The sequence below is a fragment of the Demequina maris genome (assembly GCF_000971155.1).
GTDB lineage: Bacteria > Actinomycetota > Actinomycetes > Actinomycetales > Demequinaceae > Demequina > Demequina maris.
Genome location: NZ_BBLX01000001.1, coordinates 1 through 41,317 on the forward strand (window position 1 = coordinate 1; position 41,317 = coordinate 41,317).

At 71.9% G+C, this 41,317-nt stretch carries 39 protein-coding genes; 17 read left to right on the plus strand and 22 right to left on the minus strand.

Translation table 11 applies throughout. The annotated features are described in order from the left end of the window. Both AOM02_RS00005 and lpdA read right to left on the minus strand, forming a co-directional pair. The coding region (locus tag AOM02_RS00005; protein WP_304524064.1) for a biotin/lipoyl-containing protein at positions 1 to 312 on the minus strand (312 nt) is incomplete at its 3' end. A 27-nt stretch (positions 313 to 339) separates the two neighbouring features. Then, entirely contained in the window at positions 340 to 1,725 is a 1,386-nt protein-coding gene (lpdA, locus tag AOM02_RS00010; RefSeq protein ID WP_062295337.1) for a dihydrolipoyl dehydrogenase, read from the minus strand. A gap of 113 nt (positions 1,726 to 1,838) precedes the next feature. On the opposite strand from lpdA, the gene AOM02_RS00015 reads away from it, so the two are divergent. After that, positions 1,839 to 2,174 (plus strand): hypothetical protein, encoded by a 336-nt coding sequence (locus AOM02_RS00015; protein ID WP_062295340.1) that lies wholly within the window; start codon positions 1,839 to 1,841, stop codon positions 2,172 to 2,174. A 199-nt stretch (positions 2,175 to 2,373) separates the two neighbouring features. Here the strand turns inward: AOM02_RS00015 and AOM02_RS00020 are convergent, their stop codons facing one another. Continuing rightward, positions 2,374 to 3,813 (minus strand): leucyl aminopeptidase, encoded by a 1,440-nt coding sequence (locus tag AOM02_RS00020; RefSeq protein ID WP_156156010.1) that lies wholly within the window; start codon positions 3,811 to 3,813, stop codon positions 2,374 to 2,376. Positions 3,814 to 3,846: 33 nt separating this feature from the next. Here AOM02_RS00020 and AOM02_RS00025 point away from each other — a divergent pair, with 33 nt between their 5' ends. After that, complete coding sequence (locus AOM02_RS00025) at positions 3,847 to 4,863, plus strand: quinone-dependent dihydroorotate dehydrogenase (protein ID WP_062295343.1); 1,017 nt, start codon at positions 3,847 to 3,849, stop codon at positions 4,861 to 4,863. A 27-nt stretch (positions 4,864 to 4,890) separates the two neighbouring features. On the opposite strand, the gene AOM02_RS00030 is transcribed toward AOM02_RS00025, so the two are convergent. Further along, positions 4,891 to 5,973 carry a TDT family transporter gene (locus tag AOM02_RS00030; protein WP_062295345.1) on the minus strand — a complete coding sequence of 361 codons (1,083 nt, stop codon included), beginning with the start codon at positions 5,971 to 5,973 and terminating at the stop codon, positions 4,891 to 4,893. An 83-nt stretch (positions 5,974 to 6,056) separates the two neighbouring features. On the opposite strand from AOM02_RS00030, the gene AOM02_RS00035 reads away from it, so the two are divergent. Next, positions 6,057 to 6,959: a LysR family transcriptional regulator gene (locus tag AOM02_RS00035; protein WP_062295347.1), complete on the plus strand. Its 903-nt coding sequence runs from the start codon at positions 6,057 to 6,059 to the stop codon at positions 6,957 to 6,959. 17 nt (positions 6,960 to 6,976) lie between these two features. Here the strand turns inward: AOM02_RS00035 and AOM02_RS00040 are convergent, their stop codons facing one another. From AOM02_RS00040 to nadA, 4 genes are all read right to left on the minus strand, one after another. Beyond that, complete coding sequence (locus AOM02_RS00040) at positions 6,977 to 7,636, minus strand: phosphoribosyltransferase (protein WP_062295349.1); 660 nt, start codon at positions 7,634 to 7,636, stop codon at positions 6,977 to 6,979. 280 nt (positions 7,637 to 7,916) lie between these two features. Then, the gene (locus AOM02_RS00045) at positions 7,917 to 8,924 is read right to left on the minus strand and encodes an aldo/keto reductase family protein (RefSeq protein WP_062295352.1); all 1,008 of its coding nucleotides are present in this window, start codon (positions 8,922 to 8,924) and stop codon (positions 7,917 to 7,919) included. A 90-nt stretch (positions 8,925 to 9,014) separates the two neighbouring features. Then, a complete protein-coding gene (locus AOM02_RS00050) occupies positions 9,015 to 9,590 on the minus strand; it encodes a DUF3043 domain-containing protein (protein WP_062295354.1) in 576 nt (191 codons plus the stop codon). A 40-nt stretch (positions 9,591 to 9,630) separates the two neighbouring features. Further along, positions 9,631 to 10,833 carry a quinolinate synthase NadA gene (nadA, locus tag AOM02_RS00055; protein WP_062295356.1) on the minus strand — a complete coding sequence of 401 codons (1,203 nt, stop codon included), beginning with the start codon at positions 10,831 to 10,833 and terminating at the stop codon, positions 9,631 to 9,633. A gap of 40 nt (positions 10,834 to 10,873) precedes the next feature. Here nadA and AOM02_RS00060 point away from each other — a divergent pair, with 40 nt between their 5' ends. Both AOM02_RS00060 and erpA read left to right on the plus strand, forming a co-directional pair. Continuing rightward, complete coding sequence (locus AOM02_RS00060; protein WP_062295358.1) at positions 10,874 to 11,854, plus strand: glycerate kinase; 981 nt, start codon at positions 10,874 to 10,876, stop codon at positions 11,852 to 11,854. 109 nt (positions 11,855 to 11,963) lie between these two features. After that, positions 11,964 to 12,317: an iron-sulfur cluster insertion protein ErpA gene (gene erpA / locus AOM02_RS00065; protein ID WP_062295360.1), complete on the plus strand. Its 354-nt coding sequence runs from the start codon at positions 11,964 to 11,966 to the stop codon at positions 12,315 to 12,317. 11 nt (positions 12,318 to 12,328) lie between these two features. On the opposite strand, the gene AOM02_RS00070 is transcribed toward erpA, so the two are convergent. Both AOM02_RS00070 and AOM02_RS00075 read right to left on the minus strand, forming a co-directional pair. Then, positions 12,329 to 12,586 carry a sulfurtransferase TusA family protein gene (locus AOM02_RS00070; protein ID WP_062295362.1) on the minus strand — a complete coding sequence of 86 codons (258 nt, stop codon included), beginning with the start codon at positions 12,584 to 12,586 and terminating at the stop codon, positions 12,329 to 12,331. Beyond that, positions 12,586 to 13,719, minus strand: a complete 1,134-nt coding sequence (locus tag AOM02_RS00075; protein ID WP_062295363.1) for a cysteine desulfurase family protein — start codon at positions 13,717 to 13,719, stop codon at positions 12,586 to 12,588. The genes AOM02_RS00070 and AOM02_RS00075 overlap by 1 nt, the downstream gene beginning before the upstream one ends. Before the next feature lie 32 nt (positions 13,720 to 13,751). Here AOM02_RS00075 and ctaC point away from each other — a divergent pair, with 32 nt between their 5' ends. From ctaC to AOM02_RS00100, 5 genes are all read left to right on the plus strand, one after another. Further along, a complete protein-coding gene (gene ctaC, locus AOM02_RS00080) occupies positions 13,752 to 14,627 on the plus strand; it encodes an aa3-type cytochrome oxidase subunit II (RefSeq protein ID WP_062295365.1) in 876 nt (291 codons plus the stop codon). Next, positions 14,627 to 16,345 carry an aa3-type cytochrome oxidase subunit I gene (ctaD, locus tag AOM02_RS00085; protein ID WP_062295367.1) on the plus strand — a complete coding sequence of 573 codons (1,719 nt, stop codon included), beginning with the start codon at positions 14,627 to 14,629 and terminating at the stop codon, positions 16,343 to 16,345. Before ctaC ends, ctaD begins: the two co-directional genes overlap by 1 nt. 12 nt (positions 16,346 to 16,357) lie before the next feature. After that, positions 16,358 to 16,759, plus strand: coding sequence for a cytochrome c oxidase subunit 4 (locus tag AOM02_RS00090; RefSeq protein ID WP_062295369.1), 402 nt, complete (start codon positions 16,358 to 16,360; stop codon positions 16,757 to 16,759). A gap of 738 nt (positions 16,760 to 17,497) precedes the next feature. Next, positions 17,498 to 17,938, plus strand: a complete 441-nt coding sequence (locus tag AOM02_RS14405; protein WP_169746570.1) for a putative endonuclease domain-containing protein — start codon at positions 17,498 to 17,500, stop codon at positions 17,936 to 17,938. Between the two features lie 194 nt (positions 17,939 to 18,132). Then, positions 18,133 to 20,538, plus strand: coding sequence for an ATP-binding cassette domain-containing protein (locus AOM02_RS00100; RefSeq protein ID WP_174442414.1), 2,406 nt, complete (start codon positions 18,133 to 18,135; stop codon positions 20,536 to 20,538). A gap of 9 nt (positions 20,539 to 20,547) precedes the next feature. Here the strand turns inward: AOM02_RS00100 and AOM02_RS00105 are convergent, their stop codons facing one another. From AOM02_RS00105 to ctaE, 6 genes are all read right to left on the minus strand, one after another. Beyond that, on the minus strand, positions 20,548 to 21,267 hold the full coding sequence (locus AOM02_RS00105; RefSeq protein WP_062295375.1) for a potassium channel family protein: 720 nt from the start codon (positions 21,265 to 21,267) through the stop codon (positions 20,548 to 20,550). A gap of 105 nt (positions 21,268 to 21,372) precedes the next feature. Further along, positions 21,373 to 21,993 carry a superoxide dismutase gene (locus tag AOM02_RS00110; RefSeq protein ID WP_062295377.1) on the minus strand — a complete coding sequence of 207 codons (621 nt, stop codon included), beginning with the start codon at positions 21,991 to 21,993 and terminating at the stop codon, positions 21,373 to 21,375. Positions 21,994 to 22,217: 224 nt separating this feature from the next. Then, positions 22,218 to 23,843 (minus strand): cytochrome bc1 complex cytochrome b subunit, encoded by a 1,626-nt coding sequence (qcrB, locus tag AOM02_RS00115; protein ID WP_062295379.1) that lies wholly within the window; start codon positions 23,841 to 23,843, stop codon positions 22,218 to 22,220. Further along, entirely contained in the window at positions 23,843 to 24,928 is a 1,086-nt protein-coding gene (qcrA, locus tag AOM02_RS00120; protein ID WP_062295381.1) for a cytochrome bc1 complex Rieske iron-sulfur subunit, read from the minus strand. The genes qcrB and qcrA overlap by 1 nt, the downstream gene beginning before the upstream one ends. Continuing rightward, positions 24,925 to 25,710 carry a cytochrome bc1 complex diheme cytochrome c subunit gene (gene qcrC / locus AOM02_RS00125; protein ID WP_062295383.1) on the minus strand — a complete coding sequence of 262 codons (786 nt, stop codon included), beginning with the start codon at positions 25,708 to 25,710 and terminating at the stop codon, positions 24,925 to 24,927. The genes qcrA and qcrC overlap by 4 nt, the downstream gene beginning before the upstream one ends. 12 nt (positions 25,711 to 25,722) lie before the next feature. Further along, positions 25,723 to 26,352 carry an aa3-type cytochrome oxidase subunit III gene (ctaE, locus tag AOM02_RS00130; RefSeq protein ID WP_062295385.1) on the minus strand — a complete coding sequence of 210 codons (630 nt, stop codon included), beginning with the start codon at positions 26,350 to 26,352 and terminating at the stop codon, positions 25,723 to 25,725. Positions 26,353 to 26,496: 144 nt separating this feature from the next. Between ctaE and AOM02_RS00135 the strand changes: the two genes are divergently transcribed. Further along, positions 26,497 to 26,919 carry a response regulator gene (locus AOM02_RS00135; RefSeq protein WP_062296186.1) on the plus strand — a complete coding sequence of 141 codons (423 nt, stop codon included), beginning with the start codon at positions 26,497 to 26,499 and terminating at the stop codon, positions 26,917 to 26,919. A gap of 11 nt (positions 26,920 to 26,930) precedes the next feature. After that, positions 26,931 to 27,971, plus strand: coding sequence for an anthranilate phosphoribosyltransferase (gene trpD / locus AOM02_RS00140; protein ID WP_062295387.1), 1,041 nt, complete (start codon positions 26,931 to 26,933; stop codon positions 27,969 to 27,971). 31 nt (positions 27,972 to 28,002) lie between these two features. On the opposite strand, the gene AOM02_RS00145 is transcribed toward trpD, so the two are convergent. After that, positions 28,003 to 29,730, minus strand: coding sequence for a DEDD exonuclease domain-containing protein (locus tag AOM02_RS00145; protein WP_062295389.1), 1,728 nt, complete (start codon positions 29,728 to 29,730; stop codon positions 28,003 to 28,005). Between the two features lie 173 nt (positions 29,731 to 29,903). On the opposite strand from AOM02_RS00145, the gene AOM02_RS00150 reads away from it, so the two are divergent. Next, complete coding sequence (locus tag AOM02_RS00150; protein ID WP_062295391.1) at positions 29,904 to 30,104, plus strand: hypothetical protein; 201 nt, start codon at positions 29,904 to 29,906, stop codon at positions 30,102 to 30,104. Between the two features lie 63 nt (positions 30,105 to 30,167). Here AOM02_RS00150 and AOM02_RS00155 read toward each other — a convergent pair whose 3' ends face one another. From AOM02_RS00155 to AOM02_RS00165, 3 genes are all read right to left on the minus strand, one after another. Then, positions 30,168 to 31,613, minus strand: coding sequence for an FAD-binding oxidoreductase (locus AOM02_RS00155; protein ID WP_062295393.1), 1,446 nt, complete (start codon positions 31,611 to 31,613; stop codon positions 30,168 to 30,170). A gap of 224 nt (positions 31,614 to 31,837) precedes the next feature. Further along, positions 31,838 to 32,113 carry a hypothetical protein gene (locus AOM02_RS00160; RefSeq protein WP_062295395.1) on the minus strand — a complete coding sequence of 92 codons (276 nt, stop codon included), beginning with the start codon at positions 32,111 to 32,113 and terminating at the stop codon, positions 31,838 to 31,840. 124 nt (positions 32,114 to 32,237) lie between these two features. Continuing rightward, positions 32,238 to 34,031 (minus strand): AMP-dependent synthetase/ligase, encoded by a 1,794-nt coding sequence (locus tag AOM02_RS00165; RefSeq protein ID WP_062295397.1) that lies wholly within the window; start codon positions 34,029 to 34,031, stop codon positions 32,238 to 32,240. Between the two features lie 86 nt (positions 34,032 to 34,117). On the opposite strand from AOM02_RS00165, the gene AOM02_RS00170 reads away from it, so the two are divergent. The 4 genes from AOM02_RS00170 to AOM02_RS00185 all read left to right on the plus strand — a co-directional run bounded on the left by AOM02_RS00170 (position 34,118) and on the right by AOM02_RS00185 (position 38,466). Beyond that, on the plus strand, positions 34,118 to 35,080 hold the full coding sequence (locus AOM02_RS00170) for an ROK family glucokinase (RefSeq protein WP_062295399.1): 963 nt from the start codon (positions 34,118 to 34,120) through the stop codon (positions 35,078 to 35,080). 6 nt (positions 35,081 to 35,086) lie between these two features. Further along, complete coding sequence (locus AOM02_RS00175) at positions 35,087 to 35,797, plus strand: lysophospholipid acyltransferase family protein (protein WP_062295402.1); 711 nt, start codon at positions 35,087 to 35,089, stop codon at positions 35,795 to 35,797. A gap of 82 nt (positions 35,798 to 35,879) precedes the next feature. Further along, the gene (locus tag AOM02_RS00180) at positions 35,880 to 37,079 is read left to right on the plus strand and encodes a pyrophosphate--fructose-6-phosphate 1-phosphotransferase (protein ID WP_062295404.1); all 1,200 of its coding nucleotides are present in this window, start codon (positions 35,880 to 35,882) and stop codon (positions 37,077 to 37,079) included. 4 nt (positions 37,080 to 37,083) lie between these two features. Beyond that, positions 37,084 to 38,466, plus strand: a complete 1,383-nt coding sequence (locus tag AOM02_RS00185; protein ID WP_062295406.1) for a class II 3-deoxy-7-phosphoheptulonate synthase — start codon at positions 37,084 to 37,086, stop codon at positions 38,464 to 38,466. A gap of 81 nt (positions 38,467 to 38,547) precedes the next feature. Here the strand turns inward: AOM02_RS00185 and pknB are convergent, their stop codons facing one another. Further along, a complete protein-coding gene (gene pknB, locus AOM02_RS14410; protein WP_169746571.1) occupies positions 38,548 to 40,506 on the minus strand; it encodes a Stk1 family PASTA domain-containing Ser/Thr kinase in 1,959 nt (652 codons plus the stop codon). 98 nt (positions 40,507 to 40,604) lie between these two features. Further along, positions 40,605 to 41,317 (minus strand): lytic transglycosylase domain-containing protein (locus AOM02_RS14415; protein ID WP_169746572.1); only part of this gene is annotated, 713 nt, incomplete at its 5' end.

Here is a 41,317-nt window from a genome sequence, read left to right on the forward strand (position 1 = left end):
GGCCTCCGCCGGGGCGGGGGCGGGCTGCTCGGGGGCGGCGGCCTCGGGCGCGGGGGCGGCGGCCGGAGCCTCGCCCGCCTCGCCGATGCGGGCCAGGACCGCGCCGACCTCGGCCTCCTCGTCCTCCTGGATGAGGATCTCGAGGAGCGTGCCCGCGAAGGGCGACGGGATCTCGGTGTCGACCTTGTCGGTCGACACCTCGAGCAGGGGCTCGTCGGCGGCGACGGTGTCGCCGACCTGCTTGAGCCAGCGGGTGACGGTGCCCTCGGTGACGGACTCGCCGAGGGCGGGAAGGGTGACGTCGTTGCTCATGGGTGCTTCTTCCTCAGTCGTGTCGTATCAGTCGTGTGCGTGCAGCGGCTTGCCGGCGAGCGCGAGGTGCGCCTCGCCGAGGGCCTCGTTCTGCGTCGGGTGCGCGTGGATGAGGGGCGCGACGTCCTCCGGGTGGGCGTCCCAGCTCACGATGAGCTGCGCCTCGCCGATCTGCTCGCCGACGCGGGCGCCGAGCATGTGCACGCCGACGACGGGGCCGTCGACCACGCGGACCAGCTTGATGAAGCCGGTGGTGCCGAGGATCTGGCTCTTGCCGTTGCCGCCCAGGTTGTACTCGAGCGCCTTCACCTGGTCCGCGCCGTACTTCTCGACGGCCTGCTTCTCGGTGAGGCCCACCGAGCCGAGCTCGGGCTCGCAGTAGGTGACGCGGGGGATGTTCGACTCGACGATCGCCTGCGGCGCGAGGCCCGCGATCTCCTCGGCGACGAAGATGCCCTGCTGGAAGCCGCGGTGCGCGAGCTGGAGGCCGGGGACGATGTCGCCGACCGCGTAGATGTTCGCCACACCGGTGTGGAGGCGGTCGTCGGTGAGCACGAAGCCGCGGTCGACGCGGATGCCCTGCTCCTCGTAGCCCAGGTCCGCCGTGCGGGGGCCGCGGCCCACGGCGACGAGCAGGACGTCGGCCTCGAGGACCGTGCCGTCCTCGAGCGTGACCTTGACGCCCGCGTCCGACTGCTCGACGCCCTGGAAGCGGACGCCGACCTTGAAGTTGATGCCGCGCTTGCGGAACGCGCGCTCGAGGCCCTTGGACAGCGCCTCGTCCTCGTTCGGGGCGAGGTGCGGGAGCGCCTCGACGATGGTGACGTCTGCGCCGAAGGACTTCCACACCGACGCGAACTCGACGCCGATGACGCCGCCACCGAGCACGATCGCGCTCTGCGGGACCCACTCCATCTGGAGCGCCTGGTCCGAGGTGATGACGCGGCCGCCGATCTCGAGGCCGGGAAGCGACCGGGCGTACGAGCCCGTGCCGAGGATGATGTTCGTGCCGGTGTAGCGCTCGCCGTTCACCTCGATGGTGTCGGGGCCTACCAGGCGGCCGGTGCCCTCGATGACCGTCACCTTGCGGGACTTCACGAGGCCCTGGAGGCCGCGGTACAGGCGGTCGATGACGCCCTGCTTGTAGGAGTTCACCTTGAGCATGTCGATGCCGTGCAGCGAGCTGTTGACGCCGTACTTCTCACCCTCGCGGGCGTTGTCGGCGAGCTCCGCTGCGTGCAGCAGCGCCTTGGTCGGGATGCAGCCGTTATGGAGGCACGTACCGCCCACCTTCGACTCCTCGACCAGGCCGACCGTGAGGCCGAGCTGGGAGGCGCGCAGGGCAGCGGCATAGCCGCCCGACCCGCCGCCGAGGATGAGGACATCAAACGAGCGTGGGGTGGACTCGGACACTATGGGATCTCCTTGTAAGGGATGTCTGTACGGCCCATCTTGCCACGCAGCGGGAGCCGCGCGAGCCGCGCGCGTCGCATGCTACGCCCGCACGCCGTGACTACGCTGGGACCATGGGTCTGTTCTCCAGGAAGTCGCGGTCCGCGGGCGGATCGGCGCCGCAGGGCGCCGGCAAGGACGCCAAGGCCGAGACCATCGCGCACCTCCGGTCGTTCGTCAACGAGCACCAGGGCTGCGAGGCGTTCATCGAGCCGCCGACGCGCGTCACGCAGACCACCATGGTGATCGTCGCGGACACGGGGGAGTGGACGCGACGCCGCATCCCGGACGAGGCCACCGCCCGTCGCCTCGCGCAGCAGTTCTCGATCCCGGCCTTCGACGTCAACCTCTCCGGCTACCCGTCGCGCATGCGCGAGTGGAACGAGAAGCAGCGCAAGAACCACGGCTGACCCGCCGCATCGTCCCCCCGCGCTCGCGCCTCGCCGACTCCGCGCATCGTCCGCGCCCCAGCGCCTGGGGAGGTGCTGAGTGCTCAAGATCGGCCCGTTCGGGCACTGAGCACCTCGGGGCGCGAGCGCGCCGTCCATGAGCATGAGGAAGGCCCGGCCCCCTCGCGGGGACCGGGCCTCCTGACCGTTCAGCGACGGATCACGCCTGGGCGCGCGCCTCGAGGAAGCGGAACAGCGTGCGCAGCGAGTGGCCGGTGGAGCCGGCGACGTTCTCGGCCCACGGCTTGCCCTCGTTGTACGACGGGCGCGCGATGTCGAGGTGCGCCCACGGGGTCTCGCCCACGAACTCGCGCAGGAAGATGCCGGCCGACAGCATGCCGCCGCCCTGCGGGTCGCCGATGTTCTGCAGGTCGGCGATCTTCGAGTCGATCGACTCGCGCAGGTGCTCGGGCAGGGGCATCGCCCACATCGCCTCGTCGACCTCGTTCGCGCGGGCCACGACCTCGTCGCGGATCTCCGGGGTGCCCATGACGCCCGAGGTGCGGGTGCCGAGCGCGACGCCCTGCGCGCCGGTGAGGGTCGCGACGTCGAGCAGCACGTCGGGGTCCTCCTCGCGCGCCTTGACGAGGCCGTCGGCCATGACGAGGCGGCCCTCGGCGTCGGTGTTGAGGACCTCGACGGTCTGGCCGCCGTAGATGCGGATGACGTCCGACGGGCGCTGCGCGGTGCCCGAGGGCATGTTCTCCGCGATGCAGAGCCAGCCGGTGACGGCGATGGGGAGCTCGGCGCGGGCCGCGGCCACGACCGCGTGCAGCACGGTGGCGGCGCCGGTCATGTCGGACTTCATGGTCTCCATCGACTTCGACGGCTTGAGCGAGATGCCGCCGGTGTCGAACGTGATGCCCTTGCCGACGAGCGCGACCTTCTGCGTGGCGCCCTCGGGCGCGTAGGCGACGCGGACCAGGCGGGGCAGGCGGGCCGAGCCCATGCCGACCGCGAGGATGCCGCCGAAGCCCTCGTTCGCGAGGCGCTGCGCGTCCCACACGTCGACGTCGACGCCGGCCTGGGCGCCGAGCTGCTCCGCGATCTCCGCGAACGAGCCGGGGTAGAGGTCGAGCGGCGGGGTGTTGACGAGGTCGCGGATGCCCGCGGCCGCGGCGATGAGGATGTTCGCGCGCGCGATCGCCTCGTCGGACGCGCCGGCGATCACCCACTCGGTGTCGGTGACGGCGTTCTCGTCGGACTTGTAGTCGGTGAAGGCGTAGGAGCCGAGCACGGCGCCCTGCGCGGCGGCGATCACGGCGTCGCCCTCGGCGGGCAGTGCCACGACGACCTTCGACGGCTTCTTGCCGACCTGGCGCGAGGCCTCGCCGGCGGCGATGCGGAGGTCGCCCTCGGAGCCCGAGCCGATGCCGACGACGACGACGCGGCGGGCCTCGGTGCCGGCGCCCGGCACGACGGTGACCTTGCCGGCCTTCGACGAGGCGTCGAGGAGCGAGGCGCCCGCGGCGATGGTCTCGCGGGCCTCGTCGGAGAGCAGGGGGTGGGCTGCGACGGTGTCGTCCGCGGTCCAGCCGACGATGATGGCGTCGGCCTCGACGGACGCGACCTGGTCCTGGGTGGTGGTGAGTGAGGTCATGGCCACGAGCCTAGCCCCGGTAGTTTGGGACCCGTGTACGCCGCCTTCTACCGCCACGTCCTCTCCCGTACCGACGCGGAGTGGGCCCACCGCTTCGGCGTGACGTCGATCGGGCGCGGCGCCTGGGCGTCCCGCACGATGCGTGCGCTCGGCCTCGTGGCGCGGCCCGATCCCGCCGGCGCGGTCGAGGCGCTCGGGCTGACCTTCCCGGCCCCGGTGGGGCTCGCGGCGGGCATGGACAAGGACGCCGAGGCGGTCTCCGGCCTGGCCGCGGCGGGCTTCGGCTTCGTCGAGGTCGGTACGGTCACGCCGAAGGGACAGCCCGGCAACGAGAAGCCGCGCTCGTGGCGCGAGAAGGACGTCCAGGGCCTGCGCAACCGCATGGGCTTCAACAACGGCGGCGCCGACGCGATGGCGGAACGCCTCGCGGCGCTGCGCGCGACCGCGGCCGGCCGCCGCATCGTCCTGGGCGTCAACGTCGGCAAGAACAAGGCGACCCCCGCCGAGGGCGCGCCCGACGACTACGCGTACTCGGCCCGGCGACTCGCGCCGTACGCGGACTACCTCGTCGTCAACGTGTCCTCGCCCAACACCCCGGGACTGCGCGACCTGCAGTCGGTCGACACGCTGCGGCCGATCCTGGCCGCGACGCGCGCCGCCGCCGACGAGGCCGTCGCCGACCGCCGCGTCCCGCTGCTCGTGAAGATCGCGCCCGACCTCGCGGACGACGATGTCGACGCCGTCGCCGACCTCGCGCTCGAGCTCGGCCTCGACGGCATCGTCGCGTCCAACACGACCATCGCGCACGACCGCGGACCCGGCGGGCTCTCGGGCCCCGTGCTGCTGCCGCGCCTGCGCGAGGTGATCGCCCGCCTGCGCGGCCGTGTGGGCCCCGACATGTGCCTCATCGGGGTGGGTGGCATCTCCTCCGAGGAGGACGCGCGCGCGGTGCTCGACGCCGGCGCGACGCTGCTGCAGGTGTACACGGCGTTCGTGTATCAGGGCCCGTGGTGGGTCGCGCGCCTCAACCGCGCCCTCACCACCCCCTGAGCTCCGCCGGGACGCTGAGCACTCCTCTCAGGCGTTCGCCGGCTCCTGCGGGACGCTGAGGACTCCGATCCGCCGGGCACGCAGGTCGCGCACGGTGCCGGTGGCCGCCACACCCCACCCGGCGAGCAGCAGCGCGAAGAGCGCGACCGCCGAACCGTCGAGCGCCACCGCGCCGGTGTGCGCCGCGAGGGACGATGCGCCGGTCACCATCGTGCCGACCGGGAACGTGAACGCCCAGAAGGCGAGCGAGAACGGCAGCCCCTCGCGCGCGGTCATCGCCGTGATGGCGCCCGCGATCGCGAGCCACAGCAGGGCGAAGCCCATGACCGGCATGCCGTAGAGCAGCGCGAACATGCGCAGCGTCTGGTCGGGCACCCCGAGCGCGGGGCCCGCATGGTCCGCGAGCAGCCCGACCGCGGTGACCGACTGGCCCAGCGGCCCGAGCACGATCCACAGCGTGGGCACCGCGGCGGCCGCGCCGCGCTGGTGGTGGGCGAGGCGCGACCAGATCTGCGTGATGAGCACGATCGCCGCGAGCGCGGACGCGCCGAACATCGCGTAGCACGCCAGCGCCATCGTCTGGGCGGCGGCGCCGTCGAGGTAGGGGAGAAGCAGGGCGCCCGTCGCGGCGGAGACCATGGGCGGGACCACGGGCATCAGCCACGCGCCCGAGGCGGCGTCGACGCCCACGCGGTGGCGGGTGAAGGCGAGCACCGGCACGCCGATCGCCGTCGCGAGCCCCAGCGCCGTGCCGGCCAGCCACAGGACCGCGTCGACGGCGACCGCCGCGTGGCCGAGCAGCGGTCGTGCGACCAGCAGCGTGGCCGCGCCGTACGCCAGCAGGCCCATCGCGGGGGCGCCGTAGAACGGGGCGACGGCCGGGTCGTCGAGGTACGACCGCAGCGCGCCGCGGTCCGCGCGCAGGTGCGCCGCCGTGGCGAGGACGGCGACGACGAGCGCGAGCCCGGCGAGCGCCCAGAACGCCCACGCGACCGCGTCCAGGCCGGGCAGGCGCACGGGGAGCGCATGCGCGCCGGTCGCGACGATCGACGTGCCCATGACGACGGCGAACCAGTTCGGCGGGACGGGGACGATGCGGGAGCGGGCCATGCCTTCATGCTTCCAAGCGGCGATGGGGGCCGGTAGTGCGAGAATGTGCCCTATCCACAAGCAGAGATTGTGACGGAGGGCGCATGGCGGGCACGTCGGTCGAGGAGCTCAGGATGCTCGTCGCGGTGGAGGAGCACGGCAGCCTCACGGGGGCGGCGCAGGCGCTGGGCGTGACGCAGCAGGCGGTGTCCCAGCGGATGCGCGCGCTCGAGCGGCGCTGGGCGCTTTCCCTGTTCTCCCGGAGCGCGCGCGGCACGAGCCTCACGGACCAAGGCGTGATGGTGGCCGGCTGGGCCGCGGCCGTGCTCGGGCAGGTCGACGGCTTCGAGCGTGCGGTCGCGGCCCTGCGCACCGACAGCGCCGCGCATGTGCGCGTCGGCGCGAGCCTCACGGTCGCCGAGCACCTGCTGCCCGGCTGGCTGGTCGCCTACGCGGCGGAGGCCGACGCCGCCCAGGTGGAGCTCACGGCCGTCAACAGCGCGACCGTCGTGGAGCGCGTGCGCGCGGGCGTCGACGACCTGGGCTTCGTCGAGACGCCGGACCCGCCCGCGCGGCTCGCGACGCTCGTCGTCGCGCACGACGAGGTCGTCATCGTCGTCGCGCCGGGTCACCCCTGGTCGCGCCGGACCACGCTGTCGCCCGCGGAGGTGGCGCGCACGCCGCTGCTGAGCCGCGAGCCGGGATCCGGCACGCGCCTCACGCTCGAGCGCGCGCTCGAGTCCGCGCTCGGCCCGGGCAGCGTGGTCGCGCCCGCCGCCGAGCTCTCGACCACCGCCGCGATCCGGGCGACCGTGCTGGCCGGCGGGGGAGTCGCGGCGCTCAGCGAGCGGGCGGTGCGCGACGACGTCGCCGCCGGCCGCCTCGTCCGCGTGCCCGTGGAGGGGCCCTCGCTCTCGCGTCCCCTCGCGGCGGTGTGGGATCCGCGCCGCCGGCTGTCGCCCGCGGCCGCGCGCATCCTCGACATCGCCGCCGGTCCCGCCCGCTGACCCGGGGCCCCGCGCGCCTACGCCCGGGCCGCCTCCGTGAGGAGGCGCAGCACCTCGCGCTCGGGCGTCTGCGAGAAGTTCATGTAGAACTGGCCGACCGCGAGCAGCCGGTTCGGGATGAGGGCCGCGAGGGCCAGGTCCGCCGAGCCGTCGTCCATCAGCGCGTGCAGCGACTCCGGGGCCGCGACGCCCGCCGCGACGATGACGCGCGCCGCCCCGCCCGCACGCGCGACGCGGGCCGCGGCCCGCGCGGTGCCGCCGGTGGCGATGCCGTCGTCGACGACGATCGCGGTGCGTCCCGCCACGGGCACCCGCGGGCGCACCTCGCGGTACGCCGCGACCCGGCGCTCGAGCTCGTCCCGCTCGCGCGCCTCGATGCCGGCGACCACCTCGTCCGTGATGCCGAGGATGCGCATCGCCTGCTCGTCGAGCACGCGGATCCCGCCCTCGCCGATCGCGCCGAAGCCGTACTCCGGGTTGGCCGGCGCCCCGAGCTTGCGGACCACGACCACGTCCAGCGGCAGCCCGAGCCCTCGGGCGATCGCCGCGCCGATCGGCACCCCGCCGCGCGGCAGCCCCAGCACGACCGCGCTGGTCGCGTCGCCCTGCACCACGAGCGGCGACAGCAGCCACGTGAGCCGCGCCCCCGCATCGTCGCGGTCCCGGAGGAGCTCCATGCCTCCAGTGTGCTCCCGCCCTCCCCGACACTCCGAACGGATCTCGGCGCGACACCCCGGCGCGACCCGCGCATCGTGCCGCGACACGCCGGTGAACCGGGACCAGGTCCGTTCCCGCTGTCGGGAGGGGAGCGGGCGGGGAGGGGGCCGGGAACATGTGCGCGGGGACGCGCGTTCACCCCATGTACGCACCTGCCAGGCGTACGAGCATTGTTTTCTCCTTTGATGCAGCGAAGGCCCCGGGTCTCCCCGGGGCCTTCGTGTGTCTGGAGCGGGCGGCTCAGCGCGAGCGCGGGCCCGCCTCGACGGTGCGGGCGGGGTCGCGCTCGACGATGTCGCCGAGGACCTCGTCGATGCGGGTCATCAGCTCGGCGGGGATCTCCACGCCGGACGCCTTCGCGTTGTCCACGATCTGCTCGGGGCGCGAGGCGCCGATGATCGCGGCGGACACGTTGTCGTTCTGCAGCACCCACGCGATCGCGAGTTGCGCCATGGTGAGACCCAGCTCGTCGGCGATCGGCTGGAGCCCCTGGACGCGCGTGAGGATGTCGTCCGTCATGAAGCGCTCGATGAAGCGGGCACCGGACTTCTCGTCCGTCGCGCGCGAGCCCGCGGGCGCCGGCTGGCCCGGCTTGTACTTGCCGGTGAGGATGCCCTGGGCGACGGGGGACCACACGATCTGGCCGACGCCGACCTCCTTCGAGGCGGGCACCACCTCGTCCTCGATCACGCGCCACAGCATCGAGTACTGCGGCTGCGAGGACACGAACGGGATGCGCAGCTCCTTGGCGAGCGCCGCGCCGGCACGGATCTGGTCCGCCGTCCACTCGCTCACGCCGATGTAGTGCGCCTTGCCCGCGTGGACGATGTCCGCGAACGCGCTCATCGTCTCCTCGAGCGGCGTGTTGTAGTCGTAGCGGTGCGCCTGGTAGAGGTCCACGTAGTCCGTCTGCAGGCGGGTGAGCGAGCCGTTGATCGACTCCATGATGTGCTTGCGCGACAGGCCCATGTCGTTGGCGCCGTGTGGGCCCGTCGACCAGAAGACCTTGGTGAAGATCTCGAGGCTCTCGCGCCGCTCGCCCTTGAGCGCCTCGCCGAGGACCACCTCGGCGCCGGTGTTGGCGTAGACGTCGGCGGTGTCGAACGAGGAGATGCCCACGTCGAGCGCGGCGCGCACGCACGCCTTCGCCTGGTCGTTCTCGACCTGCGACGCGTGGGTGATCCAGTTGCCGTAGGTGAGCTCGGTGATCTTGAGGCCGGAGTTTCCGAGATAGCGATAGTTGACCATGCGCTCCACCCTAGGGGCGGCGGCCGGCGCCGGATGCACGAGAGCCCGGGCCGTGCGGGCCCGGGCTCTCGTGGACGATGCGGCGGCGCGTCAGACGGGGAACTCGCCCCGCTTGACGGCCGGCTTGGGCGCGCGGAAGCGGCGCACGTTGAGGTGGCGCGCGATGATGTAGAACGTCCAGCCGCGCGGGATGCGCTTGGCGCCGAACTTCGCGATGAACTGCTTCTTCATGCGGCGGATCATCAGCCACGTGTCGATCGCGACGCCGATCACGATCACGTAGAAGAGGATGATGAGCGCGAAGCCCGCCCACGAGCTCGCGGGAACGGCGAGCGACGCGATGACGAACACGATCGACATCGGCAGCAGGAACTCGCCCGGCGAGGTGCGCGCGTCGACGTAGTCGCGCAGGAACCGGCGCTCGGGACCGCGGTGCTCGAGCGGCATGTTCCGCTCGTCGCCCTCGCGCATCGCCTGGAACTCCTTCTCGCGCTGTGCGCGCATGCGCTCGCGCTGGGCCTTCTTGTCCGCCTTGGTGTCGGCGACCACGGGACGACGGCGCGCCGCCTCCTGGTCCTTGCGCTTCGGGGTGGGGCGGCCCTTCTTGGCCTGGCCGGCCGCCTCGACGCCGGGGATCTCGGTCTCGGGGGTGTTGTTGTCGCTCATATGAGTGGTGCGGGCCTGCGGCCCGGGTCCGTCCTTCTGATCAGTCCTTGGCGGGGTGGAGCGCGGGAAGCGCGAGCATGCGGTCGAGCGCGACCTCGGCGAGGCGCTGCGTCTCGTCGTCGACGACGATCCGGTTGGGCACCTCGCCGGCCACGAGCGACTCGAGCGCCCACACGAGGTGGGGCAGGTCGATGCGGTTCATGGTGGAGCAGAAGCACACCGTGTCCTCGAGGAAGTGCACCTCCTTGTCGGGGTGCGCGTTCGCGACGCGACGCACGAGGTTCAGCTCCGTGCCGATGACCCATGCGGAGCCGGGCTCGGCCGCGTCGAGGGTCTTGATGATGTACTCCGTCGAGCCGACGTAGTCCGCGGCGGTCACGACCTCGTGCGCGCACTCGGGGTGCACGAGCACGTTGATGCCCGGCACCTCCTCGCGGAAGCGGTCGACGTGGGAGCGGCGGAAGCGGCCGTGCACCGAGCAGTGGCCCTTCCACAGGATCATGCGGGCCTTCTCGAGCGCCTCCGGCGTGTTGCCGCCGAGCGGCTTGCGGGGGTCCCACACGACGCAGTCATCGCGCTCCATGCCGAGCTGGATCACGGCGGTGTTGCGCCCGAGGTGCTGGTCGGGCAGGAACAGCACCTTGCCGTCGCCGTCCACGCCGCCCACCTGGTCGAAGGCCCAGCGCAGCGCGACCTCGGCGTTCGACGACGTGCAGACCACGCCGCCGTGGTCGCCGCAGAACGCCTTGATCGCGGCGGTCGAGTTCATGTACGTGACCGGGACCGTGCGGGAGGCGACGCCGGCCTCCTCGAGCTGGGCCCACGCATCGTCCACCTGGTTGATGTTGGCCATGTCCGCCATCGAGCAGCCGGCCGCCATGTCGGGCAGCACCACGGCCTGGTCGTCGGACGTGAGGATGTCCGCGCTCTCGGCCATGAAGTGCACGCCGCAGAAGACGATGAACTCCGCCTCGGGGCGTGCCGCCGCGTCGCGCGCGAGCTTGAACGAGTCGCCGGTGACGTCCGCGAACTGGATGACCTCGTCACGCTGGTAGTGGTGGCCGAGGATGAAGACGCGGTCGCCGAGCGCCTCCTTGGCAGCGCGGGCGCGCTCGACCAGGTCGGGATCCGACGGCGACGGGAGGGCCCCGGTGCAGTCGACCCCTCGCTCGGAGAGCGGGTCGCGACGCTCGCCCAGGAGCATCAGCGCAGACGGCGAGGGCTCGTGGAAGGTCTGGGTCATCTGCTCATTGTCGCATGCATGGCAGGGCACACTTGAGGCCATGCGTGCCCTCATCGCCGCCCAGAGCTGGCCCCGTCCGGACTCCGGGCCCCTCCCCGTCGAGCAGATCGTCCGGATCGTCCGGGATGCCTGGTCCGCGGCCGCGCCGCACGTCGATCTCGAGGTCGTCGGGGTGCCCACGGGCGGCCCGCGGACGGCCGATGCGCTGGCCGGGGACACCGTGTCCGTCGGGGGCGCGACGGCCCGCCGCGTGGGCGGCGTGGTGGTGCTCGCGCCCGCCGCCGGCACGCGCTGGGAGCCGGGCGCCCTGTCCGCCGCGCTGCTCGGGCTCGCGGCGGCGGGGGAGGCCGGACGCGTGGCGGTCCCGCTCGGCGACGAGCCGCCCGCCGGGGACGCTGTCGACCTCTGGGGCGGCGGCCTCGAGGCGGCGCGCGCGGGCGTGGCCGCCCTCGACATCGTCGCGCTCGTCGGCTCGGACCGGCCGCTGCTCGGCTTCGCGGGCATGAGCGCCGCGGTGCGGGACGGACGTGAGCACGATGCGGCGGTCGCGGTCGCCGCGCAGGCGCAGGAGGAGCGGTGGTCCGCCGTCGCGCGCGAGGCCGACCCGGTCGCGTCCCGGCGCGCGCTGCTCGGCCCGACCCGGCTGTCGGACGAGCCCGGCACGGGTGCCGCGGGCGGGCTCGCCTACGTCCTCGCGGCGATGGGCGCGCGACTCGTCCCGGCGGCCGCGGCGTGCGCCGAGCTCGCGGGCCTCGACCGCGCCGCCGCCGACGCGGACGTCGTCGTGGCGGTGGTGGACCGCCTCGCCGCCCAGGACCTCGACCACGGCGTCGTCTCCGCCGCATCGTCCCTCGCCGCGCGTCGCGGGGTGCCGTGCGTCGCCGTGACGTCGCATCTCGCGGTGGGCAAGCGTGACCTCATGGCCGCGGGTGTGGCAGCGGCGCACGAGGCCGAGCCGGGGGAGGCCGCCCTCGCGGATCAGGTGCGCCGCGTCGCCCACACGTGGACGCCGCGGCGGTAGCCGGAGCGGCGCGACTGGGTGACGCATCCACGAATCGCCCCGACGGGGGTTCGGAATACCCGGCGGTCGGCGTACGCTGATAGGGACACCCGAGAGAGAGGAGGCGTCAATGACTGATCTTGCAACCGAGACCAAGTCGCACGGCGTCGTCATCACCGATGCCGCGGCGGCCAAGGTCAGGAGCCTGCTCGAGCAGGAGGGCCGCGACGACCTGCGGCTGCGCCTCGCGGTGCAGCCCGGCGGCTGCTCCGGCCTCATCTACCAGCTCTACTTCGACGAGCGCACGCTGGACGGGGACGCGGTTCGCGACTTCGACGGCGTGGAGGTCGTGGTCGACAAGATGTCGGTCCCGTACCTGGATGGCGCGACCATCGACTTCTCGGACACCATCGAGAAGCAGGGGTTCACCATCGACAACCCCAACGCGTCGAGCTCCTGCGCCTGCGGAGACTCCTTCAGCTGACCCGTAAGGGACTAGCGGAGACGGACGGTCAGGGCTATGCCCGGGCCGTCCGTCTTCTTTTCCCCCACGAACTCGTGGCCGGTCATGCGCGCCCATGCGGGCACGTCGACGCGCGCGGCGAGGTCAGTCGCGAGGACCGTGATCTCCGTGCCGGCGTCCCGGCCGCGTGCGGCCTTGGCGAGCTCGATGATCGGCAGCGGGCACAGCATGCCCGTCGCGTCGACCGTGACGCGGCCGCCGCCGCCCGCCGCCGCATCGTCCTGTGCCATCAGGCGATCTCCGGGGCGCCCGCCTCGTCGCGCAGATCGGCGATCACGCGGGGGAGGAGGTCGAGCAGCCTGTCGATGTCGGCGTCCGTGACGCCCGGGTGCAGGCCGAGCCGCACGTTGCCGTGGCTCAGCGCGCCGACCGCCGCCAGCACGCGGCTCGGCTCGAGCGTGCTGGTGGTGCAGGCCGAGCCCGAGCCCACCGCGACGCCCTCGCGGTCCAGGCGCGACAGCAGCGCCTCGCCGTCGACGTAGAGACACGAGAAGGTCACCACGTGGGGGAGGCGCTCGTCGGGGTCGCCGACCACGTCGACGCCGGGCCACGAGGCGGCGGCGTCCCGCACGCGCGCGATCAGGCGGTGGAGCCGCAGCGAGGTCTCGTCCAGCAGCTCGCGGCGCTCCTGGAGCGCGACCGCGGCGGCCAGCACGGCGGGGACGAGCACCCCGCCGGGCGCCCAGTCGTCGCCCTCGGGCCACGCGGGCAGCCAGCGCGTCTGCGGGCGCAGCGCGACGATCCCGAGGCCCGCGGGGCCGCCCCAGTCGGCGGGGTTCGCGACCAGCGCGTCCCAGTGCTGCGGCGCGGGACCGTGGCCGATGCTCGCGGTGGCGTCGACCAGCAGCGGTACGCGGGCGGCCGCGGCCGCCTCGGCGACGCGGTCCAGCCGCTGCACGGTGCCGATCTCGTGGTTGGCGTGCTGCACGGCGGCGAGCGCGACGTCCGGCACCGCGAGCTCCTCGGCGAGGGCGTCGAGGTCGACGTGACCGCGCGCGTCCACCGGCACCACGGTGAGGGCGCCGCCGGCGACGTGGTGGGCGGCGTGCATCGTCGCGTCGCGCTCGACCGCCGAGGCGACGATGCGGTCGCGGCCGCGACGCGCCGCGAAGACACCCGCGATCACGCGCTCGAGGCCCGCGTGGGGGGAGTGGGCGAGGTGCGTGTGCTCGGGGCGCGCGCCCAGCGCCTCGGCGATCGCCTCGCGGGAGGCGTCCAGGAGCTGCCTGGCACGACGGGACTCGCTGTGCAGGCGGGAGGGATCGGCCCATCCGTCCGCCAGGCCGGCGTGGAACGCCTCGAGCGTCCTGTTCGTCATAGGAGCGGAACCACTGGCGTCCAGGAACATGCGCGCGACCTGCATGGCATCACGGTACAGCGCGCTAGACTGCCCGTGTGTCCCACCTTTCACGTCCCCGCGTGCCCGGAAAAGCCCTGGCAGGCATCGCTGTCCTGGGACTGACGTCCCTCCTGGCAGGATGCGCCAACGGCATCGAGAACGGCGCACTTCCCAGCTCGCCCGAGATCACCAACCAGACCGGTCGGATCATCACCCTCTGGAACGGCTCCTGGATCGCCGCGCTCACCGTCGGCGTCATCACCTGGGGCCTCATCCTGTGGGCGGTCGCGGTCTACCGCAAGCGCAAGGGGGACAACAAGCTCCCCGTCCAGACGCGCGCGAACATCCCGCTCGAGCTGATGTACACCATCGTCCCCCTCCTCATGGTCGGAGTGCTGTTCAAGTACACGGCCGAGGACGTCGCCGCGATCAAGGACACGTCCGAGACGCCGGACATCCACATCAACGTGGTCGGCAAGCAGTGGAGCTGGGACTTCAACTACGTCGACGACGACGTCTACGACCCGGGCGTGCAGGCCGTCCTCACCGGTGAGGAGGGTGTCGAGGAGACGCTCCCGACCCTGTACCTGCCCGTCGGCGAGCGCGTCGAGTTCACGCTCGACTCGCGCGACGTCATCCACTCGTTCTGGGTGCCCGCGTTCCTCTACAAGGAGGACGTGATCCCCGGCAAGACGAACACCTTCCAGGTGATCCCCACCCAGGAGGGCCTGTACCAGGGCAAGTGCGCCGAGCTCTGCGGCGAGTACCACGCCTCCATGCTCTTCAACGTCGCCGTCGTGTCCCGCGAGGACTACGACGCGCACATGGAGGAGCTCCGCAACGAGGGCTACAGCGGTCAGATCGGCGTCGACGAGTACAGCCGCGACCAGGTCGTCCAGCTGACCGAGCAGCACGAGGAGTCTGAGTCCTGATGGCCACCGTCCCCTTCGAGGCCACCGGCGGCGACGACCGCCGCACCGCAGCGATCCCCTCGGCGCCCACGCGTCGCGGCTCGATCGTGGTGAAGTGGCTCACCTCCACCGACCACAAGACGATCGGGTACATGTACCTGATCACGTCGTTCTTCTTCTTCATCGTGGGCGGCCTGCTCGCGCTGCTGATCCGCGCCGAGCTGTTCGAGCCCGGCATGCAGGTCGTGCAGTCCGCCGAGCAGTACAACCAGCTCTTCACGATGCACGGCACGATCATGCTGCTGCTGTTCGCGACCCCGCTGTTCGCGGGCTTCGCCAACTTCATCATGCCGCTGCAGATCGGCGCGCCCGACGTGGCGTTCCCGCGCCTCAACATGCTGGCCTACTGGCTGTACGCCTTCGGCGGCGTCATCGCCATGGCCGGCTTCTTCACCCCGCAGGGCGCGGCCTCGTTCGGCTGGTTCGCCTACGCGCCGCTGTCGAACTCGATCTACTCGCCCGGCGTCGGCGGCGACCTGTGGGTCTTCGGTCTCGCGCTCGGCGGCTTCGGCACCATCCTCGGCTCGGTGAACTTCATCACCACCATCGTCACGATGCGCGCGCCGGGCATGACCATGTTCCGCATGCCGATCTTCACCTGGAACATCCTGGTGACGTCGATGCTCGTGCTGCTGGCGTTCCCGCCGCTGGCCTCGGCGCTCTTCGCGCTCGGCTCGGACCGCGTGCTCCACTCGCAGGTCTTCAACCCGGACAACGGCGGCGCCATCCTGTGGCAGCACCTGTTCTGGTTCTTCGGCCATCCCGAGGTGTACATCATCGCGCTGCCGTTCTTCGGCATCGTGTCGGAGATCTTCCCGGTCTTCTCGCGCAAGCCGCTGTTCGGCTACCACGGCCTGGTCTACGCGACCATCGCCATCGCGGCGCTGTCCGTGACCGTGTGGGCCCACCACATGTACGTCACCGGCGCGGTGCTGCTGCCGTTCTTCGCGTTCATGACGATGCTCATCGCGGTCCCGACCGGTGTGAAGTTCTTCAACTGGATCGGCACGATGTGGCGGGGCAAGATCACGTTCGAGACGCCCATGCTGTGGTCGATCGGCTTCCTCGTGACCTTCCTCTTCGGCGGTCTCACGGGCGTCATCCTCAGCTCGCCGGTCCTCGACTTCCCGCTGTCGGACTCGTACTTCGTGGTGGCGCACTTCCACTACGTCGTCTTCGGCACCGTGGTCTTCGCGATGTTCGCCGGCTTCTACTTCTGGTGGCCCAAGTTCACCGGCAAGATGCTGAACGAGCGTCTGGGCAAGATCCACTTCTGGCTGCTGTTCATCGGCTTCCACACCACGTTCCTCGTCCAGCACTGGCTGGGCGCGCACGGCATGGCCCGTCGCTACGTCGACTACATGCCCGAGGACGGCTTCACGTGGATGAACCAGCTGTCGACCATCGGCGCCGTGGTGCTCGCGCTGTCGACGCTGCCGTTCCTGTGGAACGTGTACATCACGTCGCGTCGCGCGCCGCTGGTGACCGTCAACGACCCGTGGGGCTTCGGCAACTCGCTCGAGTGGGCCACCTCGTGCCCGCCGCCGCGCCACAACTTCACGTCCATCCCGCGCATCCGCTCGGAGCGCCCCGCGTTCGACCTGCACCACCCCGGTGCGGCCGCCCGGGACCACTACCAGGCCGAGCGCGACGCCACCGACCACGCGCCCGTGGCGTAAGGAGACCGATTCATGCGTACCGAGCGGAACGTCTTCTTCATCCCCGCTGCCTTCTTCTTCCTGGCGGGCACGGCGTACGGGATCTTCACCCACTGGGCCGAGTGGGTGGGCGTCACGGCGATCTACCTCACCGGCGGCATGTTCATCATGGTCGCGGTGTACTTCCACATGCTGGCGAACCGTCACGGCAAGCGCGCGGAGGACCGCCACGACGCCGAGATCTCGGACGACTCCGGCGAGCAGGGCGTCTTCGCGCCGTGGAGCTGGTGGCCGCTGGTGTGCGGCCTCGGCGCCGCGCTCGCCTTCGTCGCCCTCGCGGTCGACTGGTGGATCATGGCCCCCGCGGCCGTGGTCGGCATCATCGGCCTCGTCGGCTGGGTCATGGAGTACTCGACCGGCCAGCACGCGCACTGAGCGGCTGAGCGCCTAGGCAGCAGGAGCGGCCCGTCCCGGAAGGGGCGGGCCGCTTCGCTGTTCCCGGCGGGCCCACCAACCCCGTTCCACCAACCCGGGAGCCGGACCGATCGCCGATCGCTCCTCCATAGGTGCCGGAAGCAGCACCTATGTAGGAGCGGTGGCCCAGCGATCCGACAGAGCTGCCGCGTCGATGCCACCACAAGAGGCCCGACGGGCACCCACAAGCCGCGCCCAGGCCGATGTCCCCGGCCCGTCCGTGGCGCGTCGCGTCCGCGGCGACGGGACGATGCTCGAGCTCGCTGCCTCTCGCCACGCCACGATCGACGCATGGATCCGGTGAGGCTGGTGGCGCAGCGGGGCGGCACGATGCGGCGTGCGGCCGTGCTCGGGGAAGGAGCGACCCGGTGGGCCCTCGATGGCGCGCTCGAGGACGGTCGTCTCATCGCTCCGGCCCGTGGGGTGATCGCGCTGCCGACCCTGTCGGAGCCGCGGTTGGAGGCCGCGCGGCTCCGGTCGCGTCTCACGTGTGTCTCGGCCATCGCGGAGGCGGGGTTGCCGGTAATGCCGCGCACGCGGGTCGTGCACCTCGCGGTCCAGCCGGGAGGTCGCACGTCGGGGCGTGCCGCGACTCACCGGTTCCACTTCGCGAAGGAGTGCGGCAGCTCGCTCGCGCCGATGTCCGTGCCTGCCGCGCTCGATCACGCGGGCAGGTGCGTCGGTCCGCGTGCGCACCTCGTGATGCTCGACGCCGCATTGCGTCGGGGACTGGTGCGAGGAGCCGATCTCGACGGGTGGATGGCGACGGCGAGAGCGCGGCGGAACTGGCTCCTGGCTCGCGCCGATGCGCGCGCGGAGTCCGCTCAAGAGACGCTGGCCCGCATCGATCTGGTCGAGTCGGGCCTGCGCGTGGTGCCGCAGGTGTACGTCGACGGCGTGGGCCGGGTCGACCTGGTCGTCGAGGGAAGACTGGCCCTCGAGATCGACGGGCGCAGCTCTCACGACGGCGACGATGCGTTCACGCGTGACCGGACCCGCGACCGCGCGATCCTCAGGCGCGGCGTCCTGGCGGCGCGCTTCACGGCAGCCGAGGTCGAGGCCGCCAGGCCCGGTGAGGTGGCAGCGGCCGTGCGGGGCATCCTCGGCGCGCACCGGCGAGTGGGCCGAACGATCGCGTGATGCGGGCGAACCGTTCGGGTACCGGCTGGCGGTACAACTCGCACGCCGGATCGCCGCGCCGTTGATCCGACGGGAAGGCTGGAACCGGCACGCGTGCAGGTGCGTTGCGCGATCGATCCGACATGCGTGTCGGCGGAGAGGCCGGCCAGGCTGTCCACCACGCCGTGACCACGCTGTCGGCCGCGCGCGGCAGAATGGTCACCGTCGCATCGTCCCCAGCGTCGGGAGCCCCCATGACCGAGTCCGCCCATGCCGCCGACGCCCACGACCTCATCCGGGTCGAGGGCGCGCGGGAGAACAACCTCAAGGACGTGAGCCTCGAGCTGCCCAAGCGACGGCTGACCGTCTTCACCGGGGTGTCCGGGTCGGGCAAGAGCTCGCTCGTGTTCGAGACCATCGCGGCCGAGTCGCGGCGCATGATCAACGAGACCTACAGCTCGTTCATCCAGGGTTTCATGCCGTCGCAGTCACGCCCCGACGTCGACGTGCTCGAGGGGCTCACCACCGCGATCATCGTCGACCAGGAGCCCATGGGCGCGAACGTTCGCTCCACGGTCGGCACCGCGACCGACGTGCACGCGATGCTGCGCATCCTCTACTCGCGCCTGGGCGACCCCCACGTGGGCGCCCCGCAGGCCTTCAGCTTCAACGTGGCGACGTCGGCGGGCTCCGGCTCGGCGACCGTGACGCGCAAGGACGGCAGCACGGTGCGCGAGCACCGCGAGTACTCGGTCACCGGCGGCATGTGCGTGCGCTGCGAGGGCACCGGGCGGATCAGCGAGCTCGACCTCACGCAGATCTACGACGAGTCGCGGTCACTGGCCGAGGGCGCGATCACGATCCCCGGTTTCACGGCCGACGGGTGGGCCGTGCGCATGTACACGGAGTCCGGCTTCCTCGACGCGGACAAGCCCATCCGCGATTACTCGAAGCGCGAGCGCGACGACCTGCTCTACAAGGAGCCCACCAAGGTCAAGGTCGCCAACATCAACATGACCTACGAGGGGCTGATCCCCAAGATCCAGAAGTCGATGCTGTCGAAGGACCCGGACGCGATGCAGCCGCACATCCGTGCGTTCGTGGACCGGGCCGTCACCTTCGCGACGTGTCCCGACTGCGACGGCACGCGCCTGAGCGCCCTCGCGCGCTCGTCGCTGATCCGCGGCGCCTCGATCGCGGACCTCGCGGCGATGCAGATCTCCGACCTGGCGGACTGGATGCGCGAGCTGGACGAGCCCTCGGTGGCGCCGCTCCTGGCCGCGCTGCGGGACACGCTCGACTCGTTCGTGGAGATCGGGCTGGGCTACCTGTCGCTCGACCGCGCGGCCGGCACGTTGTCCGGGGGAGAGGCGCAGCGGACCAAGATGATCCGCCACCTCGGCTCGGCGCTCACCGACATCACGTACGTGTTCGACGAGCCGACGGTCGGCCTGCACCCCCACGACATCGCGCGCATGAACCGCCTGCTCGAGCGGCTGCGCGACAAGGGCAACACCGTGCTCGTGGTCGAGCACAAGCCCGAGACCATCGTGATCGCCGACCACGTGGTCGACCTGGGGCCGGGCGCCGGCACCGCGGGCGGCGAGATCTGCTTCGAGGGCTCGGTGGAGGGCCTGCGAGGGTCGGAGACGCTGACGGGGCGCCACCTGGGCTACCGCGCGACGCTCAAGGACGATGTGCGGCCGGCGAAGGGTGCGATCGAGATCCGTGGCGCGGCCGCGAACAACCTGCGCGACGTCGACGTGGACGTGCCTCTCGGGGTGCTCACGGTGGTGACGGGCGTGGCGGGCTCGGGCAAGAGCTCCCTCATCCACGGCGCGATACCCGCGGACGCGGGCGTCATCACCGTCGACCAGCGGCCGATCAAGGGCTCCCGGCGCTCCAACCCCGCCACCTACACCGGCGCGCTCGAGCCCATCCGCAAGGCCTTCGCCAAGGCCAACGGCGTCAAGCCCGCGCTGTTCAGCGCGAACTCCGAGGGCGCATGCCCCGTGTGCAAGGGCGCGGGGATGATCTACACCGAGCTCGGCGTGATGGAGACCGTCGCGAGCGTGTGCGAGGCCTGCGAGGGCCGCCGGTTCAACGACGAGGTGCTCGAGCTGCTCCTCGCGGGCCGGTCCATCGCGGACGTGCTCGAGATGCCCGTCGCCGATGCGCACGACTTCTTCTCCCAGGGCGACGCCAAGAACCCCGCGGCGGCGAAGATGGTGGGCCACCTGGTGGACGTCGGGCTCGGCTACCTGGCGCTGGGCCAGCCCCTCACGACCCTGTCGGGCGGCGAGCGCCAGCGCCTCAAGCTCGCGACCCACATGGGCGACAAGGGCGGCGTGTACGTGCTCGACGAGCCCACGACAGGCCTCCACCTCGCCGACGTCGCCCAGCTCCTCGCCCTGCTCGACCGGCTGGTGGACGCGGGCAAGACGGTGATCGTCATCGAGCACCATCAGGCGGTCATGGCGCACGCGGACTGGGTCATCGACCTCGGCCCGGGGGCAGGACACGACGGCGGCACGGTCGTCTTCGAGGGCACGCCGGCGGATCTGGTGGCGGCGCGCTCGACCCTCACGGGTGAGCACCTCGCGGCGTACGTGGGGGAGTAGGCCCGCGCGTCAGGCTGCGGGGCGGTCGCGCGTGTCGCGCGCGGCGAAGCCCGCCACGCCCACCAGCCGCGCGATCACGACCGCGACGAACAGCGTGCCGAGCACGGCCTCGAAGGACCACAGGGCGCGGGCCCATGGCGCGATGGGCACGATGTCGCCGAACCCGAGCGTCGCCAGCGTGACGTAGCTGCCGTACAGCAGGCCCTGCCACGTGAGGGTGCTGCCGGCGGCGTTCGGATCGAGGAAGCTCCCGGGGCTCGTGTGCTCGAGCAGCCCGGACACCGCCCCGAACACGCCGCCGAGCAGCAGGTAGGCGCACACGGCGAGGAGCAGCAGGTCGACGGTGCGGGCACGGTCGGGCGGGTGGACGAGCGATCCCACGAGGTTCACCACGAGCGCGAGCTGCAGCAGGCCCACGCCCGCGAGCATCGCGGCGGTCGCCTGCGCATCGTCCTGCTGCACGGAGAACCACGTCGCGGTGCCGACGAGCACGATCGAGGCCACGAACAACGGCCAGCGACGGCGACGGTCCCGGTTGGCGGAGTGGATGCTGAACGCGACCACGCCGATGTACACGAGCAGGTACACGGTGGTCCACCCGCGCCCCTCGTACGTGATCGGGTAGCCGAACTGGAGGACCACGAGGGTCGCCAGCAGGAACCACAGCATGGGCCGGTCGCGCGCGGCCTCGGACGCGCTCGTCGCGGGGCTGGGGCCGTCGTTCGCCATGCCTCCACCGTAGCGTCGCGCCTGGTCCCGGCGCAGGAGGACCCGGCACGCGACAGGGGCGGCCTCCCCGGAGGGAGACCGCCCCTGAGGACGATGCGCGGGTGCCTAGGCGACGATGAGGCCCTGGGTCGCGGTCGCGGTGATGAAGCGCTGCTGGACGTTGTCCCAGTCGACGACGTTCCACCACGCGTTGACGTAGTCCGCCTTGACGTTCTTGTACTGCAGGTAGAACGCGTGCTCCCACATGTCGAGCATGAGCAGCGGGATGAGGCCCACCGGCACGTTGCCCTGCTGGTCGTAGAGCTGGACGATGATGAGCTTCTTGCCGATGGTGTCCCACGCGAGGATCGACCAGCCGGAGCCCATGATGGTCATGGCGTTGTTGGTGAAGTGCGCGCGGAAGCCGTCGAACGAGCCGAAGTGCTCGTCGATCGCGGCCGCGAGCTCGCCGTCGGGCTTGTCGCCGCCGTCCGGGGACATGTTGGTCCAGAACACCGAGTGGTTGGTGTGACCGCCGAGGTTGAAGGCGAGGGCCTTCTCGAGACCCGCGATGGCGCCGAAGTCGCCGCTCTCGCGGGCGCCGGCCATCTTCTCGAGGGCGGTGTTCGCGCCGGCCACGTACGCGGCGTGGTGCTTGCTGTGGTGCAGCTCCATGATCTCGCCGGCGATGTGCGGGTCGAGGGCGCCGTAGTCGTACGTGAGGTCCGGCAGCGTGTAGTCGGCCATTCTTCCTCCAAGGTCGGGCCGCGGCGCCGATGCGGCGCGGCCGGGTTTCCGGGAACGCTCCGAGCCTAGCGATCGCCGCCGGTCGGAGCGAGGTGGGACACCCGTGACAACCCGCCCTCGTGCCAGGGAATTCCGGCACCGTGCGACCGGGCTCCGGCGCATCGTCCCCGGGAACGCCGAAGGGGCGCCGGGCCGATGCCCGACGCCCCTCCTGGACGATGCTGCTAGTGGTGGCCGTGCTCCTGGGCCTCCGCGAGCTCCTCCGCCGTGACGGGGGAGATGCGCTTCTCGAAGTAGATCCGCGACAGCCACTGCTTGAAGCGGTCCCACCGGTAGCCCTTGCGGCGCACGCCGCGGTCGTTGAACTCCGGCTCGATCTCGAGCGGCGCGATGTCGTCGTGCTGGATGAGCACCCAGCGCTCCTCGTCGGTGAGCGGCTCGTGGACCTCGACGTACTCGCCGTGCTCGTGACGGACGATGCGGCCGGTCTCCTTGCCGTGCAGCACCAGCTCGCGGTCCTTGCGCTGGAGGCCGAAGCAGATGCGACGGGTGATCCAGAACGCGAGGGCCGGCAGGACGAAGATGCCGATCCGGAAGAAGTAGGTGAGGTCGTTGAGCGACAGGTGGAAGAGGTTCGCGATGATGTCGTTCGAGCCCTCCATCACCAGCACCACGTAGAACGTGATGAGGGCGACGCCGATGCCGGTGCGGACCGGGGCGTTGCGCGGACGGTCGAGCACGTGCTTCTCGCCGCGGTCGCCCGTGGCCCACGCCTCGATCCACGGGTACAGCGCGAGGAAGCCGAAGAACAGGCCGGGCAGGATCAGCGCCGGGACCAGGAGGTTCCACGAGAGCGTGTAGCCCCAGATCTCCCACTCCATCGGGATGACGTCGAACAGCCAGCCCGGCATCAGGCGCAGCGCGCCGTCGACGAACAGGATGTACCAGTCGGGCTGGGTGCCCGCGGACACCGGCGACGGGTCGTACGGGCCGTAGTTCCACACCGGGTTGATGGTGAAGATGGCCGCGACGAGGGCGACGATGCCGAAGACGACGAAGAAGAAGCCGCCGGCCTTCGCGGTGTACACCGGGAAGAGGGGGAGGCCCACGACGTTCTTGTGGGTGCGGCCGCCGCCCGGGTACTGGGTGTGCTTGTGCAGGAACACCAGGAACAGGTGCAGCGCGATCAGCACGAGGATCAGGCCCGGCACCAGCAGGATGTGCATGGTGAAGAGGCGGGGGATGAGGATCTCACCGGGGAACTCGCCGCCGAAGATCCAGTACGAGATGTACTCGCCGACGATCGGGATCGAGCGGGTCACGCCCTCGATGATGCGCAGGCCGTTGCCGGAGAGCACGTCGTCGGGGAGCGAGTAGCCCGAGAAGCCGGCCGCGAGCGACAGGATCATCAGGGTGAAGCCGACGAGCCAGTTGAGCTCGCGCGGCTTGCGGAACGCGCCGGTGAAGAACACGCGCGCCATGTGGGTGACGATCGCCGCCGTGAACAGCAGCGCGGCCCAGTGGTGGATCTGGCGCATGAGGAGGCCGCCGGGGACCTCGAAGGACATGTGCAGCGTCGAGGCGAACGCCTCCGACATCTCCACGCCCTGCATGGTCGCGAGCGGGCCGTCGTACTCGACGATGGTCATCGACGGCACGAAGAAGGCCGTGAGGAACACGCCCGACAGCAGCAGCACGATGAACGAGTACAGCGCGATCTCGCCCAGCATGAACGACCAGTGGTCGGGGAAGAGCTTGCGCGCGAAGAACTTGACGAACCCGCCGATCGAGGTGCGCTCGTCAATGTAGTTCGCGGTGCCGGCGGCGGCGGAGTCGAGACGTGCGCCCATCAGTGGCTGCTCCCCTCGGTGTCGTCGTCGGCGTGCAGGCCGTCGGACGTGTCATGGAGGCGCGTCCAGTAGGACGGGCCGATGGGCTCGTGGAAGTCGGACTGGGCCACGATGTAGCCCTCGTCGTCGACCGCGATCGGCAGCTGCGGGAGCGGACGCTTCGCGGGGCCGAAGACCACCTTCGCGCCGTTGGCGACGTCGAACGTCGACTGGTGGCACGGGCACAGCAGGTGGTGGGTCTGCTGCTCGTACAGCGCCACCGGGCAGCCGACGTGGGTGCAGATCTTCGAGAAGGCGATGATGCCGTCGAACGACCAGTCCTCGCGGCCCGGCTGGAGGTTGAGGTCGCGCGGGTCGAGACGGAGCAGGAGGACGACGGCCTTGGCCTTCTCCTCGATCTTGTGGTGCTCGAGCTCGTTGAGGCCCTCGGGGATCACGTGGAACGCGGAGCCGATGGTGACGTCCGACGCCTTGATCGGGGTGCCGTCGGGGTCGCGCGTCAGACGCATGCCCTTGCGCCACATCGTGTGGCCGAAGTTCGAGATGTTCCAGTCCGCGCCCATGTTGCCGATCTGCGGCCACAGGAGGGCCAGGGGAGCGGCGAGCAGCGCGGTCAGCATCGAGCCGATGAGCACCGGACGACGCTTGACGCCGCCCAGGCCCGAGTCCTCGGCGCCGTCCTTGAGGTTCTGGATCGCGCCCTCGCGCGCCTCGTCCGACGAGCGGAGCGCGTGGCGCTCCTCGACCATCTCGTGGTCGCGCATGAGCGTCTTGGCCCAGTGGATCGCGCCGAGGCCGATGCCGATCATGGCGAGGAAGATGCCGATGCCGATCGCCATGTTGACGAAGCGGATCGAGTCGATCTCGTCGGTCATGTCGAGCGCCATGTAGGAGCCGATGGCGACGATCGTGCCGACGATGGACACGCCGAAGAGGGCCGCGGTCTGTCGCTCGGCCTTCTTGTCGGCCTTGGGGTCGACGTCCGCGCGGCGGGGACGGTGATACGGCAGGCCGGGGTTCTCGAAGCCGTTCTGCTTCTCCGAACCCTCCGGGCCGTGCTCGGTGGGGTTCTCAGTGGTGCTCATGAAGAACGGGCTCCGATCCACACGGTGCTGGCGATGATGAGTCCGAGGGCGACGAGCCACCCCCACATGCCCTCGGCGACGGGGCCGATGCTGCCGAGGCGGAGACCGCCCGGCGAGCCCTCGTCCTGGGCCTTGAGGTAGGCGATGATGTCGCGCTTGCCCTCGGGGTCGATGTTCGCGTCGTTGAACACCGGCATCGACTGCGGACCCACGAGCATGGCCTCGTAGATGTGCGTGGGGGTGGTCTCCCACAGGTTCGGGGCGTACTTGCCCTGCGTCAGGGCGCCGCCGCCGCCGACCGAGCCGTGGCACATGGCGCAGTTCGTGCGGAACAGCTCCATGCCGTTCGCGGCGTCGCCCAGCGCGGGGTCGACCTGCTCGGCGGTGGGGATGGCGGGACCGGCGCCCAGCGAGGCCACGTACGCGGCGAGCTGGGAGATCTCCTCCTCGGAGAACTGGGGACGCTTGGCGATCGCCTGCGGGCCCGAGGCCTGCATCGGCATGCGGCCGGTGCCGACCTGGAAGTCGACGGCCGCGGCGCCCACGCCGACGAGCGACGGCGCGACGCCGTCGGTGCCCTGGGCGTCGAGGCCGTGGCACGAGGCGCAGTTGGCGGCGAAGAGCTTCTGGCCCTCCGTTACGTCGTCGGCGGTGGCCGTGGTGGCCTCGGCGGACGATGCGGTGGAGACGGCGGCGGCGATGCCGGCGATGAGCGCAAGCAGCAGCAGGACGAGGACGACCGGCGCCGCGCGGTGGTAGCGGTGACGTGCGAGTGCGTTCACGATGATCAGCCCTTACTGGATCAGGTAGATCACGGCGAACAGCGCGATCCACACCACGTCGACGAAGTGCCAGTAGTACGAGACGACGATCGTGGTCGTGGCCTCGTGCGTGCCGAACTTCTTCGCGGCGAACGAGCGCGCGAGCACGAACAGCATGGCGATGAGCCCGCCGAGCACGTGCAGGCCGTGGAAGCCGGTGGTCAGGTAGAAGACGGAGCCGTACGGGCTCGACGAGATCGTCAGGCCCTCCGAGATGAGCGCCGCGTACTCGTACACCTGGCCGGCGATGAACACCGAGCCCATGATGTAGGTGAGCACGAACCACTCGTGCATGCCCCAGCCCTTGAACTGGTACAGCTTCCCGGTGCGTCGGCGCTGGTAGCGCTCGGCTGCCCACACGCCCGCCTGGGCGGTGAAGGAGGACAGCACCAGGACGGTGGTGTTGGCGAGGGCGAAGGGGATGTTCAGCAGCTCGGTCTTGTCGGCCCAGACCTCGGGAACCTGAGCGCGCAGCGTGAAGTACATCGCGAAAAGACCCGCGAAGAACATCAGCTCGGAGCTCAGCCACACGATGGTGCCGACGGCTACCTGATTGGGCCGGGTCGCGTGGATGGGCGACGGCGCAGTCGTGGCGTGGGACATAGGTCCCATTAAAGCGTACGGAGCACCCGGGACTCACCATCCAACGGCCGGGAGCGGTGGCGTGTTCCCGATGCCGCGTCCGAGATGTCCGATCGGACGCGCGGCGGGGCGGAGCGCCCCAGGTGTCGTGCCAGAATGGGCGCCATGAGCGACGTGGTCAAGCACGAGTCCGGGGACGTGGACGTCCGCAAGGCTCGCATCCTCCTGTACAGCGACGATCGCAACGTGCGCGAGAAGGTGCGCTTCGCGGTCGGGCCGACCACCCACGGCCGTCCCATCGAGTGGACCGAGACCGCGACGCACGCCGCCGTCACCGAGCAGCTCGACCGCCACGCGTTCGACCTCGTCATCCTCGACGGCGAGACCGCGAAGGTGGGCGGCATGGCCGTGGCGCGGCAGATGCGGCACGAGCTGTACGTGTGCCCGCCGATCCTGCTGCTCGTCGGCCGCCCCGGCGACGCCTGGCTCGCCACGTGGTCCGAGGCCGATGCGGCGGTGTCCCACCCGCTCGACCCGTTCGTCGTGCGCGACGCGGTCGACTCGTTCTTCGCGCCCGCGACCGCCTGAGGCCCGCGACGATGGCGACGCTCCAGGACCTGCTCGCGCGCCTCGTCGAGCATGAGGACCTCACCTCGGAGGAGACGGCGGCGGTCATGGACTCGGTCCTGACCGATTCCGCGTCGCCCGTCGCGATGGGTGCGTTCCTCGCCGCCCTGCGCGTGAAGCGGGAGACGCCCGCGGAGGTCGCCGGCCTCGCCGCCGCGATGCTCGAGCACGCCATCCGCTTCGAGGTGCCGGGCCGCACCGTCGACATCGTCGGCACGGGCGGCGACGGCGCCCACACCGTCAACATCTCGACGATGGCGTCGATCGTCATCGCGGGCGCGGGCCCGACCGTGGTGAAGCACGGCAACCGCGCCGCGACCTCGAAGTCCGGCTCCGCCGACGTGCTCGGCGCGCTGGGCGTGCGCCTCGACCTGCCCGTCGAGCGCGTCAAGGAGCTCGCGACCGAGGTGGGCATCACGTTCTGCTTCGCGCAGGTGTTCCACCCGTCGATGCGCTTCGCGATGCCGATCCGCAAGGAGCTGGGCATCCCGACGACCTTCAACATCCTCGGCCCGCTCACCAACCCCGCGCAGCCGCAGGCGACCGCGATCGGCTCCTCGTCGCTGCGCGTGTCGCCGGTGCTCGCGGGCGTGATCGCGTCGCAGGGCCGCGAGGCGCTGGTCTTCCACGGCGACGACGGCCTCGACGAGCTCGCGCCCACCGGCGCGGCCACCGTATGGGAGGTGCGCGGCGGGGGAGTGACCGAGCTGCGTCTCGACCCGGTGGGCGACCTCGGCCTCGACCGCATCGTGCTCGAGGACCTGCGCGGAGGCGAGGCGGAGGAGAACGCGGCGGTGGTCCGGGACATCCTCGCCGGCGCCACCGGCCCCGTGCGCGACACCGTGGTGCTGAACGCCGCCGCGGGCCTCGTCGCGGACGCGACGCTGCCCGGAACCGCGAGCGGGACGTTGGTCGAGCGCTTCGAGGCGGGCATCGAGCATGCCGCGCGCGCGATCGACACGGGCGCCGCGTCCGACCTGCTCGACCGCTGGGTCGCCGCGACCCAGGCCTGAGGCCCCGCGAGACGAGAGGCGGCTCGGCCGTTCAGCCCTGCGCGCCGCGGACCAGCGGCCGCGCGTCGCGGTCGGCGCGCCGCGCCTCGACCCAGCGTGCGTGGCGTCCCGCCCCCGCGACCGGGCTCGACCACTCGCCGTCGACGTACAGCAGCCGGGTGCCCGGCGTCTCGATCCACCGCGACACGAGCTCGCGCTCCTCGATCAGCACGTCCTCCTCGAGGCCGAGGTCGCCCGTGCGCGCCCGGAGCCGGTCCGCGGCGTCCCACACGCCCTCGGTCACGCGCTCGGTGCCGACCATCGCGCCGGCGCGGAAGGCCGCCACGTCCCAGCCGTCGTCGACGCGACGGACGGCGACGATCGCGCACCGGCCGAGCGAGGCGAGGCGCTGCGCCCGCATCGCGCCGTCGATCACCGCGCTGACCCCGTCGCGCAGCTCCGCCGCGCGCTCGTAGTCGAGCGCCTCGGCGCGCTCGGTGATCTGGCGCTCCAGCGCGGCCACGACCGGCGACGGGTCCGCGAGGAGGGCGTCGCGCGCGGCGTCCGCGGTGGCGTCGTAGCCCGACTCCGCGCCGCGCACGCATGGCGCCGCGCAGGCGCCGAGGTCCTTGAGTAGGCACGCGCGAGCGTTGGCGCGGGGCGTGATGGGCAGCCGTGTGGTGCAGGTGCGCACGCCGAGCGCGCCTTGCAGCACCTCGATCGCGAGCCGGGCATCGGAACCGGACCGCATGGGTCCGAGCGCGCCCTCGGGTCCCGCGACCGACCTCGAGACCACGAGGCGCGGGTACCGCTCGTCGGTGAGCCGCACCCACGGGGTGCGCTCTGGACGCGCGGAGCGGCGGTTGTAGCGCGGCCGGTGCTCGGCGATGAGGCGCACCTCGCGGACGTTCGCCTCGAGCTCCGTCGCGCACACGATGGTGTCGACCCCGACGGCGAGCTCGAGCATCTCGCGGATCGAGCGGCGCTGCTCCCCGGTGGTGAAGTACGACTTCACGCGCGCGCGCAGGTTCTTGGAGGTGCCCACGTACAGGCGCTCGCCGCGCGGCCCGCGGAACGTGTAGACGCCGGGCCGGGCGGGCACGCCCTCGGCCATCGAGGCCTTCTTGCGGATCGCCTCGGGCATCGGGTTGCGCAGCGCGTCGAGGTCCTCGCGGTGCGTGATGCCGAACGCCGCGATGCGCTCGAGCATCTTGTGGAGGATCTCCGAGGTGGCGCGCGCGTCCTCGAGCGCGCGGTGGTTGGGCTCCACCACGGTGCCGAACACGCGGGCGAGCGTGGACAGCTTCTTGTTGGGCGCCTCCTCCTTGGTGGTGGCGCGGCGGGCGAGCGTGACGGTGTCGACCACCTGGTTGCCGGGCCAGCGGTACCCGTGCTCCTTGCACGCGGCCCGCAGGAAGCCCGTGTCGAACGGCGCGTTGTGCGCGACGAGGACCGCGTCGCCGAGGAACTCGAGGAACGAGGGCAGCACCGTCTCGATCCGCGGCGCGGCGACGAGCATCGCGTCCGTGATGCCGGTGAGCGCGACGATCATCGGGGGGATCGGCATGCCGGGGTCCACCAGGGTCTGGAACTCGCCGACGACCTCGCCGCCCCGGGTCTTCACGGCGCCGATCTCCGTGATGCGCGCCGTGCTGGGCGACGTCCCGGTGGTCTCGAGGTCGACCACCACGAACGTGGTGCGGTGCAGCGGCTCGCCCACGTCCTCGAACGAGCGCTGCTGGTGCAGGAGCTGCTCGACTGTGGAGGAGGGGCCGGTCATGCGGACGACCGTACGTCAGCCCTCCGACAGCCACGCCGTGCTGTCCCCGGAACGGTGCTTGACCAGGCATCACATTGCGATGTCAGACCCCCTCCCTAGCGTGGGAGACGTCGTGAGGAGCACGGCGCACGTGCGGGAGATGCACGGGACACCGGTGACGGGAGGGCAGTGGGATGCTGATCGATTGCGACTCGTGCGAGATGCGCGGCCGGGGCTGCGGCGACTGCGTCGTGTCGTTCCTGACGATCGAGGTGCGGCCGACGGACAGGTCGCGCGTCGAGCTCGACGACGACCAGGCGAACGCGCTCGACGCGCTGTCCGCCGGCGGCCTCGTGCCACCGCTGCGGCTCGTGAGGCCGCCGCGCGCGAGCTGACGCGCGGGAGCGCGCCGGGGGAGGGGGTCCACCGGCGCGCCCCGAGGCTGACGGCGTAGGCCGTCAGCGTCCGGCGCCGTGGCGCCGGAGGACGGTGCCGTCCGGGTCGTACGTCATCCGGACGGTGTCGAGGCGGTCGACCGCGACGCCCACGAGCGTGCGCTGCGCGACGGGGCGCTCGACGAAGTTCGCGTACTGGTGCTCGCCCACCCACGGGCCGAGCGCGGCGAGCGCGAGGTCGACCATCGCCGAGGCCTGGTCGAGCGTCGCCGCGGGGGTGGCCGGGGCGATCGCGACCGCCGCCACGACGCCGTCGAGGCCGGTGAGCGCCGCATCGTGCCCCTCGCCCAGGGCGAGCGCCCCGCCGAGGTGACGGAGGTCGGCGGCGACCACGCCGGCGCACTCGGGGCTGTCGATCGCGGACAGCCATGCGTCGATGGCGTCCTCGTCGAGCGACGACAGCACCACGCCCTCGGCGGCGCCCTCCGACGGGTCGGGCGGGTCCATCGCGAGGTGGCCGAGCGCCTCGAGCGGCGCCGGGCCTACGTCGTCCATGAGCGGCTCGAGGGCGCGCAGCGGCGCGAGCATGCGGTCCGCCAGCTCGGCCGAGCCGACGACGGCGGCCTGCACCAGCACGAACGAGCCGCCGCGGATGGGCTCGGGCAGCTCCTCGAGGTCCGGGAAGCGGAGCACGCGCGCGGTGGAGGTGATCTCGCGGGGCAGCGCCGGGAGCATGCGGGCCCAGGTCGTGAGCACCTCGCGGGCGCGCTCGCGCGGCCACCACAGGCTGCCCGCGGTGAGGCGCGGCACGTCGAACAGGCGCACCGTGAGCTCGGTCACGACGCCCGCGCCGCCGCCTCCGCGCAGCGCCCACCAGAGGTCGGCGTGCTCCGAGGGCGAGGCGATGAGCACCGCGCCGCCGGGCAGGGCGACGCGCGCGGACACGATCGATCCGGCGCCGAGGCCGTGAAGCCGGCCGAGCCAGCCGATGCCGCCGCCGAGGCAGTAGCCGACGACGCCGACGGTGCGCGAGGAGCCGGACAGCCCGGCGAGCCCGTGCGGGGCCGAGGCGTCGAGCACGTCGCCCCACGTCGCGCCGGCGCCGACGGTCGCGGTGCGCTGCTCGGGGTCGATCACGACGTACGACAGGGCCGCGGTGCGGAGCAGGATCGCGCCGGAGACGTCGCCGAGCGCGATCGCGCCATGGCCGGTGCCCTGAGGTGCGACGCGGAGGTCCATGCGCGCCGCGAGTCGCAGCGTGCGGGAGACGTCCGCCTCGGAGCGGGCGAGGACGACGGCGACGGGCCGCTGGTCGACGCCCAGCTGCCACGCGGCGCGGGCGGCGTCCCAGTCGGGGTCGGAGGGACGGACGACGTCGCCGTCGAGGAGGGCGGCGAGGTCGTCGAGGCCGGCGTCGAGCGCGGTGCCGGTCAGGGTGGTGCGGTGCGGGTTGGAGACGGTGGTGCGGGCGGCCGGTGTGGCGTCGAGCGCAGCGGTGGACAGGGACATGGTGGGTTCCTCCGGGGATGGATTCGCCACCATGCTGTTCCTGTCCGTTTTGTCCGACCAGCCCCGAGTTGTGGTGCCACCCGGTCGGGTGCCCCCCGCGCGAGGGGCATCCGGCATGGCGTGCCGTGCGAAGCCCCTGGCACGGGAGGCGCGGGGACGCGACGACGCCCGCCGTGACCGGGGTCGCGACGGGCGTCGGGCGTGGTGCGGCGGGCGGATGGCCCTCAGCGCCGGGGGAACCGGGCGCCGATCGCGGGGCGTGAGGTGCCCGCGTAGGGCACCTCCACGAGGGCGATCTCGGACCGCTCGGCCGCGGTGAGGTGCGGGAAGCGGGCGCCCACGGGGTGGGCGGGGACCGCGCGCGTCCGGGTGACGCGCTCGGCGGTCGCCGTCGGCTGGTGGCGGCGGGGGAAGCGGGCGCCCACCGGTGCCGGGACCCGCACGAGGGTGCGGTGGATGCTCGGGCCGGCGTGGATGCTCGCGAGGGTGGTGGCGGTCATGGTGACCTCCGGGGTAGGTGGTGCCTCCAGGCTGCGAGCCCCCGCATCGTCCCCGCCAGCCCCGAGTTGTGGTGCCACCCGCGATGGTGTCCCCAGCGCGCGGGGCATCCGGCACCTCGTGACGTCAGCGCGGCGCGGGCGCGTAGAGCGCCTCGATGTCCTCCGCGAAGTCGCGCAGCACCTGCGCGCGCTTGAGCTTGAGCGACGGGGTCAGGTAGCCGTTGTCGACGGTGAAGTCGTCGGGCAGGATCTCCCACTTGCGGATCGACTCGGCGCGCGAGACCGCACCGTTCGCCCTGGTGACGGCCTTCTCGAGGTGCTCGAGCACCACGGGGTCGGCGGCGGCCTCGGCGACGGTCAGCTCCGGGCGGCCGTGCGCCTTGAGCCAGCCGGGCAGCGCCTCGGCGTCGAGCGTGAGCAGCGCGCCGATGAAGGGCCTGCCGTCGCCGACAACCACGCACTGGCTGACGAGCGCGTAGCCGCGGAGCCGGTCCTCGAGGACGGCGGGGGCGACGTTCTTGCCGCCCGCGGTGACGATGATCTCCTTCTTGCGCCCGGTGATGAAGAGGTAGCCCTCGTCGTCGACGCGGCCGATGTCGCCCGTGTGGAACCAGCCGCCCTCCATCGCCTGCGCCGTGGCCTCGGCGTTGCGGTGGTAGCCGGAGAAGAGCATGTCGCCGCGCATGAGGATCTCGCCGTCGTCGGCGATCTCGACCTCGAAGCCGGGCAGGGCCGGCCCGACGGAGCCGATCTTCGACAGCCGCGTCCGGTTGACGTGCGACGCGGCGGTGACCTCGGTGAGGCCGTACCCCTCGAGCACCTGGAGCCCGAGGCCGTTGTAGAAGTGCCCGAGGCGCTCGCCGAGCGGAGCGGATCCCGAGATCGCGTGGCGCGCGCGTCCGCCCAGCACCTCTCGGATCTTGGACAGCACCAGGCGGTCGGCGACCGCGTGGCGCGCCTTGAGGGCGAAGGACGGACCGGCCGGCGTGGCGAGCGCGCGCGAGTAGTCGATCGACTGCTTGGCCGCCCAGCGGAAGATCCTCACCTTGCCGCCGGCCGCGGCCTTCTGCTCGGCCGAGTTGTAGACCTTCTCGAACACGCGCGGCACCGCGAGGATCAGCGTGGGCTGGAAGCTCGCGAAGTAGGGCACGAGCTTGCGCGAGTCGGGGCAGTAGCCGATCACGGTGCCCGACGCGAGCAGCACCACCTCGACCAGGCGGGCCAGCGAGTGCGCCAGCGTGAGGAACAGGACGGTGCTCGCGCCGTCGAAGAGCAGCACGTCGTCGAGCTCCTGCTGGATCCCGTACGTGTGGCGCACGAAGTTGAGGTGCGTGAGCACCGCGCCCTTGGGACGGCCCGTGGTGCCGGAGGTGTAGACGATCGTGGCGGGGGAGTCGAGCGTCGCGAGCGCCGAGCGTTCCTCGACGACGGAGTCCGGGATCCCCGCGCCGGCGGCCCTCAGCTCGTCCATGCAGCCGTCGTCGATGACGAGGACCTCGCGCAGCGGGCTCTCGGGGTCCTGCGCCACCTGGCGCGCGAGCTCCGCGTGCGCCTCGGTCTCGACGACCAGCACGGCGATGTCGGCGTCCGACGTGATCCAGTCGATCTGCGACGCGGACGACGTGTCGTAGATCGGCACGGGCAGCGCGCCCGCGGTCCAGATGGCGACGTCGAGGATGGACCACTCGATGCGGGTCCGCGCCATGATGCCGACGCTCTGGCCCGGCTCGATGCCGCGCGCGATGAGGCCCTTGGCGGTCGCGGTCACCATCGCCTGCGCCTCCGCGCCGGTGACGTCGATCCAGCGGTCGTCGGCGTCCGCGTAGCGCATGACGACGCGGTCGGCGCGCTCGCGCCAGCCCGCCGAGATCAGGGCGACGATGTTGGGCGCGTAGTCGGCGCGGTCGGGCTGGCTCATCGTTGGGACTCCCGTGGCAGTAGGGGGGACGTCACAGACGATAGCCTTGACGCAGACCCCAGTGACACCTCGAAGGGCAACGAAGCATGCATGCAATCGGCGTAGACATCGGCGGCACCAAGATCGCCGTCGGTGTGGTCGACGAGGACGGCGCCATCATCGCCAAGACGAAGCGCAAGACGCAGCCGCAGGATCCCGCGAGCATCGATGCCGCGATCGCCGATGCGGTGGCCGAGCTCGCGGCGGACCACGAGTTCCACTCGGTGGGCCTCGCGGCCGCGGGCTTCGTCTCGTCGGACCAGGAGCACGTGCTCTTCGCCCCGAACATCGCGTGGCGTGACTACCCGCTCGCGGAGAACGTGCGCCGCCTGCTCGGCCGCGACGACGTCGCGGTCGTCGTGGAGAACGATGCGAACGCCGCCGGCTGGGCCGAGTTCGCCTTCGGCGCGGCGCGCGACGTCGCGCACATGGCGCTGCTCACCATCGGCACGGGCCTCGGCGCCGCGCTGGTCGTGGACGGCAAGCTGGTCCGCGGCGCGTACGGCTTCGCGGCCGAGCTCGGCCACCTCCGCGTGGTGCCCGGCGGGCACCCCTGCGGCTGCGGTCTGCGCGGCTGCTGGGAGCAGTACGCCTCCGGCTCGGCGCTCACCCGCGAGGCGCGTCGCGCCGCGCTCGAGCGCCCGGTGCGCGCCGCGCGCCTGCTCGAGCTCGCCGGCGGCAGCGCGATCGACATCCACGGCCCGCAGGTCACCGAGGCCGCCATGGAGGGCGACGAGCTCGGCATCGAGCTGCTCGCCGAGCTGGGCCGCTGGATCGGCGAGGGCTCCGCGTCGCTCGCCGCCGCGCTCGACCCCGAGCTCTTCGTCATCGGCGGCGGCGTCGTCGCGGCCGGCGACCTGCTGCTCCACCCGGCCCGCGCCGCGTTCGAGGACAACCTCCCCGCGCGCGGCCACCGCCCCATCGTCCCCATCGTGCCGGCGCAGATGGGCAACGACGCGGGCATCGTCGGCGCCGCCGACCTGGCCCGAATCGCCGCCGCGAACCGCTAGGACACCATGAGCGATACCTACTACCGTCTCTTCAAGCACGTGCTCCTCGGGCCCGCGCTCAAGGGCGTGTACAAGCCCTCCGTGGAGGGCGAGGAGCACATCCCCGAGACCGGTGGCGCGATCCTCGCGTCCAACCACCTGTCCTTCTCCGACTCGGTGTTCCTGCCCGTCGTGATCTCGCGCAAGGTGGTGTTCCTCGGCAAGGAGGAGTACTTCACCGGCAAGGGCCCCAAGGGCTACGCGACCAAGGCCTTCATGGAGGGCGTCGGCACCATCCCCGTGCACCGCGGGGGAGGCCGCGCCTCCGAGGCGGCGCTGCGCACCGGCCTCCAGGTGGTGCAGGGCGGCGAGCTTCTCGGCATCTACCCCGAGGGCACCCGCAGCCCCGACGGCCGCCTGTACCGGGGCAAGACCGGCGTGGCGCGCCTCGCGATCGAGTCCGGCGCGCCCGTGATCCCGGTCGCGATGATCGACACGAACATCGCCCAGCCCATCGGCCAGAAGGTGCCCAAGCGTCACCCCATCGGCGTGAGGATCGGCGCGCCGATCGACCTGACCGAGTTCGCCGGCCGCCAGGACGACCGCACCGCGCTGCGCGAGGCGACCGACCGCATCATGGCCGCGATCGCCGAGCTGTCCGGCCAGGAGTACGTCGATCGCGACGCCGCCCTGGTCAAGCGCGAGCTCGCGAAGCAGGACCCGGAGGCGGGGGCGTAGGCCTCCCGTCCCGGTGCCGCGCGCATCGGCGCGCGCCTAGAATGACCACGAATTCCGCAAGTCTCAAGACGAAAGGTCCGTCATGTCGGTTCGCCGCGTTGCACTCCTGACCGCCGGTGGGTTCGCCCCCTGCCTCTCCTCCGCGGTGGGAGGCCTGATCGAGCGCTACACCGAGATCGCCCCCGAGGTGGAGATCATCGCCTATGAGCACGGCTACTGGGGCCTGCTGCTCGGCAAGAAGATCGTGATCGACGACGAGGTGCGCAAGCACGCCGGCCTGCTGCACGAGTTCGGCGGCTCGCCCATCGGCAACTCGCGCGTCAAGCTCACCAACGTGGCCGACTGCGTGAAGCGCGGCCTCGTCCAGGAGGGTGAGGACCCGCTCGCGGTCGCCGCGGAGCAGCTCAAGGCCGACGGCGTCGACGTCCTCCACACCATCGGCGGCGACGACACAAACACGACCGCCGCCGACCTCGCCGCGTACCTCGCGGAGAACGACTACGGCCTGACCGTCGTGGGCCTGCCCAAGACGATCGACAACGACGTGGTGCCGATCCGCCAGTCGCTCGGCGCCTGGACGGCCGCCGAGGAGGCCGCGAAGTTCGGCCGCAACATCATCGGCGAGCACCGCTCGGGCCCGCGCATGCTGATCGTGCACGAGGTCATGGGCCGTGCCTGCGGCTGGCTCACCGCCGCCGCCGCGATGAAGTACCGCCAGGACCTCGAGACCCGCACGTTCCTGCCGGGCATCGGCCTCACCAAGGAGCGCTGGGACATCCACGCCGTCTACGTGCCGGAGTCGAAGATCGACCTCGACGCCGAGGCCGCGCGCCTGCGCGCCGTGATGGACGAGGTCGGCAACGTCAACATCTTCCTGTCGGAGGGCGCCGGCGTGCCCGAGATCATCGCGGAGATGGAGGCCTCGGGCCAGGAGGTCAAGCGCGACCCGTTCGGCCACGTCCGCCTCGACGAGATCAACCCCGGCCAGTGGTTCGCGAAGCAGTTCGCGGAGAAGCTGGGCGCGGAGAAGGTCATGGTCCAGAAGTCGGGCTACTTCTCGCGTGCCGCGGCCGCCAACGCCGAGGACCTGCGCCTCATCAAGTCGATGACCGACTACGCGGTCGAGTGCGCCCTGCGCGGCGAGCCCGGCGTGATCGGCCACGACGAGGAGGATGGCGACCGCCTCAAGGCGATCCCGTTCCCGCGCATCGCTGGTCACAAGCCCTTCGACACCTCCACCCCGTGGTACGTCGAGACCCTCGAGGCGATCGGACAGGCGTAACCACATGACTGAGGCTGCCCTGGCGGCGGCGGGCGTCGACTCGTACCTCTCCAAGGAGGCGAGGCAGCAGCCGCAGTGGCCCGATGCCGCTGCGCTGCGACGCGCGACCGACCGTCTCACGCAGGTCCCCCCTCTGGTGTTCGCCGGCGAGGCGGACGGGCTGCGCGCGCAGCTCGCCGCCGCGTCGCGCGGCGAGGCGTTCGTCCTCCAGGGCGGTGACTGCGCGGAGATCTTCGCGGAGGCCACCGCGGACCGCATCCGCAACAAGATCAAGACCATCCTCCAGATGGCCGTCATCCTCACGTACGGCGCCTCGACGCCGGTCGTGAAGATCGGCCGCATGGCGGGCCAGTACGCGAAGCCGCGCTCGTCGGACACGGAGACCCGTGACGGCGTGACGCTGCCCGTGTACCGCGGCGACATCGTCAACTCCTCCGGCTTCACGGCCGAGGAGCGGATCCCCGACCCGCAGCGTCTCGTCGACGCGTACCACGTGTCCGCCTCGACCCTGAACCTGATCCGGGCGTTCACCCAGGGCGGTTTCGCGGACCTGCGCCGCGTCCACCAGTGGAACAAGGGCTTCTCCGCGAACCCGGCGTACGCGAAGTACGAGCAGTTCGCCTCGGAGATCGACCGTGCGGTGCGCTTCATGGCGGCCGCGGGCGGCGACTTCGAGGCGCTCAAGACGGTCGAGCTGTTCTCGAGCCACGAGGCGCTGCTGCTCGACTACGAGCGTGCGCTCACGCGCATCGACTCGCGCTCGGGCCTCGCGTACGACTGCTCGGCCCACTTCCTGTGGATCGGCGAGCGCACGCGTCAGCTCGACGGCGCGCACGTCGAGTTCCTGTCCAAGGTGCACAACCCGCTCGCGGTGAAGCTCGGCCCGACCGCCACGGCGGCGGACGCGGTCGCGCTCGCCGAGCGCCTCAACCCGGACAACGTCGCCGGGCGCCTCACGTTCGTGGCCCGCATGGGCGCGGACAAGGTGCGCGACGCGCTGCCCGGGATCGTCGAGGGCGTGCGGGACTCGGGCGTCACGGTCACGTGGCTCACCGACCCCATGCACGGCAACACGTTCACGTCGGACTCGGGCTACAAGACCCGCAAGTTCGACACGATCCTCGACGAGGTCACCGGCTTCTTCGAGGTGCACGAGGCGCTGGGCACCGTCCCCGGCGGCCTGCACGTGGAGCTCACCGGCGACGACGTCACCGAGGTCCTCGGCGGCACCGAGAAGATCGACGACGAGGGCCTGGCCCGGCGCTACGAGACCAAGGTCGACCCGCGCCTCAACCACCAGCAGTCGCTGGAGATGGCGTTCCTCGTGGCCGACCTGCTCGCGCGTCACAACGCGCGCAAGCCCCAGGACGCCGACGAGCTCGCGTAGCCCGCGCATCGTCCACGACGCCCCGTCCCGGTCCGCCGGGGCGGGGCGTTCCGCATCCCGGCGGAGGGACGATGCGGGGGATCAGTTGTAGACGAGGACCAGCGAGGTGTCCTGCTCGACCTCGGCGCCCGGCACGAGCGACTGGTCGACGATGGAGCCCTTCGAGCTCCACGGCCACTTCGGGTACAGGCTGACCTTGAGGTTGTCGTCCTTGGCGGCCTTCTCGGCGTCCTTGACGTCCATGCCGACGTAGTCGCCGACGGTCACGAGCGGCGGGCCGTCGGAGACCGTGATGGTGATCGAGTCGAGGCGGTGTCCGGCGGCCCCGGCCTCGGGGCTCTGCTGGAAGACCTCGCCCTCGGGTGCCTCCGTGGTGCGCGTGTGCTCGACGCCCACGTTGAGCCCGTACTCGTCCTGGAGGAGCGCGACGGCCTCGTCCTCGCTCATCCCCGTGACGGCGGGGAACTCGATGGGCTCGGGGCCCGCCGAGACGACGAGCGCGACCGGGGTGTCGTGGCGCACGGTCTGGCCGGCCTTGGGCGACATCGACATGACCTGGCCCTCGGGCACGGTGTCGGAGTACTTCGTGGTGACGTCCCCGAGCGGCAGCTCGAGCTCGGCGAGGCGCTCCTCGGCGGCGTCCTGCGAGCGCCCGACGAGCTTGGGCACGTCCGTCATGCGGGGGCCCTTGGACACGGTGATGCCGACCGTGCCGCCCTCGAGGATGCGCGCCTGCGCGTTGGGGTCCGTCGCGATGACGATGCCCTCGGCGACCTCGTCGTCGAACACGCGGGTGACGTCGGGCGTGAGCCCGGCGCCCTCGAGGATGGTCGTGGCGTTGGCCTCGGTCTCGTCGACGACGGACGGCACGGTCGTGTAGGCGCCCGGGCCGATGGAGTTGTACCACCAGAAGCCGCCGCCGCCGAGGACGAGGACAGCGACGAGGATCGCGGCGATCCACCAGCCGGCGCGGCGGTCCGTGCGGGCCGGCTCCTTGGCCTCGGGGTCGTCGTCGGGCAACGCCTCGAGCTCCGCGCCCACCGCGGGGAACGGGTGCCCCAGGCCGATCGGCAGCGCGACGGTCGAGCCGGCCGCCGGCGCCGCGAGCACCGCGGTCGCGTCGGAGTCGTGCAGGGTCGCGGTCGAGCCCGACGGCGGGTCCGCGCGCCGGGAGAGCGTGAGGTCGTCGAGCATCGCCAGGGTCCGGCGCACCTGCTGCAGCGCCGCGCCCGCGTCCTGCGGGCGGGCGTCCGGCTCGCGCGAGGTGAGCGACTCGACCAGCTCGTCGATCTCCGGCGGGAGCCACGCGACCACGCTCGACGGCGCGGGCACGTCCTCGTGCACGTGCTTGGTCGCGACCTGGATCGCGGTGGTGCCGGTGTGCGGCTGGCGCCCGGTCACCATCTCGTAGAGGAGGACGCCGGAGGCGTAGACGTCGGTGCGCGCGTCGGACACGCCGCTCGTGATGAGCTCGGGGCCCAGGTAGGCGACCGTGCCGAGGATGGTGCCGGAGGTGCTGGACGTCACCTCGGTGACGGCGCGCGCGAGGCCGAAGTCGGCGACCCGGGGGCGGCCGTCGGCGTCGATGAGCACGTTCTCCGGCTTGACGTCCTGGTGGACCAGGCCCTGGCGGTGCGCGGAGGCGAGCGCGTCGAGGACCTGCTCGAGGGTCGTGAGCGCCTCGCGCAGCGACATCGGGCCGTCGAGCTCGAGCCGCTCGCGCAGGTTCACACCGTCGACGAACTCCATCGTGAGGTACGAGACGTCCTGGTCGACGCCCTGGTCGTAGACCCGCACCACGCCGGGGTGGGTGAGCCGCGCGGCGGCCTTGGCCTCGCGGCGGAACCGCGCGACGAACTCCCGCGAGTTGGGGTCCACCTCGAGGTGCGGGTGCATCACCTTGAGCGCGACATCCCTCTCGAGACGGCGGTCGAAGGCGAGGTACACCGTCGCCATGCCGCCCGCCGCGATGCGCTCGCGCACCTCGTAGCGGCCGTCGATGACGCGGCCGAGGAGCGGGTCGGTGAGGGTGTCGGACACGGTGATCATTCTAGGCGGCGAGTCTGTGAGGTCCCGCAGCGCCCGGGCGGCGCGCCGCACCGGCGGGGGACGATGCGGCACCGCGCCGGGCGGCCGGGTCACCTGAAGCGCGCCATCAGGGCCTTCACGCTCGCCACGTAGCCGACGGTGTCCGAGTGGTAGCCGTGGTCGCGCACGGCGGCCGCGCCCTGGTAGTACCCGGCGATCGCATCGTCCACCTTGGAGAAGCTGCGCGTGAGGTAGCGGAGGATCAGGATCCCGGCGGTGACGTTGTCCTCGGGGTCGAGCAGGTCGAGGCGGCGCCCGGCCATGTCGGAGGCCCAGTCGCCCGAGGTGGGGATCACCTGCATGACGCCGACCGCGTTCGCGGGGGACACGGCGCGCATGTCGAAGCCGGACTCCTGGTATGAGACGGCCTGCGCGAGCGCGGGGTCCACGCCGTACTTGCGGGCGGTGCGGATCACGAGCGCCTGCATCGCGTCGCGCGACGGCACGGAGCGGGCCAGCAGCGTCGCCTTGTTGCGGTTCGCGGCGTCGACGATGTCGCGCGCGTAGGTGCGGCCCGCGAAGGTGTCGCCCACCAGGCCGGTGGCCTGCCCCGTCGCGCCGGGCACCGTGAGGCGCTGGCCCACGAAGATCGTGGAGGCGTTCGCGAGGTTGTTGGTGCGGGCGAGGGCGGCGACGGTGGTGCCATGACGCTGCGCGATCGCGGACAGCGTGTCGCCGGCCTTCACGGTGTAGTGACCGGTGGTGGTCTTCTTGGTGGTGGTCGTCTTCTTGACGACCGTGGTGGCGGCTCCGGGGATGGTGA

Bases quoted from the DNA above. Each gene is read 5' to 3' on its own strand.
- AOM02_RS00015 (WP_062295340.1), top strand. From the start codon at position 1,839: ATGGGTCTGTTCTCCAGGAAGTCGCGGTCCGCGGGCGGATCGGCGCCG.
- AOM02_RS00020 (WP_156156010.1), bottom strand. From the start codon at position 3,813: ATGACCTCACTCACCACCACCCAGGACCAGGTCGCGTCCGTCGAGGCC.
- AOM02_RS00030 (WP_062295345.1), bottom strand. From the start codon at position 5,973: ATGGCCCGCTCCCGCATCGTCCCCGTCCCGCCGAACTGGTTCGCCGTC.
- AOM02_RS00035 (WP_062295347.1), top strand. From the start codon at position 6,057: ATGGCGGGCACGTCGGTCGAGGAGCTCAGGATGCTCGTCGCGGTGGAG.
- AOM02_RS00040 (WP_062295349.1), bottom strand. From the start codon at position 7,636: ATGGAGCTCCTCCGGGACCGCGACGATGCGGGGGCGCGGCTCACGTGG.
- AOM02_RS00045 (WP_062295352.1), bottom strand. From the start codon at position 8,924: ATGGTCAACTATCGCTATCTCGGAAACTCCGGCCTCAAGATCACCGAG.
- AOM02_RS00050 (WP_062295354.1), bottom strand. From the start codon at position 9,590: ATGAGCGACAACAACACCCCCGAGACCGAGATCCCCGGCGTCGAGGCG.
- nadA (WP_062295356.1), bottom strand. From the start codon at position 10,833: ATGACCCAGACCTTCCACGAGCCCTCGCCGTCTGCGCTGATGCTCCTG.
- AOM02_RS00060 (WP_062295358.1), top strand. From the start codon at position 10,874: ATGCGTGCCCTCATCGCCGCCCAGAGCTGGCCCCGTCCGGACTCCGGG.
- erpA (WP_062295360.1), top strand. From the start codon at position 11,964: ATGACTGATCTTGCAACCGAGACCAAGTCGCACGGCGTCGTCATCACC.
- AOM02_RS00070 (WP_062295362.1), bottom strand. From the start codon at position 12,586: ATGGCACAGGACGATGCGGCGGCGGGCGGCGGCGGCCGCGTCACGGTC.
- AOM02_RS00075 (WP_062295363.1), bottom strand. From the start codon at position 13,719: ATGCAGGTCGCGCGCATGTTCCTGGACGCCAGTGGTTCCGCTCCTATG.
- ctaD (WP_062295367.1), top strand. From the start codon at position 14,627: ATGGCCACCGTCCCCTTCGAGGCCACCGGCGGCGACGACCGCCGCACC.
- AOM02_RS00090 (WP_062295369.1), top strand. From the start codon at position 16,358: ATGCGTACCGAGCGGAACGTCTTCTTCATCCCCGCTGCCTTCTTCTTC.
- AOM02_RS00100 (WP_174442414.1), top strand. From the start codon at position 18,133: ATGGTCACCGTCGCATCGTCCCCAGCGTCGGGAGCCCCCATGACCGAG.
- AOM02_RS00105 (WP_062295375.1), bottom strand. From the start codon at position 21,267: ATGGCGAACGACGGCCCCAGCCCCGCGACGAGCGCGTCCGAGGCCGCG.
- AOM02_RS00110 (WP_062295377.1), bottom strand. From the start codon at position 21,993: ATGGCCGACTACACGCTGCCGGACCTCACGTACGACTACGGCGCCCTC.
- qcrB (WP_062295379.1), bottom strand. From the start codon at position 23,843: ATGGGCGCACGTCTCGACTCCGCCGCCGCCGGCACCGCGAACTACATT.
- qcrA (WP_062295381.1), bottom strand. From the start codon at position 24,928: ATGAGCACCACTGAGAACCCCACCGAGCACGGCCCGGAGGGTTCGGAG.
- ctaE (WP_062295385.1), bottom strand. From the start codon at position 26,352: ATGTCCCACGCCACGACTGCGCCGTCGCCCATCCACGCGACCCGGCCC.
- AOM02_RS00135 (WP_062296186.1), top strand. From the start codon at position 26,497: ATGAGCGACGTGGTCAAGCACGAGTCCGGGGACGTGGACGTCCGCAAG.
- trpD (WP_062295387.1), top strand. From the start codon at position 26,931: ATGGCGACGCTCCAGGACCTGCTCGCGCGCCTCGTCGAGCATGAGGAC.
- AOM02_RS00145 (WP_062295389.1), bottom strand. From the start codon at position 29,730: ATGACCGGCCCCTCCTCCACAGTCGAGCAGCTCCTGCACCAGCAGCGC.
- AOM02_RS00150 (WP_062295391.1), top strand. From the start codon at position 29,904: ATGCTGATCGATTGCGACTCGTGCGAGATGCGCGGCCGGGGCTGCGGC.
- AOM02_RS00155 (WP_062295393.1), bottom strand. From the start codon at position 31,613: ATGTCCCTGTCCACCGCTGCGCTCGACGCCACACCGGCCGCCCGCACC.
- AOM02_RS00160 (WP_062295395.1), bottom strand. From the start codon at position 32,113: ATGACCGCCACCACCCTCGCGAGCATCCACGCCGGCCCGAGCATCCAC.
- AOM02_RS00165 (WP_062295397.1), bottom strand. From the start codon at position 34,031: ATGAGCCAGCCCGACCGCGCCGACTACGCGCCCAACATCGTCGCCCTG.
- AOM02_RS00170 (WP_062295399.1), top strand. From the start codon at position 34,118: ATGCATGCAATCGGCGTAGACATCGGCGGCACCAAGATCGCCGTCGGT.
- AOM02_RS00175 (WP_062295402.1), top strand. From the start codon at position 35,087: ATGAGCGATACCTACTACCGTCTCTTCAAGCACGTGCTCCTCGGGCCC.
- AOM02_RS00180 (WP_062295404.1), top strand. From the start codon at position 35,880: ATGTCGGTTCGCCGCGTTGCACTCCTGACCGCCGGTGGGTTCGCCCCC.
- AOM02_RS00185 (WP_062295406.1), top strand. From the start codon at position 37,084: ATGACTGAGGCTGCCCTGGCGGCGGCGGGCGTCGACTCGTACCTCTCC.